The following is a 57,671-nucleotide window of genomic DNA, read 5'->3' as shown; positions in this document are numbered from 1 at the left end:
ATTCATATTGATTCACGGCGCCGGACTCGGTGCCTGGATTTGGAGAGATGTGATTTCCAGATTGAAATACCCCACATTAGCATTGGAATTTCCGAATCGAAACAAACGAAACGATTCAAAACATGAAAGCACAGCAAAGCTTAAATTTGAAGATTATATTTCCTCTTTAAAAAAACAAATAGAGACCGGTTCCCACCCGAAATCCAAATTGGTGATCGTAGCGCATTCCATAGGAGGAGTCCTTGGATTAAAGCTTGCGGAAGAATTCAAAGACAGAATGAACGGATTTATCGGAATCAGTGCCTCCATTCCCAAAGAAGGAGGTTCTTTTGTCTCAGCTCTCCCCTATCCGAACAAAATCATCATCAGTATCGTTATGAAATTGTTCGGAACTCTTCCTCCCGAGATGTCAATTAAACATGGATTATGCGAAGACCTGACTCCGGAGCAAACCGAAGAAATTATAGAAAATTACTCTCCTGAATCCGAAGATCTTTATTTTTCCCGGACCAATGCAAAATTGCCGAATGTGTCCAGGCTTTACATAAGGCTGGAAAATGATAAGGAATTCGACATGCCCACCCAAAATCGGATGATTTCCCATCTTTCTCCCGACCATATCATAGATTTGGAATCAGGTCATTTGCCGATGCTCAGCCAACCGAAAACTTTGGCGGCTATTTTAAATTCTTTCGCATCAACCTTGATTTGAAATAGTTACCAAAGAGAATCGTGTTATATAGCTTTGAACTATTAGGTGTTGCCATAGCAGCGTTCAGCGGAGTGCTTGCCGCCCGGGGAAAACAAATCGACTTATTCGGTGTGATCGTACTTTCCGCCGTTACTGCGTTTGGTGGTGGAACGGTAAGGGACGTTATTCTCGGGTCTTATCCGATTTTTTGGGTGGAAGACGAAACATTCTTAGTAGTGAGTCTTTTAACGGCTTTGATCGCATTTTTTGTTTCCAGAAAGAGAAAACTCCTTCCGGATCCGATCTTTCTAATCGCGGATGCGGCAGCGCTTGCATTATTTGCGATTATCGGTGCCGAAAAAACATTCTTAATCACAAACAAACCTTTGATCACAGTTACAATGGGAGTCGTAACCGGCACCGTAGGTGGTTTGTTACGCGATGTATTCGTAGGCCAGATCCCAATGGTTTTCCGAAAGGAAATCCATCTCTACGCAACGGCAGCATTTTTAGGGGCAAGTTTCTATCTGGCGGCAAGTCTACTCGACTTCAATTCGATCTTAAGTTTCGGCGGAGGGGTTTTCATCACTTTCGTGGTTCGTTTGGCAGCCATCCGCTATCAAATCTCTTTGCCGGTTTTTGTGGAAAAAGGTAAGGATCAATAGGGGAAAAAATTAAAGAGACATAATTTTTGCTTCAGGATTTCTGAAATCCGGACGAATGAGAATGTAGATGGAAATTCAAAATCTACCTTCTCTCCAATCCCTATTCTCACGGATCCAAGAACTGGAGAAGATAACGGAAAATCCAAGTTCGGTTATTTCTTTCCCGGAACTCTTAGAAAGGGAATGGAAAGGAAAACAATCCGGTCTGGAAGGCAATTCGGGAATTCCCAAAGAAACCCCCTCTTCCGTAGAAGGAATCCATCTTCCCTTTCCCAAGGAAGACTCCATTTCGTTGCACCAAAAACACCATAGGCCCGGGCAAAGCGGCACTAACGATCTGATGTCTTTTTTGGAAAAAACAGCCATGGATCGGGGAGTAGATCCCAATCTGGTTAAGGCAGTAGTCAAAGCCGAATCCAATTTCAAAACCAACGCAGTCTCTCCTAAAGGTGCCATGGGACTCATGCAATTGATGCCAAAAACCGCCGATATGTTGGGTGTAGACGATCCTATGAACCCCTACGACAATCTAAGCGGAGGGATCAATTACTTAGGAGATATGTTGGAAAGATTCGGAAAAACGGAAGAAGCGATCGCTGCTTATAATGCGGGACCTGGGGCTGTCAAAAAACACAAAGGGATCCCACCTTATTCGGAAACACAGGATTATGTGAATAAGGTTAAAAAATATTATAAAAAATTTTCAAACTCAGTATGATCTCAGGTGGTCACCGAAGATTTTCAAATAATCTTCCTTTAACACCGGTTTAATGTAATATCCCGTCACCTCGGAAAACTCTTTCGCTTTCTGTTTGTCTATCTCACTATTCGAAGAAGAAACTATATAAATAGTGGATAATCCTTTGCCGTGAAATCCTCTTTCCGCAAATTCTTTCAGGAATTGCCACCCGTCCATATAAGGCATATTCAAATCCAAGAATATAATTTCAGGCCAGGCGGAACTATTTTCCACATTTTTCTGAAAATAGTCCAAAGCTTCCTCTCCATCATAAAACTGCATGATTTCGGAAACAAGCTCCGTCGAACGGATGATCTTACTGGCAAGTACTTGGTATACGATATCATCATCAATGATGCTGATGATATTGATTTTTTTATCTTCACCTACGGCTATCATATGAATGATACCGTGAAGGTGGAACCTTCCCCTACGGTACTTTGTACGTCTATAGAACCGCCGAAAGTCTCTATTTGATTTTTAGTCATAAACAAACCTACCCCATTACTTTCAAATCCTCTATGAAAGATTTTCTTATATTTAAAAATTTGATCGCCATAGAGTTTCAAATTAATACCAAGCCCGTTATCCTTTACGGAAAGGACCGTTTTGTCATTTTCCATATAAGTACTGATACTTATTTTCAGTTCCGTACCGGGATGTGAATATTTCAATGCATTGTCCAAAAGATTGTAAAATATACTCTCCAAATAAACTTTCGGATAAAATACGGAAGGTATCTGAAAATCATAAGAGATTTTAGCCCGTTTGTTACGGATATTTCCCGAGAGAATGGAAAGAACGGATTGAAGTGTTTTTTGAAAATTCAATTCTTCAAACTCCACCCCATGGTTGGCTCTTACTTCCAACACCTTCATCAATGTTTGAAGATTTTCAAGTACGGCCCGGCCGGAATCATCCAAAAGTCCGATAACTTCGACAGGATCGACATCTTGTCCACCTTCTTTAAGTAAGGCGACAAGCGAGACTACATTCCCTATCGAACCGCGCAAATTATGCGCTACAATACGGTTGAATTCTTCCAGTTGATCGATTTTCTTTTCCAAGTCGGAAGATGTAACTTCCAAAAGCCGGTTCTTTCTTTCCAAATCCAAAAACAATTCTTTGGTTTCAGTCATATTGATCAGCTGAGAAATGAAAAACTTGGGTTCTCCCGATGAAGAACGGACCAAAGAAACGGATAGTAATGCATGAACGATTTTTCCGTTTTTGTGAATGTATCTTTTTTCCAAATTATAAGAGGACATTTCCCCTCTTAAAGTTTGTCCGAGCAGCTCCAAATCACCATCCAAATCTTCCGGATGAGTGATATCCTGAAAAGTAAGTTCTCTCAGCTCCTCGCCCGAATAACCTAACATAACGCAAACGGCATCGTTCACATCCATCCAATTTCCGTTAGGTGAAACAAGCGCGATACCTATCGAGGAGTTATAAAACGTTTTCCTGAATTTTTCCTCACTCTCCTGGATTTGATCGCTGATACTTAAAGTTAGTTTGTCCCGAACATGGGAAAAAGCGGAGAGCGGGACTATTGTTGCAAAAAGAATCAGTTTATCGGAATCTTCGACCCGACAAAGATTCAACAGAAAAGAAGTTTCTTCATTCTGAGCCGTTCCGAAATAAAACCATTTTGTGGAATTTCCCTTTGTTTTTAGGTTTTTCAAATGATAAAAAAATTCATTTTTATAGGCATCTTCCCAATCCAGGTAGATCGGTTGACCGGAAGACGATTTGATTTGGTCAAAAAATTTCCCTTTGGGAAGGCTCTCATTTTCAAACCATATACCTTCTCCGTTCAATTCCAACGCGGAATCTATTTGCAAAGACAGTAGATCTGTTAAGCCGGGGGAGAGGTTCATTTCGTCTTTCTACTTACTTATATCAGACGAAAAAAGAAAAACATTAGCCTATTGGGCCTAAAAAAAGGACAGAAAACCAAATCGATTTTGCATACTTTTGAGATAAGAATCGTAAAGAGAAATCACCGGGAACGTTTCCCAATGGTCGTTCACTTTTTTTGAAAGAAAGTCCAAGCTTTTGGAAGATTTGATCTGATTGAGTAAGGATTTTTGGATGAGGATGGCATCGTCTCCCAAAGGAACTAATCCGGGAAGCCTACCTCCCCTTTTACCAAGAAGTGATTTCTGAATGAGTAGTACGTCTTGCGGCCAAATGCCTGTCACGTAAATAAAACTTTTAGGACTGATTTCTGCTGTCTTATAGAACTTTGTTTTGGTTTCCGTTGCGAAATAGAGAGCGTATGAAAATTCTTTTTGTAAATAAAGTGGATCCGATTTTAAAATCGCAGCTTGACCATATGCTTTTGTTAGGCTACCAATGCGAAGATCCCAAGGTTCTTTTTCGGTTTTTGTCAAGTCACGATAAATGAAAAATATGGAAACACCAATGAGTATGACCGTAATCACGGAAGCGGTATAAGTATTGAGCTCCTTTTCCGTTTTCAGAAGAATATGTCCTGCACTGATCAGAATTACCGGTAGAATGATTTGTTTGGTTTCCCCGATCCACTGGGAAAATAAATAAGAGATGGATTCCTTTCCGAAAAAATCGAAATAAGAAATTAAGAATAAACTGATGAATAAAAATCCAAGGTACGACCAGAGAAAAATGAAAGGAACGTTTCTTTTTTTATAAAACACGGATGTTCTTTGCGCTTGCTTTCTCGCTCCTCTGATTGTACTGAAGATTACAAAGAAGGAAAATCCCAAATAGAACATAGTGAAGCTGGAAAAGAAAGCAAGTAAGGTAAGTGTCGGGAAGACGACCAAATCGGAGATCTTTTCAAATCGAAAAGTCAAAAACACCAAAAGAATAAATACCAAACAAACCGTTTCCGGGAAATGCGATGTCGGGAACCCGTAAGAGTAAGGCAAAAATCCCGCTAAAAAAGTAAAGAGGTAATGATTGCGATTCCAAGCTTCCCTTCTGAGCAGAAGTAAAAACAAATGAAGGAATAAACTGTAAAATAGAGAAGCTAACGAGAGAAATGCGGGAATATAATTGAGCCCGGTGATTTTTTTCCAAAATACCAAAATCAGGAAAGGAAGAGGCTCCTGAGCGGAATAAAACCCACCCTCTTCCGTAAGCGCCCGTAAATTTGCCAAAAACTCCCATTCTGTCTCTTCCAACGGAAAAGGGCGAAACAGGGAGAAGACAGTGAATCCGATAGATAGAAGCAAAACACTCAAAAGGAAGGGAAGTAGTTGGAATGGTTTTGGTTCGCGCATTATCAGATGGACAAGAAAATAGCCTTGTCCTTTCATAAATTTTAGGTGAAAATATTCCAGAATATTTTGCTTTATACTTAGAATTTCAGTAAAAGAGGCACGAAATGTCCACGGAGAAAAAAGATTATCTCCTCCATGATGAAAAAGGTCAGGTTAATCCTGACAAACCATGGATTTTTAGAACCTACGCAGGTCACACCAATGCAAAAGCCTCCAATGAGCTTTACCGCAAAAACCTATCCAAAGGACAGACTGGACTCTCGATCGCTTTTGACCTACCTACTCAATGTGGTTATAGTTCGGATCATCCTGTTTCCAAACCAGAAATCGGTAAAGTAGGAGTTCCCATCAATTCACTTGAGGATTTTCGAATCCTTTTTGACCAGATCCCCATTGAAGAAATGAACACTTCCATGACGATCAACGGAACATCCATGTGGCTTCTGTCACTTTACGTTGCCTTGGCGGAAGAAAGAGGAGTTCCATTAGAGAAATTGAATGGAACCACTCAGAACGATTTGATCAAAGAATATCTGGCTCGAGGAACTTACATTTATCCTCCCGGATCTTCCATGAAGATCATTGTGGATATGTATGAGTATTGTCTTCATAATATTCCGAAATGGAATCCTTCGAATATTTGTTCTTATCATTTGCAGGAAGCAGGCGCGACACCCGTGCAAGAACTTTCCTTTGCATTAGCAACTGCGATTGCGGTATTGGATTCCATCAAAGAAAGAAACTGTTTCACAGATGAAGAATTCGAACAATGCGTAGGAAGAATTTCCTTCTTCGTAAACGCAGGGATTCGTTTTGTGGAAGAGATGTGCAAGATGCGTGCATTCTCCGAAATGTGGGAAGAGATCACAGTAGAACGTTATAAAGTTAAAAATAAAAAATATCGGGTTTTCCGATATGGAGTTCAGGTCAACTCACTCGGGTTAACCGAAGAACAACCGGAAAACAATGCATGGCGGATTCTCATCGAAGCAATCGGTGTTACTATTTCCAGAAAGGCGCGTTGCAGAGCTTTGCAACTTCCCGCTTGGAACGAAGCACTTTCACTTCCACGTCCTTGGGATCAACAATGGTCTCTTCGTTTGCAACAAATTCTTGCCTATGAAACGGATCTACTGGAATACCCAGACTTATTCGACGGATCCAAAGTAGTCGAAGCGAAAGTAAACGCTCTGAAAGAACAAGCCAGACTTGAAATTCAAAAGATTCTGGATATGGGAGGAGCGCTCGTTGCCATCGAAAACGGTTATATGAAATCCCAATTGGTAAAATCCCAAACGGAAAGGCTTTCTAAAATCAATTCCAATGAACTCATCATCGTAGGAAAGAACCGTTGGACCGAAGGAATCAAATCTCCTCTGATGACAGACGCGGACGGAGGTGTGTTTAAAGTCGATCCCAAGTCAGCCGAACAAACACTAGGTGTTCTTGCGGAAGCAAAAACAAGAAGAGATTCCGCACTCGCAAACAAAACATTGGAAGATCTGAAACAAGCCGCGAAAGACGGAAAAAATCTAATGCCTTATTCGGTAGCATGTGCGAAAGCTCTTGTAACCACAGGGGAATGGGCGGATGCACTTCGGGAAGTTTACGGAGAATACAACCCTCCTACCGGTGTGGAGGGTCAGAAATTGTTCTTATCGGAAGACAAGGTAGTGAACGTCCGTTCCAAAGTGGAAACTTTTACAAAAACGCGGGGACATAGACCGAAGATCGTAGTAGGCAAACCGGGACTTGACGGGCATTCCAATGGTGCGGAAATGATTGCAGTATCTGCAAAACATGCCGGCTTCGATGTAATTTATTCCGGAATACGGCTTTCCCCGGAAGACATCGTTCAATCTGCTGTGGAAGAAAACGCAGATGTAATCGGTATCTCGATTCTTTCCGGTTCCCACAAGGAAATCGTACAACAACTGTTTGACGAACTTGCCCACTATAAGGCGAAGATTCCTGTTGTGATCGGAGGAATTATTCCGGAATCCGATTTTGATGAACTAAAAACAATGGGGATCAAGGAGATCTTTACGCCTAAAGATTATGATCTAATGTCTATCATGAACAAAGTGATCGATATTATTTCTACCGAACCTGCTCTCGCTTAAAACATCGTGAACCACAACGAGTTTAAAATTCTTGTGGTTGAGGACAACCAACTCAACCGCAAGATGATTACTCATATTCTCAAAAAAAACAACTATCAGGTCGACGAAGCGGACAACGGCAAACTCGCTCTGGAAAAAATAGATTCCTGGAAACCTGACTTAATACTACTCGATATCATTATGCCGGAGATGGACGGTTTGGAAGTTTTACAAATCATCCGTTCCAAACTCACACAAGTAGAACTCCCCGTCATCCTTGTGACCGCCATGCAAGGTTCGGATGACATAGTAAGAGGATTTCAACTCGGTGCCAATGATTATCTACCGAAAAACTTTAATATAGAAGAACTATTCGCAAGAGTCAATACCGCACTCGAAATCAGAAGATACCATAATTTACTTAAACAACGCAACAAGACCATCGAAAGAGAATTGGACATCGCAAGGTTGATCCAAAAAAAGCTCCTTCCAACAAATGCACCGTCTATCCCGGGTTATCTGATTCACAGTACTTATGAGCCTTTGGATAAAGTAGGCGGGGATTATTACGACTTCAATGAGATGAAAGACTACTGCGACTTTTTTATGGCGGACGTGTCAGGGCATGGAGTGCCCGGAGCGTTTATAGCGTCCATTTTAAAGATGACGACCCAGTATACGAACCAATTCAATTACAACTTGTCCGAAATTCTAAGAATTATGGACCAAGCAGTCGCCGAACGGGGAGCAAACGGGATGTTCGCTACCGCAGTGATTCTAAGATTGTATCCTGAAAAAGCATTGATCCGATATGCAAGTGCAGGCCATCCTCCTATTTTAATCCACCGCCGTTCTACGGAGGAATTCATTGAACTAAGCACAAAAGGAGCTCCCCTCGGAATCAATTATGATTTCAAGAAAAAGCCTTTCGAAGAAGGTGAATTCTCTTTGGTCAAAGGGGATAGAATCATTTTATTCACCGATGGAATCACGGAAGCGGAGAATGAAGCAGGGATTCCTTACGAAAATACGGAATGGAAAAAATTTTTGATTCATAATAAAGAAAAACCCCTGGTATCTCTTTCTTTAAGATTGATTGAGAGTCTGAAAAAATTCTCAAATAAAGATCAGTTTGAAGACGATATCACTTGGGTTGTGATAGATTATACGGGAACGTAATGGAAAAAGAATTACTAGAACTGATAGACTCCGCATATTTAGGGGAAAAATACCCGATCGCACAAATCATTTCAAAAATCGAAACGAAGGAAAATCTGGAATTTAGAAAACAGTTATTTTCCGAGCTTACAAAAAGAAATCAGGGAAAAGAAGAAGGGCTTACTATCGGAATCACAGGAACTCCCGGTGCGGGAAAATCCTCTTTGCTTGGAGAGATTTGTAAAGATTTCATATCCATGGCGCCTAACAAAAAAATGGCGATTGTGGCCATCGACCCTTCTTCCAATATCAGCGGAGGTTCGATTCTGGGAGACAGAACGAGAGTGGTATTGCCTCGTAGGGAAAATAGAATCTATTTCAGATCACAGCCGTCGCAACTGGAATTGGGCGGGTTAAATCCGTATACTTATCATGTGATCCGTTTTTTAAGAAATATATTCGATTATGTTTTTGTCGAAACAGTGGGAATCGGACAGAATGAGATTGCCGTCTCCCTAATTTCGGACATATCCTTCCTTGTTATGCAACCATTAGGCGGTGATCAGGTACAATTTATGAAAAGCGGAATCATGGAAGTACCTGATGCGTTTATCATCAATAAATGCGATGAGGAGTCACTAGCCAACTCCAGCTATTATATGTTGCAAACTACCCTTGAGTTTATCAAAGATATACTCCCGGATCAAAACCTTCCTCCCATTTTCAAAACCTCTGTTGTCAAACGGACAGGAGTGAAGGAATTGCTTTCCTTTATCTTAAGTTATACGAAAAGAAAAGATAAAAATTATGAAATGAAAACTCAGTTGAAAAAATGGCTCACTGCCGAATTCGGGCATTGGGGACTTCGTATTTGGAATGAAGCCAACAAATCCCCCAACCAAACCGTTCGTCTGGGAAACATTCTAGAAAAAGCACAATCGAAGATTTTATATGAAGAGGAAGAAGATAAAATCTTACAACTAGTGCAAAATCATATTAAATAAATCTTTTTGAAAAACCGGAAGGTACTTCGGCAGGTTTTCTATGCTCATAATCGAAAAAAACAATCCCTGTTTTGGCCCGGGCAATTTCTTTCTCGTCCCCTACTCTTATGATCCGATAATAGATATCACAACCTTTTTTGGTAAATTCAGTCACGGACAAATCAAATCGTAAAATATCCCGAAAGAATGCTTCGTTTGAATAAGTAATCACCACATCCGCGACTACGATACCCTTTCCCTCCACATCCAATTCTCCCCAACCGTTATCATGGAAAAGAAGTGCTCTCGATTCATGAACAAGAGAAAGAATCGCATCATGAGCAAGATGTCCGGCAAAATTGATATCTCCGATCCGAATGTTAATGATCGTGGAAAAATGCCAAACTTCGGGTAGTTCTAATTTAACGCGTGCCACTTATCCTTTAGCCCAAATATATCTTTGATCCACCAGTTTTGTTTCTAACGTGATTTTCTTTTTATCCCAAGACAGTTGTTTGGCGATTCGGGCAAGTAATAATTGATTGTCTTTCGAGTTCAATGCTCCTACTGTACCTACACCGGATCTTCTGAAATAAAAATCCGTTGCTGATACGATATCATCATTTTCCAAAATATGGAATATCTCTTCTTCAAAAATCCACTCCCCATTGGCCAATTGGAAATTGACACCGGGTTTATTTTGTAAGATTTTATAAGCCAATGAACCGTAACGATTAGCGATCTGTTCGATTTTTAATCCGTCCGCTTTGGGAAATTTTTTTTCCAACTCGGAAGTGAGCGATTTCAAGTCATCGTAATGCCCCCCGAGCAACGGTTCCAAATGAGTGGAACATGGTCTGACGGGTTTCGGCAGATAATCCGCAATCTGATCGACTAAAGATTCGGCTACTGAGCGACTAGTAGTATACTTGCCACCTAACGCAGAAAAGAATCCAGGGAATCCTTCTCCTGCGTAATGCATGATTTCCGATTTTCTGGATGCGGAATAAGTTTCCGATTTCTCAGTAGGATCTTCCACAAGAGGTCGAAGTCCTCCGTAATAATAATCAACATCTTTCAAAGTCAACGTAGACAATCCGAAACTACGGTTTACTTCTTCCAACAAATCGAGAATTTCGGACTCTTTCACGGTGAACTGATTCGGATCATCGTCGTACTTCGTATCCGTAGTCCCTATAATGGTTTTATTTCTCCAAGGGATTACAAACAGATGTGAGCCGTCTTTCTTTTGTAAGATGATACATTCTTTACTACAGATATTTCGAACGACAGCATGGATCCCTTTGGATCGAACCAGGTTTTTTTCATGAGTAACACCAGCAATAGATTCTATCAAATCCGCCCAAGGTCCGGCACTATTGACTACCGTCTTACAAAGAATCGTTTTTTCCTTACCTGTCACTTTATCATGAACTCCGATAATATAACCCGCTTTGTTTTGTTTTCTGATGAATTTGACTTCCGCATAATTGAAAGCCTGGCCGCCGCGTTCTTTGGCGGAAGAAATAAACTCGGAAGTATGTCGTTCGGGATTTATATTTGCATAATCATAATATTGATAAGAACCTATCAGTCCTTCCCTATTCGCAGAGGGAGTTTTATAAATTGTTTCAGCAAGAGAATTCCAATGATAACGCGGGATAAAACGATCAGGACTGATGTCGAAGTTTCTATCATAAGAAAGTAAATTGTATAATTCCATACCCGCTTTCAAAATATAACGGGCTGTATGCGAATAAAGCGGGACAATAAATCCCAAAGTACGGACAGCATGTGGTGAAATTTTTGCAAGGATTCTTCTTTCTCTCAAAGATTCCCGAACCAAACCGAATTCTAAATTTTTTAAATAACGCAGTCCTCCGTGAATCAGCTTGGAAGTAGCTTGCGTAGTGCCGGAAGCATAATCGTTTTTTTCGAGTAATAAAACCTTGTATCCTCTTAAACTGGCATCCCAGAGAACATTGGCACCTGTAATACCGCCACCGATAACGACGATATCATATTCTTCATCCCCAAGGGCATCGAGTCTATTCTTCTTAGAGTTCACATTAACCAATGATTCCTTCCTAACATTTAACAGAGATAATGGACGGGATGATTTTGAAACTTGCCGGCAATTGACCCATATTTTCACCATCCACATCAATGAAAATATCCTCTTCCGAGCTAGCTTCCAGACTGAAAGCTGTTCTGGAAATGATCTTTGGCTGTCCTTCCGCCTGGCCTTTGTATAGTTTTCCAAATTTTGCCAAAGTTTCCAAACGACCTATGTCTTCGATGATAAGAAGATCAAAAAGACCGTCCTCTAGCTTTGCTTTAGGTGCAAACCACATCCCTCCACCAGCATATTCTCCGTTCGCGCAAACAATGATTCTGCTAGTGCAATCAATCGTTTCTTTGTTATTGATTTTCAAATGTACTTTTTTGTTCTTATACGTAAGGAGGCAAACTAGAGTGTATAGAAAAAAGACTCCTTTACCTCCGATAAAATTGGCCAGTTTGGAACGATTGACCCGATAAACAACTTCTCCTCCCATTCCGAAATCGGCTAGGTTGATACTCATATACTTTCCGGTTGATTTGTCTTCTTTGGTATACGTAGTTTCGATCACATCGATCTTTCTGATTTTACCGTTTAATATCTGTTTGAGGGCCTCTGACGGCTTTTTATTCACACGAAGAGTTTTGATAAAATCATTTCCTCTTCCCGCAGGGATCGGACTGAAAACGGCATCTTTGGAAATCAATTTGCCATTTTCAAAAAATCCGTTTACAATGTTGGAAAGGGTTCCGTCCCCCCCTATTCCCACGATCCAATTTTGGCCCGCTTTAATTGATTTGGATGCGATCTGGCCCGCCGTCAAAGAGGGAGTAGTTTCTTCAAAATCGTATTCAATCTTTTGTTTGTCCAACTCCGACTTAACTTTTTTCCAAACCTTACCTGATATACCGCCGCCGGAAACAGGATTCAAGATGATCTTCATTTTCATACGGATTCGCCTTTTGTATTTGAATTAGGAGAGAACAAACCGAAAAATAAAACATGTTCCAAAGTCTCTATATATGATTTTTCACTTTTGATTTCTTTTAAAAAATGACCGTCTAATAAAACCTCAACGGCACCCCGAATCATTCCCCATGCTACGGCTACGTTGGGGTAAGCGCCTTTGCTATTAATCAGATTTTCCGCCCTTGCCTGCTTATATATTTTTTCGAGTACTGTAAGCCGATTGCTACGTTCATGAAATAGTTTCTCTCTCATTTCTTCCGAAACATTATTCAAGTTCATACTATCACCGCATTGTTTTGCAACAAGATACATATTTTTATCACCTAAACAATGTTCTACGTAAGCACGAACGGCCCTCCGTGCCATTTCCAACCCGGTCGGTTCCTTTAACGCAACTTCCAATCTTTCCCGAAGACGAAGATAATCTTCGTATTGAATCCTAGCCATCAGATCATCTTTACTTTTAAAATGGAGATATATGGTCCCTCTCCCGATTTCAAGTTGTTTGGCTATATCATCCATCTTAACCGAAGACGGATGATTGATCTGAAAAAGTCCGATCGCGGTTGCGAGAATATTTAATTCTCTCCTCTCGAACTCCCTTTTTTTACGTTCGGATACTCCCATCTATTTTAAACCTAATGTACCACCCGGATTCATGATTCCTTTAGGATCCAATGACTTCTTAACAGCAGTCAAAGTTTGAATCGTGGATTCCCCTACTTCGGATTTCATCCAAGGCGCCAGCATTCTACCTATGCCATGATGATGCGAAAGAGAACCGCCGTTTTTATGAATGGTATCGATAATTCCTTTGTGGAAAGAAGTGAAAGAACCTATTTCATTTTTCACATCCATCGGACTTAGAAAAATAAAATACAGGTTAGCTCCATTTTCGTAAGCATGAGAGATGTGAACCATACAGGAAGTGTTCGGGAAACTTTTGATATATTTCCTGGTATTGTCCCAAAGACCATATAACTCAGACCAGGTGACAGCAGTCTCCAAAGTATCGATCCGAACTCCTTCATCCATAAGAGAGTCTCTCAAATAAGCACTGGAATATCTCTGATCCAGCCATTTTTGAACGGGAGAAGATCCTGTGGAGAACCCACCTCGTTTCTTTGCTATGTTTTTAATTTTTTTGAAAACGAATGCACTATAATCTGGGTCACCGTCAACAATGATATGCATCAAAGAACGACCGTTTGGTTTATAACCTAGAAAATTCAAAGCTTTGTCGGCGAAACTACCTTCGACTCCACTCATTTTAAAAGAGATATCCGTTTCTTCCGGATCTTGAATACGAAAGAAATGAGGTTTGCCGAATCCACCTTGCATAACTTCTCTCATTGTTTCCACGGCAGATTGAAAATCTTTGAATATAAATGAACCTTTGGTGGAATTTTTAGGATCAAATTTGCGAATCTTCAAAGTAGCCTTTGTGATGACACCGAAAACCCCCTCACTGCCTAAAAAGAATTTAAACACATCCGGACCGATAGACGCGGCTGGATAAGGTTTGCTTTCGATTTTTCCGCTTGGTGTAATTGCCGTTAGCGCAAGCAATATGTCTTCCATCTTGCCGTAACCTGTGGATGCTTGTCCGGCACCTTTCGCAGCAATCCAACCACCTACGGTTGAAAATTCAAAAGATTGGGGGAAATGTCCGCATGTGTAACCTTTCTCATTCAGAAAAGCTTCCAAAACGGGTCCTTTGATTCCTGCTTCGACAGTAACAGTACTGTCTACCGCATTGAATTCGATCACTTTATCCAATTTGGAAAGATCGATCGATATACCGCCATTAGGTGCTTGCAATGCCTTCGTTACACTGGAGCCCGCACCGAAGGGTATAATCGGAAGTTTCAACTCATTAGCAAGTGAAACCAATTTTTGCACTTCTTCTTCTGATTTGGGATAAGCAACTGCTTCCGCAACATCTTCAAACTTACCAAATCGCGCGTTATAAATTTCGGTATAAAACTTACCGATCGAATGTTTTGCCCGATCCAACGGATCAAGTTGAAAGGAGCCCGCTCCTAAGATTTTTTTAAACTTTGCAATCGCGCTTGTGGAAAGTTTTGATTTCCGCAAAGGTTTGATTTCCGAAACCCCTTTTGGAAAGGCAGCCTTAAAATCGGAACTTACATTGAATTGCGATTCGATAAAGGATCTGGTATGTGATGGTAAGGAATGCTCGACTTCAGCACTTCCCCATTTATAAATATTTCGCGTAATTGCCATCTAAGTATCTCGGTGTTTGAATTTTCACTAATTCTTGAACCACGTTCACTTTTTGACAAGGACTTTTTGCAAAAAGGCGAACATATTGAAAAAAAACAAATCTTTGAGTATACAAAACATCTGTTTTGTGGTAAAGAAGTTTTCACGAGGGATTAATCCCACGAACCTCACCCCCCACCCAAAAGGGTGGGGAATCTAAAGATTCACGCACCCAATTCCTTTTGATACTCTTCCCTTACTTTCTCTACAAAGTCCTTATTTAGGATATCTCCGTTGTCAAACAATCTGACCAGTATGTTTACAATCATCTGATCGTCATCATAACCGGTGATCATCCATTCCAGTAGTTCGAATACCACGTCTAACGCGGGCTTATTGATCCCGTCGGATGTTCCTTGCCCTATTTGCAGGATAAGTTGATTTAAAGATGCAAAATCTCTCTCATTGATATATTTTCGAATCTGTTCCGGATAACGGACCATAATGCTTTGTTTGATTGCATTCGGAGTAAAGTAAAAATCTTCAACGGAGAACTTGGTAACTAACGGATGTATAAGTTCTTTTTCTTCCCTACCCTTTTGGATCCAAACCTGCAGAAGCTTTTCACCAAACAGAGAATCAACGAACGGAAGAAAAGGAAACGGTTTTTTTTCGTTCATACGAACTGAAGGAGATTCACGACCCAGGCCTTGTGAAAAATCACGCCTGGGTGAAATGAACTATTTCTTTGGAGGAACGACTGCGTCTTTACAAGTTTTGGATAAATTGAACTTAACAACTGTTTTAGCAGGGATTTGAATTGCTTCACCGGTTGCAGGGTTTCTTCCCTTTCTTTTTGGACGATTACGTTTTACAAGTTTACCCAATCCTGGGATTACAAATACCCCGTTCTTCTTTGTTTCCTTGTATGCAAGTTCTACAAATGTATCAAGAAAAGCCGCGACGGCTTTTTTTGTTAATCCTGTTGACTCAGCAAGCTCGCTAAGCAATTCAGATTTTTTCAAGGGGGTAGGGGTTGCAGTTGCCATACTATAATTATCCTTATGCACCAATAAAAGGTTACACTATATTTCAATGATTGATTGGTTGGTACAAGCTATATTTTTTTTGGATACAACTTTTCTTCAATTTTCTTAGGAAATTGAAAGATTTTTTAAAAAAACCTTTATTTTCTTAAGGAAAATGCAATTTTCACCTAATCTTATGACATCCTCTCCGTATAAAAAGGTCATCGTTGTACAAAAACGTACAAAATACGAGTTAGACTTAGAAACATATGGGACTTTAACTAAGTATAAGGATGTCGCGAAAGACAACGAAGATGTCTTATCCCGTACATTGGAATCTCATGAAAGACAATTGAAATCACGTGAGTTTCTTAAACAAAAAGTATTCCCGAATGCCGACTTTGTTTTCCGGGAAGAATTTGATAATGGCCTGCATCTTGGAAATTACGATCTGATTGTTTCCCATGGAGGAGATAATCACTTCACTTATGTAGCTCATCAGACCGGAAAACTCCACTTAATCGGTTGCAATTCGGATCCACAGTCTTCCGTAGGAGCGCTTCTTGGATTTACGGCGGAAGATTTGGAAAAAGCGGTAAAAACCCGATTCAAAGATACCACCGTTGAAAAATGGTCACTCATCAAAACCACGATCCAGTATCCTGATGGAAAGACTGTGCAAACTGTTCCTGCTATTTGTGAACTTTCCATCCGAAACAACAGCCCTGACCTTACATCCCGATATTGGATTTCCTATGAAAACAGGAAAGAGGAACAAAAATGTTCAGGACTTTTGGTTTATACCGGAGCAGGTTCCACCGGTTGGGTTTCTTCTTGTTCCCCTAGAAAATTTTCCTCTTTCTCAAAACATGAGTCCTATTTTCATGTATATGCCAGAGAGATTCGTGCCAAGATTTCGGACAAAGAGTTTTCCTTGGCAGATTTCCGTGCCTTAAATGAAGTGGAAGTAATATCGGAAATGAACGGTGGAATTGCAGTGGATTCTCTTACCGAGAGACACTATCCTTTCCCTCCATATTCGAAAGCTATATTTAGATTATCCGATGAAACGCTCTCTGTAGTGGTTCCAGTAAATAGAGGACAAACTATGCAAGATTTACCATATGAAATAAATCACACTAAAATCAATGGTGCCGTTATTGTTCAAATCAAAGGAAGAATGGAATCAGGTCCTTTGGACAAGATTACCCAAACCATTTTAGATGAGATGAATCAAACTGACCGAAGATTTTTAATTTTAGATTTTTCCGAGCTTCGTTATATTTCAAGTTTGGGGATTCGAATGATCTTAGATGTAAAAATGAGTCTCCAAAAAAAATCAAAAGAGATGGCGCTTGTAGGCGTTACCAGCTCCATTTATCAAGTTTTTCATTTATTAGGATTAGCAAACGCATTTCAATTTTTCGCTGATCGAGAAGAGGTTCTCAAATTTTTAGAGGAAAACTCTAAGTAACAAATGGTTTCCCGTGTTCCAATCTGGATTGCGAATACGGTATTAACCTCTTTCCTGTTTTTCTGTATCATGTTCTTTGTAGTTTCCAATGAAAACCGGAAGCTTCACCTTGCCTACAATCAATTAAACGATCCCCATTATGCGAATTTTGCAACGGTCCAGGAAATTATCAGAGTAAAGAACAAGTTTCCTATTCTTTATCAATGCCATTATACTTTTTCTTTGGAAAACGGAACGTTGGTTGAATCTTCGGAGTCGATTCCTTACGAAATTTACAAAAAACTCAAGTTAGGTGATTCAATTCAGATTGCTAGTATTGAAACCAGCTTTTTCGGAAGGAAATTAGCACTTTCAAAAATTAAAAACAATACGGAGACCCCTCCCCTATTGGAAAACCTGGAACGATTCTTCAGAGGCGGGGTGTCTTTATTTGCAATCCTTTCCGGACTATCCCTATTGTTTAGGGCTTGGGGATTGCAATCTCGAACTTATCCTTCCCCTCAAAGATAAGCTGGGCTTGTCTTGCTTCCTGAAGATAAGATTCGGGATTTACGTCAAAACTTACAAAACACATATACTTGTCGTATTTAACAATAAACATAAAATCGCGGGAAGTTAGATGAGGTAGTTGACCCATGAAACCGCGGACCCATTTGCTTTCTCTATAAACTCTTTCGTATTTGATATTTGAAGTATCGATTTTTTTGATACTTTCTTTTGCTTCTTTAGTCGTATCCCGGCTTACAATTTCTTTTTTTAAAGCTTTGATCAGATTGTATTCCAATTTCGCTTTTTTAAGAGGCTGGCTCTCCGCAATTGTTTTATAATAATATTCATAAAACTCTTTATCTTGTCCTTCTTTTGCATCATGATCTTCTTCTGCAGCAGAAGTTGCCTTATTAGGATTTGTCGTATCCTGAGCCACGAGAGAGCCGGTAGCCAATCCCAGAGAAAGTGCTGTGATAAAAATTAGGGTAAATTTCATTCGTTCCATTAATTCTATTATCGGATTTTTGCATTTAGAATAGAATTAAAATTTTCGGTTTCCAAAAAGAGAAATAGCCCTCATAACAGTAAAGAATGCCCCTTCCACCCCTCATTTCCTTCCAGGAGGAGTTCCTTTCGGGAAGCCCGATCAGAAAGGAGTATATCCATTTTTCAGAGGTCAATTGCCATGACCTGGACGTATGGATTGGAAGGATTTCCAGAACCGTTTCACTGGAATTTCTGCATGAAATCCTATTTACCATCTTAAACGAGCTCTTGGTCAATGCATGTAAGGCAAATGCAAAGAGAGTGTTCTTCAAAGAAAAAGGCCTGAATATCCATCTGGAGACTGATTATTCCAAAGGGATCCCCATGTTTAAGGATGCATTCGGTCACAATCGAAAAAGTATCTTTGCGATGTTGGACCAGTCTTCTTATCAAATCTCTCTGGAAGCGCAAAATTATCCGAATTTTATAGAATTCAAAGTTCGAAATAACGCAAAAATCCTAAACGAAGAAAAGAACAGGATCGAAATCAGAGTTCAGTCCTCCGGCAAATATAAAAACATAAACGACGCCTACAAAGAATCCGTGGATAACGAAGAAAGTTCCGGACTCGGCATAGTCTTGATTCATATACTTCTACGCAATTCCGGTTTGAAAAATCAATTCTTCGAATTGATAACAACGGAAGATTATACGGAAGTCATCATACGAATTCCAAAACTGTTGATTCCTTTGGAACAACAAAATCAAATTCGTAGCCTACTTCTCAAGGAAGTCGACGGCCTTCCTCCCTTATCTCCTCAAATTCAGAAATTGATCAAACTCTCTAAAGATAAGGACGTGGATTGGCCGAAATTGGCGGCGGAAGTACAGAAGGAACCTGCCATCACTGCGGAAATACTGAAGATTGCAAACGCAGCTTTCTTCGGAGGACATACAAAAGTTACTCTGGTAGTGGATGCACTGAAACGAATCGGTCTCAAGAATATAGAATCCATATTTCTCGCATTAGGTGCCAGAAAAATAATGAATTCCCGTTATGCGAAACAAAAATCCGTTTGGGCCCACTCTTTCAAAACCAGTTTGTATTCGAGATTTTTGGGGCAATCCGTCCATGATTTTATAAAATATTCGGAAATAGCTCCGATCTGCGGCTTATTACATGATTTAGGCAGAATGGTACTGCTTTCCCTGGATCTGTCCATCATTCAGCAAATTCGTGTTTTAAGAAGCGACGAAGCAAACGAAATTTCCGAATGGGTGGAAGAATTTACTCTAGGGATCACCCATTCCGATATTGGTTATCTAATTGCAAAAAAATGGAATTTCCCTGAGGAAATAATCGACGTTATACGGTACCACCACAAACCCTGGCAGTGCAAGTCAGCGAATTTACCCATTTGTAAAATGATCTATGTCAGCGACATTCTTGCAAATACGAATAGGGGCAAAGGGAATTATTATACGATTGAGCCGGAAATACTTGAAAATTTCGGAATTCAGAATGAAACTGAATTCAGATCTCTTCTTGAGCGCTTCAAAAACAAATTTGAGGAACATAAAGACGAATTCGAAGAACTTTTCAATTAGGAGGATGCTATGTTTTGGAAAGAATTAGTTAATCAATCGGAAGAATTTCTACAAGACCCGAATAATATCCGCCACTTCTCGCTAAAAGACCATCCTGAATTTCCATATATCTCCGAGCTGGAAGAAGAGGAGGTATTGGAATTATTGAAAGAATTTCTAAGTTCGGAAAATCAAAAACTATCAATTGCGAATATGATGAGTTATGCCCCCGTTCTTGAAATGATGTTAATTAAAAAAAATCTACCTTCTATCTTCGGTTAAGGATTATCAAAATCCGTAACGTTACTTTCCGAGTCAGATCCGTCTCCGTTTAAATTCGTACTAAATTCTATTTTCTTAGCGACTGAATTTTCCATACTCGTGATCAATAACTCGTTTGTTTTCGCCAACCGATCGGCCATAATCGAAACCATCTTCGCGGCAAATTTCGGATTTTTGACCAAAAAATTCTCAAGCTGTTGTTTGCTTTCGATGGTTGCAAGCTCGGAATTCGTAAGAGCTCTTGCCGTAGCACTTCTAGGATTGGAACTGAAAAGAGCCATCTCACCGAAGAAGTCACCAGGTCTCATAAGAGCGAGTCTCGTCTGGCTATTGTTGACGGTAAAAAATATTTCAACACTCCCCTTAAGGATGATGTACATTGCGTTATTCATCTCTCCTTCTTTGAAGATTCTTTGCCCGGAAGGAATGCTAATTTGACTCATTCTATGGAGACTCCTATATACATTTTTGGCATCTTTCTCCGAATTCTGAATTCATTTTCCTTTCTTTCTCCGGTAGATTGCCGGAATAATGAGAAAAAAGGAAGATTTTAATGTTTGAATGGGAATTATTCGGAATAGTACTAACTGGTTTTTATGCATTTCAAGTTTTGATTTTCAAAACTCCTTTCCAAGTTCCCAACTTTATCAACGAAAAAGCCAGAGATACCAGACTGGATCAAATCCGCGGATTTGCTATGATAGGAATTGTAATGATCCATATACATTCTTATTTTTATTTCTTTCATCCGAATGAGCCCAATGTTACGAACTGGACTTTATTCTTATCAAACTTAAGTCGTTTCTCAGTTCCTGTCTTTGTATTCGGATCGTCCCTTTATTTGAAGATCAAACCAGGTTACTGGAAAACGAAATTCACCGGCCTCGTCCTACCTTATACGCTCGCATCCGCCATCGGCTATTTAATCAAATACAAAGACTGGGCACTCTTGGATTTCACCCTCAAACTATTAACAGGTCAGGTCTTCGCTCCCTATTATTTTGTTCCCCTACTCTTTCAATTCTATATTCTGTTTTTTATACTTCCTTCGTTTTTAAAAGAAGGAAAATGGTTAACAATAACGGTCGTTTTGTCTTTATTTCTTAACTTTCTATCGAATATCAATATTCTCAACGGGATACTACCTTCTTGGTACGGCCCCATTTCCATTTTCAACTATCTAGGTTTTTTCGGATTGGGACTCCTCCTTAAACAGGGAAGTATCTCTCCGAAATATCTGCCTTCAAACCGATTTCAGATATTTTCGATTTCTATCGTTCTTTCCATTTCCGTACTGATTTTAGGATCATTTAGCTTTAACGGAATCGAAATGAAAAACCACCATCTTTTTTATCCGATCGCAACAGTAATTATCTTACATTCGTTACTTTCAAATGATAAAAATGTATTTTTTGTCAGGTTGATAAGTTTTATCGGCAAAAACAGCCTTTTTATATTCCTAATCCATCCCTTCGTGATTCATACAATGCACTCTTGGGACCCGTATAGTTTCGGCGGACCGATACTCGGTTATTTAATAACTTTATTCCTAAACCTTAGTATACCCGGCTTGTTTGCCCTGATTATCAAAAACCTGCAGCAAAGGTTTTCAAATCGATGACTCCACTTTCACGAACCGATTTTAAGGCTTTAACATATTCCAAAAATACAGCAATCGAATATTGAAGCCTTTTTCTGATTCTCTCATCATCTTTACTTTCAGGAGTATCTTGGTTCAAAACGGATTCAACATGTCTTACGATCACATGATCGGGAATGTACACGATTCTGGAATTTTTATAGCTCGATGTTCTCAATTCATTATTAGGATAAGCGCCGCCCAATCCGGAAGAAACAGTAATGATGATCCCCGGCTTGTGAGCCAAATCCGTATTTGAAAAAAACAAAAACATATTTTTCAAAGCCGGGCTTGCCATTCCGTTGTATTCAGGGCAAACCACAACATATCCGTCCGAATCGGAAATTCCTTTAGAGTATTCCAGCCATAAGCTTTTAATATCCGATTCCTTCTCCCACATGTCCGGATTCCAAATAGGAAGAGGGTTTTCACCTAGATCGAATAATAATGATTCGGCGACTCCGGCTTGTTTTAACAGTGAATTACAATAATTGGCTACTTTAGTTGATTGGGATTTTTTTCTTTGGCTTCCCGAAATCAGCGAAATTTTCATTTAGCTCCGCCTTTCCCACCGTTTTTATTACCTTTATAGTTATTTCTTTTTCTGTTCTTCCACTTTCTATTCGGATGCTGATGGTTTTGACCTTCTTTTCCTTCCCGATGTTTCTTATGTTGGCTCTCGATTTTCTCTTGTGCAAACTTTTCCCGTTTGGCTTCCTTCTCTTTAAAGAATCGGATCTTTTCATCGCCTTCGAGTGCAATATATCCGAAAAGAAAACCGGCTAGAATACTATGCAGCTTTTCCCATTGTTTCTTATCCAAATCACCGTAAACCGGATGAAACCCAAAAGGGCCGGAATGCAATTTGAAAGCGGTGATTGCAGTTTTCAATCTGGTCTCCGCGAGTTTTTCATCACCGGATTCTTTCTTCTGAGGAAATCCGAAGATCTGATTTGCTTTTGTGAAGCTCCCAGACGTCAGAAGTTTCGCAAATTTATATTTACCGATGAACCTTGCAAACACGCCTGCGCGATTTGAATCAGTTGCAGACTGAATGGAAGATTCTATTTGAGCCGACATAAAATCAAAAATCTGAAAAACAGTTAAATCATATTTAGGTTTTCTATCACACGCAAGTATGATTCCCAATTCGTTTTCAACATCACCAAGTTGTTTAAATTTTAGCAAGGTTTTCATTAAGCCGCCTTAAGTTATATTATTCCGTATTTTTTTTTCAAACTATTGAACTCTCGATGAAAACTTTCCCGTGCTTTAACGGTCAGTCCACTAAGATCCGCAGTTATCTTGAGCTTAGATGACGTGGGTGAAATGATTTCACCCCCCCTATTCTCTTTACTTCTCAAAACAGATTCTAAATTTTTTACCGAAGTCGGTTTACCTGAAATAATCATTTCCATGACTGTCTTCTGATCAAGTCTAGCAATGGAACTCAATTGTTTCACATATCTCTCGGTATAACCGAGAAGTTTGGAAACTTCCTCGGCTGTCTTCTTTTTCTCTTTTCTCAAATATTGGATTGCTTTTCCAACTTCCCACGGATTGAGGTTTTTGCGTTTTTCGTTTTCAGCAAGTGCCATTTCATAACAGATTTCTTCATCCGCATCCGTTACAGTCGCTTGGATTTCTTTCCACCCCAGCTTGATCGCAGCACGGTATCTTCTTTCTCCTGCAACAATCCAGTATTTATTCTTATCCTTACGGATCAGAATCGGTTCGAGCAACCCGAGTCTATCCATAGATTGGACGAGATCTTCCACATCTTCCTTACCGATAATTCTGGGTTGGACGGGATTGGGAAAAATATGAGCTAGCTCGAAAGAAGAAGGATGTTTCTTTTTCTCAGTATAAGCCGAGATTAAATCCAAAGCTTGAAATTCAGTTTTTTTCGACATGAATTCTCCCCTTTACCTCAGAAGCGAGTTCTTTAAAGTTCTTTAGAGTAGCGTTATCAATCTTTGAAAGAAGAGACATTTTCGCTTGGGCCTGAGGAATCGATTCTCTCCTATAAATGACAGTTTCAAAAACAGGAAAATATTTCTTTATTCCTTCAGCCAAACCTGACAAAGCCTTTTGACCCTCATATTGATTTAAGATTGCTCCCAATAACTTTAGGCGGGGATTTGCCTTCTTTTGAATCTTTGTTATCGTTTCGTGAAGGTCTTTGATTCCCTGCAAACTGAATGCCCTGGTCTGGATAGGAACCAATATGAAATCTGCGCTTAATAATGCATTCTCTAAAATCAATCCCAGGGAAGGAGGGCAATCGATGATAATATATTCATATTCGGAACGAATAGGAAGCAAAGCTTCTTTCAAAAGCTCGAAGTCATCTCTTTCATAAGGTGTTGTCAAGTTTGCAAGCTCGAGTGCGGAAGGAACCAAATCGAAATTTGTCGAAATATTATATATGATATTCTTTATGGAAATTTTCTTTCTGCCTCTGTACCCCAAACATTCCATAACGGAAGGAGCATCTTCTTTGAGAAACAGCTGGGTCGCATTTGCTTGCGGGTCCCAATCGACAAGCAAAACCTTATGATCCTGCGAAAGAGCTTCGGCAAGATACAAGCTGATCGTAGTCTTCCCTTCCCCCCCTTTTTGATTTGAAATCGCAATAATATGCGAATCAAAATCTTCACCATCGGATCCATTGAAGTATTTCTCAAGATTTCCCAACTTGAATTTTCCGGTTTTCCATCCCGGAATTTTTAATCCTTCGGCTTTCTCTTTGAATTTTTCCAAGCTTAGCTTAGCAAAAGAGGCTGCCTCTTCCCAAGAATATTCTTTGTTGCTACCGGACATCGTTTACCTTTCTAAAATTCATATTGTTGATCCCTGCTGTCAATTTAATTATGTCTCTAAGGGGTGAAACCATTTCACCCCTTAGAGGATTTAGGAATTTACAGTTTAGTAGGTTTAAAAAACATTAAGATGGTGCCTCGAAATTCAAATATATTCGTTTTATTTTTAATTTTATTCACCTTTTCGCCAATTAAATCGGAAGTCATTTGGGGCCCAAGTTTAGAAAGAAACGGCGGTGAATTTATTTTCGAAACGGGCAATCGATTTCCCAATCTCTCAGGAATCAGAGGTGGCTCCCGAATTTCATTCCCCAGGAATTCAACAATATTCGGAATCTTCGGATCGTATTCCGAAGGCAAATGGGAAATCAGAGGAGCGCTCAAAACAACCGGGTGGACTCAAAATTCCGGCCAAGCAAGAGACGAAGATTTTCTTTTGGCAACGACCGCTCAAGAACAAACAACAAATATCGCAACAAGAGAATGGAGTTACCATGACTCTGCAAATGTATTCTCAGGTTCCAGAAATTTTGCCGACGGAATCGGGAAATCAAGCATTACCGAAAACCGAGTGGAGGCTTTTGCCAGATATTATTTCCAAACCGCCAGTCCGAATTATTGGACCCAAGGGAGTGGCTTTTTTTTGACTGCAGGCGCAAGGTATTCTTACTTCAAGTATATATTTTACGATGTGAATCAATTCATTGATGCCAGACCGGTATTCTATGCACCTATCGGCCTCGGTCTAAGTTATTCGAATAATCTCAATGAATATTTTTACGGCTTCGGATACAGAAATTCGTTCGAAAATTTTTACTTTGATTTCTCTTTTATGCCTTCAATCGGCAGAATCACCACCAGAGATTTTCACGTTCAACGTTCCATCAATTTCCTATCGGATAATATAGGCGTAGGATTTCAAATGAGCAATGAAATAGGTTATAAATTCAATGATTCCTGGCTGACGTACATCCGACTGACTCACAGACGTTTTTTTTCCGAAGGAAAGTTTAAAGCGCGGGGTGGATTATCCTATGATGATGTACTTTCCAATTTCGTCGGAGGATTCAAATCACATATCAATATCAAAGATTTTTCCATCGAAATAGCAGCACTTAACCGGGTGAATTGGAGCATTCCCAGAGAGGGGGCATCTCCGAACATTGAATAAAATGCTGAAAAAAGATACCTTTAACTATCCAGGATTAGATATTCCTTATGAATTGAAAGAAATCAGAGGGAAGAACGTTTCTATTACCGTATACCCGAATAATAGAGTTGTAGTTCGCCATCCCAGAAGAGTTTCGAAATCTTTTCTCCAGAATTTTATGGAAGAAAGAAAAACCTGGGTATGGGATCAATATAAAAAAAATAAGGCTAACAATCCTCAAAAAACCAATTTTAAGAATGGTGAAATTCTTCCCATTTTCGGGCAAAATAGAAAGATAAAATGGTTCGAGGAGAAAGAATCTAAGTTGATAGATACCGAAATTATCTTTAGCAACAAAGGTTTTAGAAGCCAAAAAGGAAAGGAAAACAAAGCGAAGTCATTTCTGAAACAAATCCTACTAGAAGAAATAACTCCTATCGTAGACAAGACCGCATCCAAATTAAATACGAAAAAATATACAGTAAAAGTGAGAACAATGAAATCACTTTGGGGGAGTTGCTCTCCCGACAATGACCTTACTTTTAACTTAGGACTGGTTCATTGCCCGGATTTTGTAATCAAGTATGTTGTTATTCATGAAGTTTCACATACTAAAGAACATAATCATTCAAATAAGTTCTGGGAAATCGTGAACAAACTCGATCCGGAATACGTAAAGGCGGAAAAGTGGATCAAAACAAACGGCCCTAAAATGTTGTGTTACTTAAACTAATCTTAAGTGAAAGAAGATAAAATAAAAATCCTTTTCGTTTGTCTCGGAAATATCTGCCGTTCTCCGGCTGCAGAGGGAGCTTTTCAAAGTCTAATCCATAAGGAGAATCTAAGCGATTTTTTTCTTATAGATTCCGCAGGAACAGCAGGTTATCACGATGGAGAACTTGCCGATCCAAGGACAAGGGAAGTGGCAAAAGCCAGAAATATAAATTTAACCCATATCTCCCGTAAATTCATTAAACAGGATTTTCAAAGATTCGATTATATTCTGGTGATGGATCATAATAATTTTAAAACCGTTCGATCACTCGTAACGGATGAATCCCATAATAGGAAGATTCATTTCTTTCGCTCTTTTGAAGACGGCCAATTCAAAAATGCCGAAGTACCTGATCCGTATTACGGTGATCTGAAAGCATTTGAAAATGTACAAAATATAGTCGAAAGTGCATCCGTCGGATTTCTAAAATTTCTAAAATCAGAACATCAAATTTCATCAAATCATTAAGAGGGAATATGTCAGGCAAAAAAAAAGTAATTATCATTGGCGCAGGATTCGGAGGACTACAAGTTATTAAATCTCTGAAAAATCTTCCTGAATTCGATGTAACGGTAATCGATAAAACCAATCATCACCTCTTTCAGCCTTTACTATATCAAGTAGCTACCGCTGTACTTTCTCCGGCAGACATTGCAATCCCATCCAGATCAATCACTACCGATTATAAAAACGTAAAAATCCTAATGAGTTATGTTGAAAAAATCGATTTTGAAAATAAGAAAGTCTATTTCAGCGATAAATCGGAATCCTACGATTATCTAGTCCTTTCTCTGGGAGCCCAAACGAGCTATTTCGGAAATGATGACTGGAAAAATTACACTCTAGGCTTAAAGAATCTAAAAGACGCTTTGGAGATCCGACGAAGACTACTTATTTCGTTCGAGGAAGCGGAGTTGTCGGGAGATCCCGAGGTTGCAAAAAAGCTTCTCAATTATGTCATTATCGGAGGAGGACCGACTGGCGTAGAGTTAGCTGGTTCTATTGCGGAATTATCCCGTAATATAATCCGAAAGGATTTCCGACTTATAGATTCTGCCATGTCCAAAGTGACACTGATTGAAGCCGGACCCAAACTGCTTTCAAATTTCGACGAGTCATTGAGTCTGTTTACAAAGAAAAAATTAGAAGCCAGAGGAGTGGAAGTCCTTTTGAATTCGCCGGTCAAGTCTATCGATTCGGAAGCAGTTTACCTTCAGGACAAAAAAATAGAATCCAAAACAATCATCTGGGCGGCAGGTGTGGAAGCAGCATCCCTATCAAAAACTTTTCCATTTGAAAAGGATAGGGGAGGGAGGATTCTAGTGGATCAATATTGTCTGGTCAAAGGACAGGACTCTGTTTTTGCCATCGGAGATGTTGCCAATTTCTCCGAAAATCTGCAACGGCCTTTGCCAGGAGTCTCACCCGTTGCAATGCAGCAAGGAAGATATGTAGCCAAATATCTTCGAAACTTACTGCAAAACAAAAAAACAAAAGGTTTCAAATATACCGACAAAGGTAATATGGCGACAATCGGAAGAAAAGACGCCGTTGCAGAGTTAGCCGGTATCAAGATGAAAGGGTTTATAGGATGGCTAGGATGGCTTTTTGTCCACCTCGTCTACCAAGTAGGATTTAAAAATAAATTCAGCACACTTACCAGTTGGGTATGGAGTTATCTGACATTTAGGGCAGGGGCGAGACTCATTCAGGAAGATATTAAGACAAAATAAACTGTGTGAAAGTTATCAATTCGAGCGGAGGTTGTACTGGTTTTTCTTTGCCTCCGCTTCGCATCTTTTATTCGTTACTTCCGTAACAATCGTATATGACAGAGGGGCGTCTTCCTTAACAGTAGGTTTATTGTACAGATTGATCAAAGGAATCATATAGGTATAAGCTCTTTTTCTTTGCGACTTGCATTCTTCCAACATTTGTTCTTCTTTTGACAACATACAGGAAAACAAAAACAGTATGAATAATAAGAATCTCATTTGAACGGTTAAGGATTTTGAGAGTTGATCTCTGATTTCAATGATTCGTATAATGTTTGCTCGCTTGTATTCAAAAGGCTCAAATTCGGTTCAATTGAGTTCAAATCTTCACTTGCTTTGTCAAACTGCTGTTTCTTATACTCCGGCTTATGGGTTACCTTCAAAGCAATCTCCCCTTTATAACCGGTGTCACCGTTCGCTTCTTTGATAATCGAATTCGCACGTTTGAGCAAGATGGAAATTCGATTTTTTTCACCGTCGGAAGATTTAAAATTTACAATCGCTTCATCATAGAGCTGGATTTTTTTTCTATGAATGTCCGTCTTTTCCGCTTTAGAAATACAATCCTTAAAAGAAGAACAAAGTTGTTTGGCATTTCCGTTTTGGGCAAAAAGCGAAATACCAAAACATAGACTGGCAATGAACATCCAGATTTTTTTCATAGCGATATTCTTCCTTACTGATCTTTACCAAGCAATCATTTTTATTAAATCTAGTTTGCAGTTTAGATTAGGTCTGTAAAAAAGAGAGAGATACCCTATGTCTCAGATTACCATCCAAACCAAATTTCATACGATCGAAGGGCGGGAGTGGGGCAACCCGCAAGGCAAACCGATTCTTGCATTTCACGGCTGGCTTGATAATGCGAATTCATTTGAGCCTTTGGCAAAATACTTTCCAAATTACAGATTTATCGCAGTCGATTTTCCCGGCCATGGAAAATCCAGTCATAAACCGACAGGGGCTTTGTATCATTTTGCAGAATATGCAATGGATATTGTTTCCATTGCAAACAGCCTCGCTTTGGAAAACTTCATCTTATTAGGACATTCAATGGGTGCCGCTGTATCCACGTTAGTTGCCGGTACCGGATTACTTTCTCTCGAGAAATTGGTTTTGATCGAAGCCATCGGTCCCATTACAAACCCGAACGAAACCGCGCCGGAAATACTGACTGAAGCAATTAAACAAGTACTTCATCCGAGAGGGAAAAAAGAAACTTATTTTCCCGATTGGGAATCCGCTATCGCCGTAAGAATGCGAGCAGGAGATATGTCAAAGGAATCGGTGGAAAGACTTATGGAAAGAGGACTGGAAAAAACGCCAAAAGGATTAAAGCCGAGAAGGGATCTTCGTTTGCATTATAATTCCTTCTTCCGTCTAACGGATGATCAGGTCGTTTCCTTTTGTAAGAAGATCCCATGTCCTACATTATTGATCTTAGGTGATAAATCCGTTTATCCTCTTGCGGAAAGATTTACGGCAAGAAAAGAGGCCATTCCCAATTTCAAACAAATCATTTTGCCCGGAGGGCATCATCTTCATATGGACAACCCGGAGTCTGTATCTATGGGAATTCTGGATTTTCTGAATTCCTAACCTACCATGAAATCATTTCACCCCCCAAAGAAATAATAAAGGATTAGATTAAAAAAATAAATGGAACATTCTACTTTAAATCCCTCGAGACACGGCCATGAAATTCATCATGACACTTGTTTCGGATGCGGAAAACAAAACCCCATCGGACTCAGTGCTGATTTTACCTTTGATGACGCAACCGGAGAGGTTAGGTTTATTTACAACTTCAAACGGATGTTTAACGGCGCACCTACCTTCGTTCATGGAGGAATTTTGTCGGCACTTCTGGACGAAGCAATGGGTTCTTTGTGCTTTCATTTGGGTTTTATCGTCATGACGGATACTATGGGATTCAAATTTCATAAGGCCACCCCCGTTGAAAAAGATTTGTTAGTGAGAGCCTGGCCCGTCAAAAAAGCGAAAAGAAAAGTATTGTTGGAATGTGAGCTCACTTCCGTCGACGGAAGTTTGTTATTTGTAAAAGGGGAGGGAGCTTTTCATGTTTTACCCCCGAGATTTTTTTCCGAGAAACTCACAGGCGGAAAAATCTCAGTTGCAAGCGAACTATTGGAAGTTAATAAATTAAAACGCGCACATTTCTTTGATAGGATTAGCACATGAAAAAATTACTCGCAGTATCCCTTTTACTGGGACTTACATATTGTTCTTCTTTTTCCAATAAAGAAGGAGGCGCAGGGACTGATGAATTCACACTTATTATAAAAAGCGGTAAGGTGATTCGAATCGAAAGATTCAAAAATTCAGGTGCACTGAAGGCTCAAGGCGAAGTGAAAGCGGAATGCGGAGGCGCTACCTGCAAAGAAGATCAAATTGCAAAATTCGCCCCGGCAAAAGTAAAATCTCTTCCAAAGCAGGGAATCTGGGAGGAATACATCCAATTCGAACAGGAAGGTTCCACAAAAGAAAAACCCATTTTCAAGTCCAGTTTGGATGCGACAGGGGAGTATGTTGACGGAAAGAAAGTCGGAATCTGGAAAAAGCCCGATTCGGAAAATCCCTCTCGAACGATTGCAGAAACTCCCTGGGTAGACGGCAAAAAAGAAGGGATCGCCAAAACCTACGATAAATCCGGAAACGTTTCCAGCGAAACGGAATACCACGAAGACCAGAAGAACGGTGGTTATTGGAAAAAAAATAACAAAGGGGAATGGTTGGAGAAAGGAGCTTTCAAAGATAACGAAGAAGAGGGGACTTGGAATTATTATTTTACGGGAACCGATGGAAACGGGATCAAAACCACTTCAAACTTCAAAAACGGTAAAAAACACGGAACCGAATCCAATTTCTACAAAGACGGAAAATTAGAGTCGCAAGGCAATTATACTTTAGATGCAAGAACAGGTTTATGGAAGTTATACGGTCCGAAAGAAAACGTGATCGCTGAAGGAAATTATTCTGCAAAAGAAAATGCTGCAGAATCCGATGTAAAATACGAGCGAACCGGTATTTGGAAAGAATATTATGCGGACGGAAAGGTTTTCGGAACCGGCCCGAGAAAACATACAAGAACGGGCGATTGGAAATACTACTATAACAACGGGCAACTGGCCTATGAAGGGAAAATGGCGAACGAAGCTATGCTAGAATCCGCCAAAATCTATGATAAAACGGGAACAATTTTAGGTGACGGTAAATTATTCTTTTCTCTTGTGAAAATTGATGAAGAATCCCAGGATTTGAAATTAAACTACAAATCGTCCATTCCGTTCACATACTTTTACCCATCCGGTAAAAAAAGAATTGTTATCCGTTCCGCTGAAGATGCAACGGAATACAGTGAAGATGGAAAAGAAACGGGCAAAGGCGGAGTTGATCCGAGCGGACGTAAGATGGGATGTTGGACCATCGCAGGAAAAAAGGAATACTATTTATTAGATAAACCAAAACCTAATTTAACAGCAACACAATGTCAATAAGCGAACCAATATTAAACGAAACAAAAACAAAGATAACTCAAATCAAATCGGAGCTGGCAGAAGGGATTTCCGGGATGAATCATGTCATCCAGCCTCTGCTGGTCGCTATGATTGCAAAAGGTCATGTGCTTCTGGAAGGCATGCCGGGTCTTGCGAAGACCCTTTTGGCAAAAACTCTGGCCGCCTGCATAGATGCAAAGTTCAATAGAGTGCAATTTACTCCTGATTTGCTTCCAGCGGATCTGACAGGTACGAATATATTCAATCCCAAAACCACTTCCTTCGAAGTGAGAAAAGGACCGATATTCACAAATATTCTGTTAGCTGACGAAATCAACAGAGCGCCCGCAAAAGTACAATCGGCATTATTGCAATGTATGGAAGAAAGGCAGGTTACGATTGCAGACAATACTTTTGATCTGGATCCCCCATTCTTCGTAGTGGCTACGCAAAATCCGATCGACCAGGACGGTACATATCCCTTGCCAGAAGCGCAATTGGATCGTTTTCTATTTAAAGTAACCGTAGAATATCCGAATGAAGAAGAAGAGAAAAATATCCTACTTATACACGGAAATCTGAAACTAAGTCCTCCCAAAATAAACAAAGTTGTCAAACCACAGGAATTATTGAAAATATCCGAATCCGCCGATGATGTTTATATCGATCCGAAACTCCAACAATTCATAGTTAGACTGGTCAGAAACACCAGACCGGAAACTACCGAGGCAAAAGATATCGTCGATTATGTAAAACACGGCGCAAGCCCCAGAGCAAGCCTTGCCTTGTTAAAAGTCGCAAAGATAAATGCGCTTTTGGAAGGAAGGGATTTTGTTCTACCGGAAGACATTCTAAAGTTTTTTACCGAAATCATCCGGCACAGAATCCATTTGTCAATGGAAGCGTTTACGGAAGAAGTTTCTGTGGATTCGATTATCAAAAGAATTTTAGGTATAACAGAAGTTCCATAAACAACGATGTTAGATCCGGATCTTAAGAAATTACTCACGGTCTTAGATTGGGAAACAAATCAAAAATTCAAGTCCGTTCGTTCCGGCGGGTTCTTTCACTTTGCAAAGGGAAGGGGACTTGAATTCAAAGAAGTAAGACCTTACTATTTCGGTGATGATACGAGGTATATCGATTGGAACGTTACTTCCCGCACAGGCGAAGTGCATGTAAAGGAATACTATGAAGAACAGGATCTTCCTATTATGGTTCTGGTCGATGTATCTAAATCGATGCAAGGTAAAAAAAAGAAAGCAGCTCTTCAGTTGGCATGTTTTCTATCTCTTTTCCATGTCCGCATAGGAAATAGGGTTCGAATCATTTTATTCTCAGATAACATTTATCATTCGGGAAAAGAATTAAAGCGCAAAGAAGAAGTAGATCTGGAATTCAAATCCATTATCAAAAAGGCGGAGCAGTTAAGTTCAAAAAAAACGGATTATAATAAAGCTTTGGAAAAAACCTATCAGATTTCATCCAAGTATAGTATAGTCTACTGGCTTTCCGATTTTACCTATTTTCAAGGATTTGAATCCAGAAAAGGATTGTTCCAAACTTGGGACGAATATGCCATTTGGATTGAAGAAGAATCTTTTGAAATTCAATTGCCTTTTTGGTTTCGCATATTTGCTTTATCGGACTCGGAAGCGGGCAACTCCTTAACCTTCCAATCCAATCTAAAACAAGATCAAATGAATTTCAAAAAAACATTCGGGAACAAAGGAATTACCGTTCGACCGGAGATGAAACTCAGCAAACAGATATTAGGTTTATTCAAAGGAATCCGGATTTGAAAAAGAAATATCTGATATATCTGGCTCTGTTCGGGATTCCCAATATGTTATTTCCGAGTCCCGAAGAAACCGTAAATCCGAATGAAATCTTCGTAGGGGACAAAGTCGTTTACGAAATCACATTCCGTTCTCCGCTGCCGACTACTCTTTCTTATCCGGAAGGGGAGATTTACAACGAAGCTTCTCCCGATTTACCCGCTTACAAAATCTTATCAGCGGAAAAAAGAAATAACTCCCTTCAGTTAACAATCCGTTTTTACGAACCGGGAGACTATACTTTACCGGTTACTTGGGAAGAAAACGGAGAAACGATACGAGTCCAAAGAATCATCAAAGTAAAATCACAGTTAACCGGAGATGAGAAAGATTTGGAGGACATCGAACCTCCTATTTCTTTTTCAGGATCCTATTTACTAAGATTAATATTTTTTATACTTCTGCTACTTTCCATTTGTTATCTCGCCTACGCGTTTTATCTTTACAGAAGAAAAAATAGAAAGATAGTCAATGCTACCTGGGAAGAGATTCCTTTTTTAGAAAACAGACTCGCAAAACTCTACTTAATCGAAGGCATGCTCCGGTCCGAAACCGTTCAGTTAAAAGAATTTGTTTATCAGATATCGTCTTACTGCAAAGAAGAATATTCTTACAGATTATCCTATAATCTTCTGGCTTTTACCGATGAGGAGTTTTTGACATACCTTTACGATCGAAGCAGCCTTACCGATCAGAAATTAAGAGAAATCCGTTCTTTCTTCCGTGAATCAAAATATACCGATAGAAACGAAACATTGACCGGAGAAGAGGCGAAACGACTTTGGATCGAATGGAAGGAAAAATTAGGGCTTTAATAAAATGGATTATTTTGAAAGACCTCTGACTTTAATTTTATTTGTACCTTTGCTTTTGCTTTTTGTGTTCACTTATTGGAAAGGTAAATTAGATCTTTCCATGGAAGGGAAATGGGACAGAAATACAAAGTTAGCAAATGATTTCAAAACAAACTTTCGCTTTCTTTTAAAAAAAATTGCCGGTGCACTTCCTTTTTTATCACTTTCCTTCGTGATTTTAGCGGCGGCGGGACCGGGCGCCAAACATCGATTTATCCCGGATGAAACTTACGGAATCGATATCATGATCGCCCTTGATATTTCGGGATCCATGGTAAATAGTTACGATTTTTTGCCGAATAACAGACTTTCGGTTTCCAAAAAATTGTTACAGGAATTTATCAAAAAAAGGGAGTCGGATCGGATCGGACTCGTTTTGTTTGCAGGAGCAGCTTATTTACAAAGCCCTTTAACGAGTGATAGATTGGCATTAACGGAGCTTATCGCGGAAGCAGAAGATTCCAGTATAGACGAACAAGGCACTGCTATCGGAGATGCTTTGATTCTTGCAACCTATAGACTCAAAAAATCAATAGCCACATCGAAGATCATTTTAATACTCACCGACGGAGTTTCCAATACCGGAAAATTAGATCCCGAAACGGCATCCTTCGCCTCCAAAGCATACGGTATCAAAGTTTATTCCATAGGAATCGGAAAGGAAATGGGTCAGTACGAAATCAATTATGATTCCTTGAGAACCATCTCGGAACAAACAGGCGGGACGTTTTTTCGGGCGGAGTCCCCGGAAGATCTGGAAGAAATATTAAAAGAAATAGATGACTTGGAAAAAGATCCGTTGCCATCCAAACCGACAGAGCTAGTTCAAACACATTTTCCAGATTACCTATTCTGGGCATTCGCTTTACTTTTATTAGACGGAGCTCTTAAAATCTGGCCATTGAAGGAAGTATTATGACCGAAACGGATTTTGACGATTCCACTTTAAAATGGGTTTCTTTACTTTGCATCTCGATAACCTTTGTGTATGGTTTTGTAAAAATATTTTTCCTTTTCAAAATAGGAAAATTCCAAGGATTGCATCCTTCTTTGAAAGAAAGATTCTCTCTTCCGTCAATACTTTCTTATACACTGGGAATCGGGTCTCTTATCATCGGCCTTGCTTTCGCAGTATTATCGCTTTTCCATACAAAGGCAAATGAAATGGAATTGTCCGACTCACAAAAATCAGTCGATATATTGTTTCTAGTAGATGTCAGTTTGTCTATGAACGCAGTCGATGTCAATCCTACGCGTTTGAAACGATTCCAAGACATCGTCATCCGGATTCTGCCCGATCTGGCGGGAAATCGTTTCGGAATGATCGTATTTGCGGGCTCCGCATTTTCCTATTGTCCCATGACAACGGATACTACCGCATTTGCGGATTATGTAAACGCATTAGGTGTAGAGATGGTCGGTAAAAAAGGAACCAACTTCGGACTGGCTGCGAAAAAAGCGGAAGAAGTTTTATCTTCTTCCAAACTGTTGAGAAACAAAGTCGTTGTTTTGGTTTCCGACGGAGAAGATAACGAAGAATCGGGCCCGCAAAAATTGGATGCGGAGCTTGTTGTATGGGGGCTCGGTACAAAGGAAGGAGGTCCGATCTATTATTCGGATTCTCAAACTTCTTCGCGTGGTTACGTAACCTTATCGGGTGCGTTGAACCCGGATCAAAATGCAGGGGAAGTAATCATATCAAGTTTAAATGAAGAAAATCTAAAATCATTTGCTTCTTTAAACTCGGGAGAGTATTATAATTTATCCCAGGATTCTTCCGGCGCTTATCAATTGGTTGATAAAATCGATTCTATGAAAAAGAACCAGACACATATACTTCAAAAAATCAGAAAAGAAGACGGAGCCAGTGTATTTCTCTACTTATCCCTCGGTTTCTTTTTTCTGGAAAGAATCATTCGTTTAACTTACATTAAGCGGGCAATAACTGTTGCGTTACTTTTGATTTTATCTTCGGGAATATTTCATACTTCCGACTTATATGCTTGGGGCTTCGATCCGGGCGGATCGATTGTCTCCGAAGGAGTAAGCGATTATCAGGCTGAAAAGTATAAAGAGAGCAAAGAAAAATTTCAGAAAGCGGAGCAATTCATCTCGGATGATCCCAGGATTAAATTCAACAAAGCAGCTTCCGATTATAAAATGGGAAATTTGCAAGAATCCATCGAACAAAATAATGAAATTATAAAGGATCCTAAGTCTACTCCGGAGCTGAAATCAAGAGCTCATTATAATAATGGGAACGCTTATGCAAAAAAAAATGATTATAAAAATGCACAAAAGTCCTACGAAGAAGCTTTGTCCATTGATCCGGATTTGCTTTCTGCAAAGAAGAATCTGGAATTCTTAAGAAAGAAAAAAAATGGAGGATCATCCGATCCGCAAGGGAAAACGGAGGAAGATCGGAAAAAATCGGAACCCAATGAGGAAAATAGCAAAGCAACAGGAAACAATTCCGGTAAAAATAAAAAGGATTTATCCAAAGAACATGCAGATAGAATGATGGATTCTTTTTCGCCTGATTCCATTTTGAAAAAAAAAGCGGATCGTTTTCCGAATGTTGATAATGAAAAGTTTTGGTAGTATAAAGTTTTTTTTTCTAGTTTTCGTATACTTCCCGGTTGTCCCCTTATTCAGTGAAGAAGTCAGTTTTCGGTTATCGCAAAACCTGGTTACAAAGGGAGAATCTCTGGAATTGGAAATTCGCCTATCAGGCGATAAATCATTAAAACTTATAAGAAATAGCTATGAAGAAAACGGAGTAAAAGCGGTGTACTCCGGATCCGGCTCGGAAACCCAAATCATCAATTTCAAAGTTTCCAGAAGTAAAATTATAAAATTCCGGATACTGGCGGACAAAACCGGCAAAAACAAAGTGCCTCCTGTTCAAGTAAGCGTAGAGAATGATATCGTCACCTGCCCGGAACTTTATTTTACCGTGGAGTCAAAACCACCATCTAACAGAAGAAAAGGGAACGGTTCTTTATTTGACAGGATATTCGGTGATCCTTCCGAAGAAGACGAGAAGACGGAATCTCCCGAAGTTGTCTTTCATACTAACAAACAAAAAGTCTATATTGGAGAACCTATCGTAGGTTATTACGTATTATATTATAGAGGGTATAGACAAGCCTATCTGGAAAGAGATCCGAATCAATCCATCTCATTTCCTTTCTTTCTCGCAGAAACTTTAAAGCAAGTAACAGTTCAGATAGACCCCATGGTCGTTCGAAATGGTAAAGAGAAAAACACTTTGGTATTCGAAAAGGAAATCTACGGACTTACCCCGCTGAAATCAGGTAACTTCACCATAGGATCGACTAACTTTGTAGTAGGTGATAGTATGAGATTCGGAGCCTTCCAAGAATCCATCCCCGTTCATACGGAGAGAATTACGGTTCTCGAATTACCGAAAGGAAAACCTCCCGGTTACAAAGGTGCAATTGGAGATTATCATCTTTTGGCAGATTACCAAAATGCAGAAATCAAACTGGGAGAAACGTTTTACTTTAAAATCAAAGTCTCAGGCTCCGGAGGAGGAGACGGATTGGATCACCCCTTGGAAAGCAGAAAGGAAGGACTTCATTTTCTATCCTCTCAAAAATCAAAAACTTTCCGCCAACTCTCTACCGGAGAATACGGATTTTATTCCGAGATAGAATACCTTTATAGTTTCGAACCCCGTTCTTTGGGAAAAACATCCATAGGCGAAGCTACAATACATTTCTTTTCTCCTTCTTCCCAATCTTATCAAACAAAAACTTTAACCCTTCCTGACATTTCTGTTTTACCAAATACCCTTTCGAAACAGTCTGACTCTTGGAAGGCGACTAAAAAGGCAAATGCGGATTGGACTGGCAATCCTTATCTGATTTGGTTTGTTGTTCTAAGCATTTTTGTCGGAGTAGGGACCACGATTGTTTTTCGCCGGCAAGAAGATACCAAATCCGGTTTAATTATTTTGGATCAAAGGATAGGTTCCAAAAAAAACCAAATTCTAAATGACTATCTCATTAAAAAAGGTGTCGTTCCCAAGGATGCTGAAAAGATCGTAGAACTTAGATCCGCTTTTCCGGAAAAATCATTCTCAGAGATATTCAGGTACTGTGACAAACTTACCAAAAGAATGTTAGTAGAAACAAGTAAATTAATTCAATAATTGGAGATTCAAATGAGCGAACAAGAAAAAGGTAAAATCAGCGTAGAGACGGAAAATATTTTTCCAATCATTAAAAAATGGCTCTATTCGGAGAAAGATATTTTCATACGCGAATTGGTTTCTAACGCATGTGATGCGATCAGTAAATTAAAAAAGATTTCGTTTTCCGAAGAATTCGAAGGTGGAACTGATTACAAAATCGAACTCAGCTTTGACAAAGACAAAAGAGTTCTGATCATAGAAGACAATGGAATCGGTATGACTACCGACGAAGTGAAAAAATATATCAATCAAATCGCTTTTTCGGGAGCTACCGACTTCGCAAAACATTACCAAAACGCAGAAAACAAAGCGGAGATCATCGGTCATTTCGGTTTGGGCTTTTATTCCTGCTTTATGGTGTCGAACAAAGTTACAATCGAAACCAAATCCTATAAAAAAGGAGAGAAGGGAGTCCTTTGGGAAAGTGAATCGGGAACCGACTTTACGATTTCCAGCATCGACAAGGAAATCCGAGGAACAAAAATTTCACTTTTCCTCGACACGGACTCAGGGGAGTACCTGGACAAATGGAAACTAAAAGATCTGATTAAAAAATATTGTGATTTTTTGCCGGTTCCCATTTTGGTAGACGGAGAGAAAGCAAACAGAGAAAAACCTCTTTGGTCGGAAGAACCTTCCAAAGTGAAGCCGGAAGACTATAAGGATTTTTATTCTTATCTTTTTCCTTTTTCCGGTGAATCTTTATTTCACATCCATTTGAATGTGGACTTTCCTTTCCGATTGCAAGGAATATTGTATTTCCCCAAAATTACACACGAGTTAGACGCTACAAAAAACGGGATCAAATTATTCTGCAATCATGTGTTCGTAAGTGATAATGCGAGCGAACTCATTCCTCAGTTTTTAACCACTCTCAAAGGAACCATAGACATCCCCGATCTTCCTTTGAATGTATCCAGATCGTATCTTCAAAACGATCCGTTGGTAAAAAAGATTTCCGGTCATATCATTAAAAAAGTGGCGGATCGATTGTCCGATGATTTCAAAAAGAATAGAGAAGAATTCCAGAAGAACTGGAACGATATTTCCATCTTCGTAAAATACGGGATGTTAACGGATGAAAAGTTTTTCGATGCGGTAAAAGATGTTCTTATCTTTAAAAATTCGGAAGGATTGTTCTGTACTCTGAATGAATATTGGGAAAAGAACAAAGAGAAAAACGGAGACAAAGTTTATTATGCAAACGAAACCGAGATGGGTTCGGTGTATATGGATCTCCTCAAGTCTCAAGGATTGGAAGCATTGCTTGTTGATTCCAGGATCGATTCCCATCTGATCCAACATTTGGAAACAAAAAACGCAGAAATGAAATTCCAAAGAGTGGATGCTGAATTAGCAGATCAAGTTGTAGATAAGGATGCAAAGCCCGGCGTGGTGGATGCGAACAATCAAACCGAAGCGGATCGGATTTTGGAATTTTTCAAATCGACCATTACCAAAGAAGGTGTAGAGATCAAAACCGAATCTTTGAAATCAAACGAAGTTCCCGCGGTAGTTCTTATGCCCGAGTTTATGAGAAGAATGAGTGAAATGAATTCCATGTTCAACAGGGAAGATGCCAAAAATTTATTCAAAAACCATACTCTTCTTGTAAATACTTCCTCACCTTTGGTCAAATCCGCATTACGAGAGTTTGATGGAGCAAATAAGGAAAAAGGAGAGAAAATCGCACAAGTCATTTACGACCTGGCCTTACTCTCCGCAAAAGCAATGAGCGAACAGGAGATTTCCGACTATACAAAAAGGACCAGCCAGTTCCTTGCGGATATTCTCTCCAAAAATTGATGCATTAAACCCTTAGAAAGATTTTGCAACGATTCCTATTTCTGGAATCGTTGGTCTAAGGGTTCTTTGTGATCAATATCTGTATTACCAGCCGACTTTCCTCCTTACCGATTGTAATCGCATATAAAAAGGGATTTTTTGAAGAGTTTGACACAAAAGTATCCCTTCATGTCAATACGCATCACAAAGGAGTACTCGCTCTTTTGGAATCGGGTAGAATCGAAGCGGGAGAGGTCCCCACGATTTCCTACTTGCAGGAATCATTTCTAAAAAAATCGAAAATCAAACGAATTTACAAAGGTCTTTTTCTTTATCATTCGCCTCTGTCTTTTTATTCAAGATTCCGGTTTCAAGCGGAAGACCTGACCCGTAACAAAGCATACTTCATTCCAGTCCCTCACATCAATTCCGTTGAACGCTTGTTCGCCGAGAAATTCCTGGAGGAATATGCTCCTTATAATCCGGTAAAAATCCGATTTATGGATACTCCCGGATTTTTAGAAGAAAAGGAGTTTCAAAAACCAAGTTGTTTGGGAATCTCTTCCGATCCGTTCCTCAGTCCGTTTTTAAAAAACTATCACGACTTCAAAGAAGATACTCAATTATCGTTACTCCAATCGGAAGATCTAGTGCCTTCCACCTTACTCGCATTTAGCGGCGATTGCATTTTGAAAACAGGAAGAAGTGCATCCGGAGTACTTCTGGCAGTCAAAAAAGCGATAGATTTTATCAACGAAAACGCCAAAAACAATTCCCCTAAAATCTGGGAAGATCTTAATCTGACACAGTTTTACCCTCACCTACGCGCGGGAGACTTAAAATCGATCTTATTCCCTCATCCGTTGATTGAGAAAGGAATCTTTTCTTATCAGGGAAACGTAGAATCAATGTATCCTCTTCTGAAAGATACGTATTTTCGTGTGATACGGAGAGTATTGACTCCGGAAGTAGTGAAACCGGTTCTTGACTTTTCGGAAATCCTGGAAGCACTGGAACCGAAAAAATTATTCGACGTAAGAAAACTCACAAGCTTTCAAAAAGGGGGAGCGGACAAACAATATGCTCCCGCACTCATCAATTATCGCAAGTTAAACGCTATTAGGCACTTGATTGTGGATGTAAATTCGGTAACACTCGATATCTTGCAGGGAAATTTCTCATCCAGACTCAACACGGACGAAACATTACTTCTGGACAATAGGGTAAAATATCTCATCAATTCGATGTTAGACTCCTTCAACTCCACACTCGAATTGCAAAGAGAAGAAATCGCAGAATTGGAAAATCTGATTTCTATTTTGGAAATTAAATTGGATAGGTCGGCAGTCGATCTCCAGTATTCAGAAGAAAAATACCGCTATCTGTTTGAATTTTCCCGCGAAGCAATTGCGCTTGTGGATGCGGAAACAGGGAATATACTCGAAGGGAATCATCAGTTCAGAAGTCTAACAGGCTACACACGAGGAGATCTGACAAAAACGACAATTGAAGATATAATACTCGGAGACCAGATAGCACCTCAGCTCAAATTCGGAACAAACTTATCCCAAGATGCGATGTTGTCTCTGCCCGACGTGGACATTCTTTTGAAAGACGGCTCAAAGTTAAGTGTGGATTTGAGTTTTACCTCCATTCTACTATCACCGAAAAAAAGATATCAAGTACAATTCCGGCCCAATCAGGAAAGAAAAGAGCAGGAAAGACTTCAACATGAATTTATTTCCAATATCAGTCATGAATTAAGAAGTCCCATGACGAACATAAAAGGATATTTGGAATTTTTCAAGACTGACAAAACTCTGGCATATAACAACGAACATAAGAACATGCTGGAAGTGATTGAAAAGAACGTAAAAAGACTCAGCTTCTTGATTGAAAATATGCTAAAACTCACCACCTCCAGAGAAAAAGATGCTCCGGAAGAAGTGGTCGAAATATTCGATCCTGTACCTGTTATTGAAGACGTCATTCATATGAATTCCCATCTTGCAAAAGGAAAGGCAATTGAATGGGAACTTCGCTTGAAGAAAGGATTATACTTGAAAGGAATCCGGTTCGAATTTTCTCAAATCATCACGAATCTATACATCAACGCACTCAAGTACACCATGAAAGGTAAAGTTTCCCTCTCATTGGAAGAAGTGAACGGCAAGATAGAAATTATAGTTAAAGATTCGGGAATAGGAATTGATCCGAATTATAAAAACCAAATCTTTGATCGGTTCTTCAGAATCCCGTCCTCGGATAATAAAAAAATCGGAGGAACTGGCCTTGGTTTATCAATCGTAAAGTCATTGATAGAGAAGATGAATGGAGAAATTTTCGTGGAAAGCAAATTGGGGCAGGGGAGTACTTTCAAAGTCATACTCCCTAAAACTTCTATTTCTTCTTAGAAGTTTTTTTCGCTTTTTTCTTAACCGGTGGTTTCGTTTTTGATTTATTCTTTGCAAGTGAAGAAGAAGTGGCGGTTCTCTTAGTATGGATCACTTCGGGAATCTTTTTCTGACTTAATTCCATTTTAGAAATCAGGAAAGATAGTTCCAACATCTCTTTAGTTCCCAATAAGTGAAGTAGTTCCAAAGCCTTTACCATTCCTAGTTTTCCGAAAATGGAAAGAGTGTTTTCAACACCGAAAAATTTCATAATCACCGGAAGTTCTTCCAATCCTCTTGTTTTGATCCAACGTTTGCAATCTGCAACCGTCATCTCACCTACAAGAAGAAGTACAGAATGTACATCCGACTCTTTCACAAGCCAAAGAAATTCTTTCATGGAAATCTCTTTCAAAAGTGCGATAGCCTTTTCAATTCCCAAACTTTTGAGAATTTCAACACTCGTCTCCTTTCCCAAGGTGACCGCAAGCAAACTAACATCGGCAGGTGGAATGCTCCTGGATACAAGCGCCAAGTCTGCCATCGGCAAAGAATGAATAAAGTAAACCAGATCTTCGTCCGTATTCTCTTTTATCATTTCAACCAAGATTCTTTCAGGAATCTGATTCACCAATTCCACAACCGTATCTTCGCTTAATTTCTTAGTAAGTTCGATCAATCTCTCTTTCGGAACTTTACCCGTGAGAGAAAGAAGTTTTTCATAACCCAAACTCTTCAAAATCTGGAAGGATTTTTTGGGACCGAGTTTTTCTAAATACTGATAAACGTTTTGAATGGTAACTAGAACTTCTTTCATAAAGGGAAACTGTGACACAAGTTTAAGGAAAGGGGAGGGAATTCCAGAGAAATTCCTTGCTTCTTTATGAATTTTTTTAAAATGGAAGAGTGAAACGATTCTGGTTCCCCATCTCTTTTTTAGCATTCCTTGTTTTGGAAATTTTGCTCATTTTGATCAAAACCAAACCCTATGGTTATTCTCTTTCTTCTCTCATAGGCATTTGGGACGGATTTGCGGAGATCAACCCGGGTGCAGTAGATTCCGATTTTGTAATCTTTCGGGCGGGGGGATATGACGGACAATTCTTCTATTTGGTCGCCAAATCCTTGTTTACCGACTTAAGCTGGGATTTGATTGTGGATTCTTATTTTTTCCGATTGCACAGAATCGGATTCTCTTTTATAGTCGGATCTTTTTCATCCTTAATCGGGTTCGAATATTATGCATGGATCGCTATTCTCATTTTAAATATAGCCTTTTTGGCTTCTTATTATGTTTTGCATTCTCTTCTTCCCGGGGACAAAAAATTCTATTCTCTGTTGTATCTATTTTCCCCCTATTCTTTGAATTCAAATCTGTTGCTTGTAGCGGATGGTTTTTTCGCATCCTTGGTGATTCTTGGGACATTCTTTTATTTAAAATTGAATAAGACCTATTTTGATGAAATTCTATCCGTATTGTTTTTAACCTTGGCAATCTTCACAAGAGAGCTTGGAATCTTTCTTCTTTTACCGATTGTATTCCAATCCATTCTTGCAAAAAACCGGAAACAAACTTTTATCTTTGTATTACCTTTATTCTGCTTTGTATTTTTTCTCATTTGGACTTGGAGTATCTCTCCCAACCATTTAGGAACCAATCCTTTGGGATTCAGGGATATGACGGATTTTCCCCTCTATGGTTTTATCAAAAGCTTTTACGACAACGGAAGATTTCACCTATCCGCAAAGGAATCCGTAAAACTTTTGTTATTTGCTCAATATCTATTGCTTTTTGCTTATATTTTAAAAAAGATTTGGGATCTTTTTCAAAGTTTGGAAAGTCTAATTCGTACAAAGGAATTGCTGTTCATTCTTCCGATCCTTGCTACCTTAGGAATCATTTCCATAGCGGAAGAAGGTTATTGGCGTTCTTTTGACAATTTATCCAGAATGTTCACTTTATCTTTGCCGTTAGTCATCTACCTTCACACCCGAAAACCAAATCGTATTTCCGGAATCTTTTTAGGTTCGTCGCTTTTACTTTTTGTTTTTCTGATTTTACGAATTACCTTGCTCACTCAAGGAAAGGATTTTTATCTATCACCATGATTTCCATTGCTTATTCCCCTTGTCCGAACGATACGTTCCTTTTCTATCATCTGGTCCGTGACAAATCCCAAATCTTGGAAGTAAAAGAAGAGTTATGGGACGTTGAAAATTTAAACGAGTTTGCAAGACTTGGAAAATATCCGGTTACCAAAATCTCCTTCGCTGCCTATTTTTCGGTCATCGACAAATACATTCTACTGGAAACCGGTTCGGCTTTAGGAAGAGGGTGTGGCCCCTTGGTAGTTCGAAAAAAAGGGAACAAAACCGAGCTAAAAGAAGGGTCTTCCATTTTGGTTCCGGGCCAGCTTACAACCGCTAACCTCTTACTTTCTCTTTATACCAACGGGACTCAAGTGTCCAAACCGCTTCGTTATGATAAAATCATTCCCAGTCTACTTTCGGGAGAAGCGGATTTGGGAGTGATCATTCACGAAGAAAGATTCACTTACGAAGCAAGAGGATTGGAAAAAGTGATCGATCTGGGGGAATGGTGGGAAACTTATACAGGATCTCCCATCCCGCTTGGTGCGATCGCCATTCGCCGTGACATACCCAAAGAAGATGCGTTTTTATTCCAAGATAGATTGCGTGATAGCTTGAAAATGGCATATACGGAACCGAAGGAAATGTTCGATTATATAAGAGAAAATTCGCAAAACAAAGAAGATGCGGTCATCCGTTCCCATATAGATCTTTATGTAAACGAATACACGAAGGCATTAGGGAACGAAGGTCATAAGGCAATTACCTCTCTTTATGAGAGGGCCATTGCCGCAGGCTTTTTACCAAAGGAAAAAACCGGTTATCCTCTTTTCTTAGGAGAGAGAAATTAGACAAAGAATCGATGCTTTGTCTTTTTTACAAGGCTCCAATGCCTTGCCGACCAACATGCCCGGCTTGATTCGATTCGGATCCGCTTTGATCGCATGGCCGGAAGCAAGTCCCGATACAAGCAAATCACCCGGTGAAATAGAACCTTGCGATGCATCTACATGCAGTTTTGCAATTCCTAAAAAAGCCACCAATGCATATTCTAAACCTTTGCTTTCCTTTCCAAACACAAGCCCTGCACTTCCTACACAAATTCCGATAACATTGGTAGAGTAGGGGTGTTTTGACCGGGAAAGCACCAAAGACTCGTCCGTTCCCACAAGCAAATCGCCCGGTGTGACTACATCCTTTTGATCCAGTCTGAAAAAGCGGGCGATACATTCTTCTTGCCCGTCTCTGGAAACTCTAACGTTTCCATTGAAAAAAGAATCACCTAATGCATGTATTGCTTTTCCGGAACCTGCCCATTCTTTTTCCAAAACGCCTGTTCCGTTTGCAAAAACAGCATAACCGGATTGAGAAATAAATTGCCCGCCGGGAGCAGATCCACCAATACCCAGTATACCCGCATTGCCCGATCCGTCTTTTCCTTTGGAAAGCCCGATCACTCCGATTTTTTCCGAAAATCCGAATACTCCCTGTCCATTGGAAATTCCGACTACCGCCGATCCATCGGCAGTATTTTTTCCAAAGATGATAGCATCATTTTGAGGAGGAGGAACCAGGCCTTTGGAAGGTGAGGAAGTTTCGCCATTGATCCGAAGAAGTCCGGTATGTGAATTAAAATCATGTTCTTTTGCCGCATAATCATGCGTATGCGGTTTTGGATTTCTTGCGTCGGACAATCTCGGGTCGTCAGCTAAAACCACTCGCCCGGACACACTCTCTCCCTGTTTCGAAAGAGTGACAATTCCAGCCCGGTCGAAATCAGCAGGTAACAGTCGTTTATCGTCCCCTTGCACAACAACACCAGACTTGTTTTCTCCCGAATGAGCAAGTTGCACAATCCCGTATTCTTCCGTATTTGCACGACGAAGTCGTTTATCCGTTGCTTGTACTACAGTGTCCGATTCTTCTCCCCCATTGGAGGACAATCTTACGATTCCCTTTGCAGTAGTAGTCGCATCTTTCAAACGAGGATCATCCCCGGTCACAACTTTATCGTGCGCTACTTCACCAGACTCTGCCAATTGCACAAGACCCGTCGCTTTTTTCGTCGCGACTCTTAATCTTGAATCATTTCCTTGTACTGCAACTCCCGGCCTTGTTTCCCCATCAAGGGCTAGCTCGACAATCCCCGCATGATCTGTAGATGCGGTTCGCAATCTTTCATCATCGGATTGGACAACGAGTCCCGGTCTAGATTCTCCGGTTCTTGCCAAACGAACAAGTCCGTGAGTGATCTCCGTTGCAATTTTTAATCTTTTATCATTACCCTGAACGACTACACCTGCTTTCTCTTCGCCGTCTGACGCAAGTTCTACGATTCCGCGATATTCCGTCGTTGCATCCCGCAGTCTTCTATCATTTGACTGAACGACTACGCCTTCTTTTACTTCCCCGTCCACTGCCAATCGAATGATCCCGGAACGAAGAACCGAAGCATAAGGGAGAGGTTCCCGTGCAGGTCCGCCGTAATCTTTTTTATCAGGACTTGAATAGAATTCAACTTCGATGACTTCGGTTACATATTCTTTCTTAGTTTGGACTTTTTCCTGGATGAAGATCAATTTCAAAAATCGCAAATTGACCGGAGAAAATCTCCACTTATACCACATCCCCGGTTCCGACAAAAAGGAATTCTCTTCGTGTAACTGATGCCAGGTGAGATCGTCTTCACTATAATAAGCTATAAATCTTTCGGGAAAATTCGTGATCGGATCATTTTTCGTCAACATTCGGATTTCTTCCACACGGTTGACTGTTCCGAGATCAAAAACCAAATATTCCTCTTCCGGCTCTTCCTTTTTCTTGGAACACCATCCATAATCAGGTCTTGTATCGATTAGATTCTCTTTGACCCAAAGCCGATCCAGTTCCGAACTTGCTTGAATTTTGGCAATTCCGGTAATCAGGATTCTCAGATTTCCAAAACTGATTCTGTTTTTTCCGTTATTGGCTTTTCTGGAAATTTTGGAAACGAATTTCACGTAACGGGCGCTAGTCAACGAAAACAGCCATTTGGCGGAAGTTTTAAATGACTTTCGGAATGCGGATTCCTGTAAAATAGGCTCCCAATATTTTCCATCGTGAGAAAGTTCAAAACGGAAAGAGTCCGGGAAATAATCTAAACCTTCGCTTCCGGGTAAAAGTTCGATTCCGTTGAAATAAACTGGTTCACCAAATTCGAAGATAATGGATGATAATCCAGCTTGATCTTTTTCTTCAAAAAAGGAGAAAAATTCGTCGTTTTTAAGTTCAAAACGACCCGTAGTTTTTACGGACCGGATTGGCAACGAGTAGGGGTGACTGACTCGGATAAGGTTGTCTTTCATGAATGCTAACTTGCTTCCTTCCAAAAATTCCTATTTTTCTACCAGGTCTATCGAATTTCGGACAGACGTGATCCTTCTTCTTCACTTGAAAATAGCACAAGCAGAGACGGTTTTGATTTTTCTGTGAAGTATTTTTGGATAATCTGTCTGGAAAACCCGGATACTTTCGATTGAACGATTAAAACTTTTCCATCTACATTGATTTTTAATTTTTCCAAATCTTGCCAAGTAGATGGAGATAACTGATGGCTGGCCCAATCCAAAAATCCGAGCCAAGAAGCTGGATGGGGGAGGGAAGGATCTGCCCCTATATTGTGCTTAAAATCAAGCACTTCTTTATTTCTTTCCGCAACAATCTTTTTACAAGATCCCTTTAAATACTCGAAGTTTCCTTCCATTTGAATAGCTTGCGCATGGGAATAAGCTTGAAAAGCAATCTCCGTTCCAAAAAGCCCGATCAATTGCTCCAAGAATCCATTGGCTTTTTCTTCCTTAATTTTTTCCGGCCCTTCGGGTTTATCCCATTGGTTTGTATTAGATATAGTTATATTAATATGGTTTGGGGATACATTTTCACCCCTCTCGTTGGCCGATTCGTTCCCCTCAGGGGCATACACTCCTACCCCGGAGAGAGGGATATTTCGAACCCCCAGAGGGGTAATTTTAGAACCCTCGTAGTTGAAAGAAAAGTAATACTTTGTAGAAGTCCTTCCTTTGCCCGGAACTTGGAATAATAGGCCCGCCTGGGTGAGTTCTTTTTTCGCATGCACTATGGATTTTTTGGTTTTAAAACCGGTCAAACGCATCAATGTCTCTGTATTTGGCCAGACTGGCTTGAAGGTTTTATCGCTGAACTTCAAAAGTACAGGGTATAGGGTTTTAGCGGCACTGGACAGATTGGCCCAGACACCAGAGTCTATTATATCCGTCATTAAACGGATATAAGGATGGTATTCGTTCATCCTTCTCCCCCTTCGAAAGAAAAAATCTGCAAAAACTGAACTAAATTTAAGCAAAAATTCGAAGGGAGTTGACATTATTTGACATAATGTTAATTATGTCTCATCCAACAACATTCCTTCGGGAAAGCCCGACCCCCTGGATGACCAGGGGATTTTTTTATTTGGTCGGATACAATTCCACCTAAGTCCTCACTCTATTTTTTAGAGAACCTAGTACTTAAAGTTCGTTTACTATATTATGTCACATTGTCAGTACTTCTGATCCAATGTCAAGTTCGTACCCGAACTTTCTCAGAATTCCTGAAAATTTTTTCCTCAGTACTTGACAAGCAAGTACATGTTTAGGTGATGGCCGAGTCGCCGAATTTTTTTGAGATTTCCTTTCGGATGAATTTTAAGATTTCGCCTAATAGAATTTCGTCTTCCGATTGGATGATGATGGAATTTCCGGATCGTTTCAATTTGTATTGAGAGGGGAGTCTTCTTTGGGATTCGATTGGTTTTTCTATAGATTGCTTATTGAAATCTTTGGCATCCCGAACCGTCTTCAATTGTCCTTTGCTGTACAAATCTAAAAAGTCGGAAAGAGCTCCTTTTTTTGACGCTTGGGCTGCTTGGACCAAAAGGTTTTTGTTTTGGATATCCAGCGAACGGCAACGATCCAGGTCTTTTTTTTCCATACCCGCAATGGACAAAACTTCGGACATATAACTTCTACTTTTCCCAAACATATCCCCTAGGTCTGCATCTGTATAATTATGAGCCGATTTCAAAAAAACCAATGCTTCTACTTCTTCATAGGGAGATAGATTTTCTCTTTGCAGGTTTTCTATAATGGCTAATTTATAAATTTCGTTTTGGGGACGATCCAGGATCTTGCATTCGATTTCCAGCCATCCCAAGGATTTTGCTGCATGGAACCTTCTTTCCCCAGCGATAATTTTGTAATTACCGTCACCCCTTCCTTTGGAAACAACGATCGGTTGCAGTAGCCCGTCCGCTTTTAGGGAGGCGGCGAGTTCATCGATTCCTTTTTTTCTTTCTTGTCTGGGTTGATGTTCGGAAGGCTCGATTTTATCTAATTTAATCGTTCGGATGGTTCCGTCTAAATTTTCCGATTGGTAGATATCGGCGAGTGTCCCAAGTCTTTTACTTTTTAAGCTCACGTAATACCTCCTCTAAAAATCCTTCATACTCTTGCGATTGGCGAGAGGATTTATTGTAATCGTAAACTGATTTTTTTGCCAAATGGCTTTCCCCGATGGCAACACCGTCCGAAATCGTGTGATCAAAAATTCGGAAGTATTTTCCTAATACGGGCAAAATAGTTTTGGTAAGCAGAGTTTGAGGCTTCAGTTGAGTGATGAGCGCTCCAAGTATCTCCAGATCAGGATTGATTCTTTTTTTGATGGAAGAAATGGTTTGCTGGAGCCCCATAATTCCATCCATGGAAAATTTTTCCGCCTGAAGAGGGATGAGTACAAAATTGGAAGCGACTAGGCTATTTACCGTGAAAATGGAAAGAGAAGGGGGGCAATCTATGATAATGAAATCAAATTCGCCTAACCCTTGCATGGCGTCTCTCAAAATGTAGGGTGCCTCTACGGAATTTACGGAAACCGTTTCCATTTCCGCCAAACGTAAGCTAGATGGGGCAATCCACATATATTCGTTATACGCTGGCAAAATAATATCTTTCAGTTTTACGGAATTTTGAAATAAATGCGCAAGATCTTTGTCTACTGATTCCGGATTCACGAAAATTCCTGTAGAATTTGCCTGAGGATCCATGTCGACTAGAAGGGTTTTAAAATTTCTTCGCGCAAGACCCATTGCGAGATTCAAGGATGTGGTTGTTTTTCCTTCTCCTCCCTTTTGGTTTGCCACTGCAATCGTTATCATTTTACTAAAATTTCCTTCCGTTTTGGTATCGTTTCTTGAGAAAAATAAGCTAGCAATTGAATTTTAAAATTTATCTAAAAAAATAAAAATCGCTACTCACTTGCATTGTCGGACATCCGACATACCAAAAATTAGTAAAAACTATCTCGTGGATTCTTGTCGGACGTCCGACATTCAAAGCGGTACGTACTTGACAAAGTGATTAAATTTAAACAGTTTCATAAAATGTCCCCAGGGATTCAGGCAATATTATTCTCAAAAATAGAAGGTAGAAAATGGATAGAAACTATCCTTCCTTCTGCATGGGGGGAGCTTTGCCAAGTCCTGGAAGCAAGGGCGGGAATTGTAGTTTTAAAATCCCCGGAAGAAGATTCTTATTATGAAAGCGCATCCTTTGGATACGGGGAAGACGGATTTTTTTATTCCTTTCTGACTCGGGAAGGAAGACATTGGGACGAAGTAATGGGCTCCGATTTGCCCTGCCATTTTTCCGGAAAAGAGTTTGAGCTTTTTGGGAAAAATGGGGATGCAAAAGTATTTAGAATCCAATCCGCCGGTAAATCGGTTGGATTCCTTTTGATGGAATGGGAAGAAGAAAAGGGTGAAATCATAGATACTTTTCTATATTTATTTTCTGAGAAAATAGGAAAGGAATGGGGAAATTTTCCTGCCCGGTCTGCCGAACCGATTCAAGTTCAGGTCTCTACTCAGCCGGCCGTTTTGAAATTAATCCCTAATTGGGAAGAGCGGATTCTTGCGTTGGAATCTAAAAAGATCATTACGATTTTGGGTCCTAGTGGAAGTGGGAAAAAAACTTTTTCAAAATGGATCCATTCCAAACTTCGGCCAGGATCTCCATTTTTAGTATTAGGCTCTTTGCCCGAAAATTTGGGTAAATTGGAAAAAGCATTATCTGATTGGGGGAGAGAAGCAAGTCAGGGAAGTTTGGTATTTTTATCACCAAAATCCTGGAGTCTCGGCCAACAGAAAATTGTTCTGGATTGGCTAGATTCTGGCGGATTCAACGGACTGGTTTTCTTTATTGATCGTAATGAACCAAAAGAAGAAATGCTACCTGCTTTCGAAAGAATGATTTTGAAAGACAAAATTCTTATTCCGGGATTTGATTTTTTACCAAAAGAAGTTCTTTTGGAAATTGCAAATTCACTCTTTCAGGAATTGGCAATCAGTCAAAATCGTAACGGAATTTTACTTAGCCAGGAAGCACTTTTATCAGTAAAGTTGCGTGATTTTCCGTCTAATTTTTCTGACTTAAAAAACTTGTTTTTGTCTTCGATTTTAAGGTCAAAAACAAGAGAAATCAGTCTCACCGATTTGGGTGAGGAAAACGTAGATGTGCGGATTTTGGACAATGAAGATTTAGACTTGCGGAGGGGAATCCAAGCCTTAGAAAGGCAGAAGATTCTACTTGCTACAAGAATATTTTCCGGAAACCAAATCCGGATGGCAAAAGCGCTTGGGATTTCTAGAGGGTCATTGCAATACAAAATGAAACAGCTTGGTCTTTTATAAATATGGATGATTCGGTCTACGAAGAAAGGAAAACCCCGGGAGGGTATTTGGTAAAGGTTCGCCTTTCCAAAATGACCTACGTCGTTTTTACAGATTTGGGGCCGGAAGTTCCCAAGGGTTCCAAAAACAATTCCATTGTCGTCCTCGTCCCAAAAGTCGGTTTCTTTGGTGAAGACTTTGATCTTTCCCATTTTCATTCGGGGGAACTTTCCTTTGTAAATGTGAAAGCTGGGAAAATGGTCATTCCCTACCAACATGGGTTTTCCAACGAAATCAAAACTATATTTTTAGGAACGGGCAGCCAAAGCGATGCTCTTCCTGTCATTATCTATCACTATCGAAATAAAGAAGAATTGATGAATGCCTGGGAATCAGGGGAGCAGGTTCAGTATCTTGTTGTTGATGAAGAAATCCCCAGATCTGAGATGGTGACTTTCAAAATTCGTTATCCTAGCTTGAATATCCTGGTGATCAAAAAAAAGATCAATACCGCAGCAGCAGAAAGTCTCGCCGCAACCGGTTCCAAAGAAGATAAGGGAATCGTAGATTATGAAAAGGTCCGTGCGACCGATGTTACTAAAAATCAGAACTTAAATATGTTCAGTGAAAATCCTGTCTTCCTTGCTCGGATCCATTTGAGAGCGATGGACCTGGATAAGGTAAAACAACTTCTTTTGGATTTTCACCTTTCCTCTCAAGATGTCTCTTTCATTCGGACTTTCCTGGACGTAATGATTCGAAACGAATACCAAAAAGAAGAACTCGAAGCCGCCAAAGAAAAATTGAAAGCAATGAACGAAGCTTTCCGATTGGCCGTATTAATTCTGGAATTTAAAGTAGAAGAATTTGAAAGAGAATTGGATCGGATTTTCTCTGCAGATATTTCCAGCATGATTTATGCCTTACTTGCCAAAGAACAAGAATCGGCCACGGACATTGAGAAAGAAATTGTGCTCTGGGAATGGAAACTCCGATCCAAAGCCCTTGTGCTGATCAGCAGCTAATTTCCCCGAAAAATACAGAAAAAAGCTTTCTTTTTTGGTAAAATAGGGGATATTTGTGACAAATCTCTATGTTTTTGCAGAAAAAGAATACAAATTTGGCACGGTTTTTGCTAATGAAATTGGCTTTTGCTAGTTTCCTGGCAATTGTATTTGTTCCTACTTTTTCTCTCTTCGCTTTTGACTCTTCCTTGCCCACCATCATCCCTGTGGACGAACTTCTCACTCCTATACAACTTGTGGATGGAGTGGTTTCCTATGTAACTGTTCCCGATACCGAAGAGTCACTTAGCCTTTCTTCCTCTTCTCTCCCATGCGAAGATTTACAAACTTTTCAGGAAGAAACCAAAAAAGTAATTTCTATTGATGCGAATCTTTTTCGTGAAAATTCCAGTCTTTCTCCGGGGACCATTTCAGCAGCTCGACGGTCATCGGCCACGATTTTGAAAGGAGGAAAAGAAGTCTTTCGGTTGGAAACTTCCGGAGATTCAATGGAGAGCCGTAAGGCTGAAATTTCAAAAGGACTGATTATTTTCTCCGGGCTTTCATTGCAAAACGAGAGGACTCTTGGGCAATTCTCCTTAAATTCGATTGCCAATCTAAGTCCCGTTGCTTTTCTGGGGATATGTCTCAACCCAAGCGAGTTGCCTTCCAAAAATTTACCAATGCGATGCGGAAGCTTTCTGTCGAAGTCAATGATACAGAAATTTGCAAAAGACTCGATATCCTTATGGCAACCAGCAAGGACGACCTTCCCTTGGCCCAGGTCAATCAACTGCTTGCCGACCCGAAGTCCTTCGATCCAAGAGCAATTCCTGAGCCATATACACAGTATGTCCGACATTTTATTTACATGGTTAAAAGAAACGGAAGGCTCCCGAGTGAATCCAGAGTTAGTTTTGGGGATGGGGACGAAGAAGGCCATTCTCGCACCAAATCTGATAGTTTAGCCAAAAAAGGCAGTCAGTCTTCTAAAACTTCCAAAAGCACATCACCTGCTAAAAAATCAGCCTCCAAAAAGGCCGCAAAAAAGAAATAAACCAATCAAGCCGATTCTTCCTGTGCACTCTACAGGGAGAATTGACAAAAATAGACATAATTCATTACTTTCTCTCCATACACCCTAAACTTAAGCAAAATCATCAATTCTGCCTATTTTTAGGCATTAAATCGAATCTTAAAAAGAAAAGTTTAATTGCCGCATTCCTGGCTTTCTTTTTTGCCTAAAATTCAGCAATTATCTCAAAAACTGTTAAATAAAATAATCGCCCGGGGAAGGGCAATAAAATAGGGCAGATCCAAAAAGTGCCTTCTTTTGGTAAGCATTCTTGAGGTCCGCCCTCTGTCGGTCAGGCCATTTCAAGTCATTTGATGGCTGAAATAGGGCCAGAAAAGCGGGTTTTCGGGGACCATTTCTGCAGAATAGAATGAAAAAATCAAGGATAGAGTATGGGCATCACTAGGGTAAAATCCCAGGAAAAACATAAAAAAGGGATTAGAAATATCGGCAGTTAGCGAACTGCCTGGTTCTGGTCAGTGATCAGTGGTTAGGACAAAATATTGCAATTCCTTAAGGAATGGAACAAAACAAGCAGTTTGAGGCATTCTTCAGAAGGATAAATAAGTAGAGTGATTTTCGGTGATTTAAGGCGAATTTTTCAAGTTAGTCCGGGCGCCGAAAAATCGTCATTTCCGTAAAAAGCCCCAATGGAGCGCACAGCTAAAGATGGTTTTCGGTGGAATCCGGAGCAGCGCGGGATATTTGAAAAATTGAGCATTCTGCTGACAAAATGGCATGTGTAGGAAAGATTCATGATCCTGAAAAAAAGGCAGCTCACCGAAAAGGGCTTTACGGGCAGTATTTGCACAGTTCTCTGCTTTCTATGGCTGAAACGATAAGATTGCGAGTGAAGTGCCACGCTTGCTCTAATTTGATAGAAGGTACTGCGAAATATGGGGCCGGACATTACGTTCCGGAAGGCGTTTCCTTTGAATTTGTGGCAGTTGGTAAGGTGGAAGGCCCTCAAGGAGGCAGACGCGTAAAGGCAGAAGTCACTTGTACCTGCCCAAACTGTGGAGTGAAGTGCAAATACAATGTTTAAGTGGGTAGATTTGCCTAAAAATAGGCATAATAATGCCAAATTTGCAAAGATGATTTGCTGCTGGTTCGCCAGTTTACTGCATAATATTAATCAAATAAATAGTTAAAAATAATCCAGATAATGATTTTTACTACTCCAATTTATGTTATTTTTTTCTTGATCGTTTTCATTGCTAGATGGCTTGTTCCGTTTTGTTTAAGGAAATTTGGAGTTTTTAAAAATAAGCCGATAATTGATCAATTTATAATCAGTTTTTTACTTATTTTTAGTCTTTTATTTTATTCTGCCTGGGACTCTCGCTTTGTTTTGCTGTTGGTCTGGGTCTCGGTTGTGGACTTTGTCTGTGGACAAGCAATCGGAAGATCTTTCGATCCTTTTCGAAGAAAATTCTTTCTTTGGATTTCGTTGGGAAACGGCTTAGGGGTTCTTTCTGTTTTTAAGTATTTAAATTTTTTCAGTGAAAATTATCATATTTTAGCTGAATTTTTGGGTGTGGAGGCTCATTTGCCTTTGCTTCAGGTCATTTTGCCTGTTGGGATTTCTTTTTATATTTTTCAGTCCATCTCCTACACTGTAGATGTTTTTCGAAAGGAAATTGAACCCGAGTCCAATTATTTGCATTATTTGTTGTTTCTTTCCTTTTTTCCGCAGTTGGTAGCGGGGCCTATTGTAACCGCGAAAGAATTTCTCCCTCAGATTCGAAATCCTAAGTCATTTTCTGAAATTCCCCTAGCCTTCGGAGTCTTTTTGATCCTTCTCGGGGCCTTGAAAAAATCGGTTTTGGCGGATCATTTAGCCAACACTTCCGATTTTGCATTTTCACACCCGAAAGATCTTTCCCCATCTTTTTTATGGTGGGGGGTGCTGTCCTATGCGGGGCAGATCTACTGCGATTTTTCCGGGTATACGGATATCGCCCAGGGTTCGGCACTTATCCTGGGTTTCCGATTGCCTGAGAATTTCAGGATGCCTTACCTTGCAAAAGGATTCTCCGAATTCTGGACCAAGTGGCATATGTCCCTTTCCGGGTGGTTACGTTCCTATCTTTACATTCCTTTGGGTGGAAACAGGAAAGGTGGATTTCGAACGAATTTTAATTTGATGGTGGTCATGTTGCTCGGCGGACTATGGCATGGAGCTAGTTGGAATTTTGTTTTCTGGGGCGGTGGTCATGGGTTGCTACTTGTGATGGAAAGGCTGTTTTTCAAAAGAAAGGAAAATCCCTCTGTCGGTTCTGCTTTCAATGCCTCGTTTATTTTCGGTTATGTGGTGAAACTAAAGTTAGTTCTTTTGCAGCTATTTACATTCATTTCAGTAATCTTGCTCTGGATTTTTTTCAGAAGTCCCGATTTTACCGTTTCCCTGTGCTATCTACAGGGTCTTTTCTCCAAAAACGGGATAATTACCATTCCTCATGCCATATTTTTAAGTACTGCATGGTGCCTATTTGCATTGGTAGCGGGCCATTGGATCGGACAGAAGTATTTTAAAACCAATGCGGAAATGGAAGAAAGATTGGAGAATTTATTCCGATCCGAATGGAAAGTCATAGCGTTTGGAGCCTTATTTTCATTGGCTTTTATCGCTATCGTACTACTTTCAGCCAAGGGGCAACCGTTTGTGTATTTTGTATTCTGATGAAATCATTAAAAACACGTTTTATACTCATTCTCTCGATCATTTTTTCCATAGTATTATTTGATTGGGCATTGTTTCGAAAAGGACAGTTTTTTCTTCCGAACGAATCCCCATGGAATA

The 57,671-nt window shown here is 39.9% G+C and carries 57 protein-coding genes (2 of these 57 cut by a window edge); 34 read left to right on the top strand and 23 right to left on the bottom strand.

Features of this window, described 5'->3' with window-relative positions; all coding sequences use genetic code 11:
• The 3 genes from DI077_RS18805 to DI077_RS18795 all read left to right on the top strand — a co-directional run.
• Positions 1 to 712: the 3' portion of an alpha/beta fold hydrolase gene (locus DI077_RS18805; RefSeq protein WP_109022400.1), read on the top strand. 17 nt of this gene lie to the left of the window's left edge; 712 of the gene's 729 nt are visible here — the last part of the coding sequence; its start codon lies off the left edge, out of view; it ends in the stop codon at positions 710 to 712.
• A 20-nt stretch (positions 713 to 732) separates the two neighbouring features.
• The gene (locus DI077_RS18800) at positions 733 to 1,356 is read left to right on the top strand and encodes a trimeric intracellular cation channel family protein (RefSeq protein ID WP_109022401.1); all 624 of its coding nucleotides are present in this window, start codon (positions 733 to 735) and stop codon (positions 1,354 to 1,356) included.
• A gap of 67 nt (positions 1,357 to 1,423) precedes the next feature.
• The gene (locus tag DI077_RS18795) at positions 1,424 to 2,074 is read left to right on the top strand and encodes a lytic transglycosylase domain-containing protein (protein ID WP_109022402.1); all 651 of its coding nucleotides are present in this window, start codon (positions 1,424 to 1,426) and stop codon (positions 2,072 to 2,074) included.
• On the opposite strand, the gene DI077_RS18790 is transcribed toward DI077_RS18795, so the two are convergent.
• The 3 genes from DI077_RS18790 to DI077_RS18780 are packed head-to-tail and all read right to left on the bottom strand — an operon-like array spanning position 2,066 to position 5,364.
• On the bottom strand, positions 2,066 to 2,494 hold the full coding sequence (locus tag DI077_RS18790) for a response regulator (protein WP_109022403.1): 429 nt from the start codon (positions 2,492 to 2,494) through the stop codon (positions 2,066 to 2,068). The genes DI077_RS18795 and DI077_RS18790 overlap by 9 nt on opposite strands.
• Positions 2,491 to 3,975, bottom strand: a complete 1,485-nt coding sequence (locus DI077_RS18785) for a sensor histidine kinase (RefSeq protein ID WP_109022404.1) — start codon at positions 3,973 to 3,975, stop codon at positions 2,491 to 2,493. The genes DI077_RS18790 and DI077_RS18785 overlap by 4 nt, the downstream gene beginning before the upstream one ends.
• A 57-nt stretch (positions 3,976 to 4,032) precedes the next feature.
• On the bottom strand, positions 4,033 to 5,364 hold the full coding sequence (locus tag DI077_RS18780; protein WP_109022473.1) for a hypothetical protein: 1,332 nt from the start codon (positions 5,362 to 5,364) through the stop codon (positions 4,033 to 4,035).
• Positions 5,365 to 5,468: 104 nt separating this feature from the next.
• On the opposite strand from DI077_RS18780, the gene DI077_RS18775 reads away from it, so the two are divergent.
• The 3 genes from DI077_RS18775 to DI077_RS18765 are packed head-to-tail and all read left to right on the top strand — an operon-like array spanning position 5,469 to position 9,628.
• Positions 5,469 to 7,487 (top strand): protein meaA, encoded by a 2,019-nt coding sequence (locus DI077_RS18775; protein ID WP_109022405.1) that lies wholly within the window; start codon positions 5,469 to 5,471, stop codon positions 7,485 to 7,487.
• A gap of 6 nt (positions 7,488 to 7,493) precedes the next feature.
• Positions 7,494 to 8,645, top strand: coding sequence for a SpoIIE family protein phosphatase (locus DI077_RS18770; protein ID WP_109022406.1), 1,152 nt, complete (start codon positions 7,494 to 7,496; stop codon positions 8,643 to 8,645).
• Positions 8,645 to 9,628: a P-loop NTPase family protein gene (locus DI077_RS18765; protein WP_109022407.1), complete on the top strand. Its 984-nt coding sequence runs from the start codon at positions 8,645 to 8,647 to the stop codon at positions 9,626 to 9,628. The genes DI077_RS18770 and DI077_RS18765 overlap by 1 nt, the downstream gene beginning before the upstream one ends.
• On the opposite strand, the gene DI077_RS18760 is transcribed toward DI077_RS18765, so the two are convergent.
• The 7 genes from DI077_RS18760 to DI077_RS18730 form a co-directional block, all read right to left on the bottom strand.
• Complete coding sequence (locus DI077_RS18760; RefSeq protein WP_109022408.1) at positions 9,621 to 10,043, bottom strand: acyl-CoA thioesterase; 423 nt, start codon at positions 10,041 to 10,043, stop codon at positions 9,621 to 9,623. The genes DI077_RS18765 and DI077_RS18760 overlap by 8 nt on opposite strands.
• The gene (locus tag DI077_RS18755) at positions 10,044 to 11,765 is read right to left on the bottom strand and encodes a glycerol-3-phosphate dehydrogenase/oxidase (protein WP_109022409.1); all 1,722 of its coding nucleotides are present in this window, start codon (positions 11,763 to 11,765) and stop codon (positions 10,044 to 10,046) included.
• On the bottom strand, positions 11,695 to 12,618 hold the full coding sequence (locus DI077_RS18750) for a diacylglycerol/lipid kinase family protein (RefSeq protein WP_109022410.1): 924 nt from the start codon (positions 12,616 to 12,618) through the stop codon (positions 11,695 to 11,697). Before DI077_RS18750 ends, DI077_RS18755 begins: the two co-directional genes overlap by 71 nt.
• On the bottom strand, positions 12,615 to 13,265 hold the full coding sequence (locus DI077_RS18745; RefSeq protein ID WP_109022411.1) for a TetR/AcrR family transcriptional regulator: 651 nt from the start codon (positions 13,263 to 13,265) through the stop codon (positions 12,615 to 12,617). The genes DI077_RS18750 and DI077_RS18745 overlap by 4 nt, the downstream gene beginning before the upstream one ends.
• A complete protein-coding gene (locus tag DI077_RS18740; RefSeq protein ID WP_109022412.1) occupies positions 13,266 to 14,885 on the bottom strand; it encodes an FAD-binding oxidoreductase in 1,620 nt (539 codons plus the stop codon). It lies immediately after the preceding gene.
• A gap of 203 nt (positions 14,886 to 15,088) precedes the next feature.
• Positions 15,089 to 15,544 (bottom strand): VanZ family protein, encoded by a 456-nt coding sequence (locus DI077_RS18735; protein WP_109022413.1) that lies wholly within the window; start codon positions 15,542 to 15,544, stop codon positions 15,089 to 15,091.
• Positions 15,545 to 15,604: 60 nt separating this feature from the next.
• Positions 15,605 to 15,913, bottom strand: coding sequence for an HU family DNA-binding protein (locus tag DI077_RS18730; protein WP_109022414.1), 309 nt, complete (start codon positions 15,911 to 15,913; stop codon positions 15,605 to 15,607).
• A gap of 154 nt (positions 15,914 to 16,067) precedes the next feature.
• Between DI077_RS18730 and DI077_RS18725 the strand changes: the two genes are divergently transcribed.
• Both DI077_RS18725 and DI077_RS18720 read left to right on the top strand, forming a co-directional pair.
• Entirely contained in the window at positions 16,068 to 17,366 is a 1,299-nt protein-coding gene (locus tag DI077_RS18725) for an STAS domain-containing protein (protein WP_242935464.1), read from the top strand.
• A gap of 3 nt (positions 17,367 to 17,369) precedes the next feature.
• Positions 17,370 to 17,876 (top strand): hypothetical protein, encoded by a 507-nt coding sequence (locus DI077_RS18720; RefSeq protein WP_109022416.1) that lies wholly within the window; start codon positions 17,370 to 17,372, stop codon positions 17,874 to 17,876.
• Here DI077_RS18720 and DI077_RS18715 read toward each other — a convergent pair.
• A complete protein-coding gene (locus tag DI077_RS18715) occupies positions 17,827 to 18,351 on the bottom strand; it encodes a hypothetical protein (protein WP_242935463.1) in 525 nt (174 codons plus the stop codon). The genes DI077_RS18720 and DI077_RS18715 overlap by 50 nt on opposite strands.
• Before the next feature lie 95 nt (positions 18,352 to 18,446).
• Between DI077_RS18715 and DI077_RS18710 the strand changes: the two genes are divergently transcribed.
• A complete protein-coding gene (locus DI077_RS18710) occupies positions 18,447 to 19,949 on the top strand; it encodes an HDOD domain-containing protein (protein WP_109022418.1) in 1,503 nt (500 codons plus the stop codon).
• Positions 19,950 to 19,958: 9 nt separating this feature from the next.
• Positions 19,959 to 20,210, top strand: coding sequence for a hypothetical protein (locus tag DI077_RS18705; protein ID WP_109022419.1), 252 nt, complete (start codon positions 19,959 to 19,961; stop codon positions 20,208 to 20,210).
• Here DI077_RS18705 and DI077_RS18700 read toward each other — a convergent pair.
• Positions 20,207 to 20,653, bottom strand: a complete 447-nt coding sequence (locus DI077_RS18700) for a Crp/Fnr family transcriptional regulator (RefSeq protein ID WP_109022420.1) — start codon at positions 20,651 to 20,653, stop codon at positions 20,207 to 20,209. The genes DI077_RS18705 and DI077_RS18700 overlap by 4 nt on opposite strands.
• A 110-nt stretch (positions 20,654 to 20,763) precedes the next feature.
• On the opposite strand from DI077_RS18700, the gene DI077_RS18695 reads away from it, so the two are divergent.
• Positions 20,764 to 21,831, top strand: coding sequence for an acyltransferase family protein (locus DI077_RS18695; protein WP_109022421.1), 1,068 nt, complete (start codon positions 20,764 to 20,766; stop codon positions 21,829 to 21,831).
• On the opposite strand, the gene DI077_RS18690 is transcribed toward DI077_RS18695, so the two are convergent.
• From DI077_RS18690 to DI077_RS18675, 4 genes are read right to left on the bottom strand one after another with little or no spacing between them, the layout of a single operon-like run.
• Positions 21,797 to 22,402, bottom strand: a complete 606-nt coding sequence (locus tag DI077_RS18690; RefSeq protein WP_109022422.1) for an NADPH-dependent FMN reductase — start codon at positions 22,400 to 22,402, stop codon at positions 21,797 to 21,799. The two genes, DI077_RS18695 and DI077_RS18690, sit on opposite strands and share 35 nt — an antisense overlap.
• Positions 22,399 to 23,046, bottom strand: a complete 648-nt coding sequence (locus DI077_RS18685; RefSeq protein WP_109022423.1) for a DUF1569 domain-containing protein — start codon at positions 23,044 to 23,046, stop codon at positions 22,399 to 22,401. Before DI077_RS18685 ends, DI077_RS18690 begins: the two co-directional genes overlap by 4 nt.
• Before the next feature lie 14 nt (positions 23,047 to 23,060).
• Positions 23,061 to 23,762, bottom strand: coding sequence for a ParB/RepB/Spo0J family partition protein (locus tag DI077_RS18680; protein WP_109022424.1), 702 nt, complete (start codon positions 23,760 to 23,762; stop codon positions 23,061 to 23,063).
• Complete coding sequence (locus tag DI077_RS18675) at positions 23,746 to 24,672, bottom strand: ParA family protein (RefSeq protein WP_109022425.1); 927 nt, start codon at positions 24,670 to 24,672, stop codon at positions 23,746 to 23,748. The genes DI077_RS18680 and DI077_RS18675 overlap by 17 nt, the downstream gene beginning before the upstream one ends.
• 129 nt (positions 24,673 to 24,801) lie before the next feature.
• Here DI077_RS18675 and DI077_RS18670 point away from each other — a divergent pair, with 129 nt between their 5' ends.
• The 4 genes from DI077_RS18670 to DI077_RS18655 are packed head-to-tail and all read left to right on the top strand — an operon-like array spanning position 24,802 to position 28,329.
• Positions 24,802 to 25,842, top strand: coding sequence for a putative porin (locus tag DI077_RS18670; RefSeq protein WP_109022426.1), 1,041 nt, complete (start codon positions 24,802 to 24,804; stop codon positions 25,840 to 25,842).
• A 1-nt stretch (position 25,843) separates the two neighbouring features.
• Positions 25,844 to 26,554, top strand: coding sequence for a M48 family metallopeptidase (locus DI077_RS18665; protein WP_109022427.1), 711 nt, complete (start codon positions 25,844 to 25,846; stop codon positions 26,552 to 26,554).
• Between the two features lie 6 nt (positions 26,555 to 26,560).
• Positions 26,561 to 27,064, top strand: a complete 504-nt coding sequence (locus DI077_RS18660) for a low molecular weight protein-tyrosine-phosphatase (RefSeq protein ID WP_109022428.1) — start codon at positions 26,561 to 26,563, stop codon at positions 27,062 to 27,064.
• Between the two features lie 8 nt (positions 27,065 to 27,072).
• Positions 27,073 to 28,329, top strand: coding sequence for an NAD(P)/FAD-dependent oxidoreductase (locus tag DI077_RS18655; RefSeq protein WP_109022429.1), 1,257 nt, complete (start codon positions 27,073 to 27,075; stop codon positions 28,327 to 28,329).
• Positions 28,330 to 28,344: 15 nt separating this feature from the next.
• Here the strand turns inward: DI077_RS18655 and DI077_RS18650 are convergent, their stop codons facing one another.
• Positions 28,345 to 28,590: a hypothetical protein gene (locus DI077_RS18650; RefSeq protein WP_135354944.1), complete on the bottom strand. Its 246-nt coding sequence runs from the start codon at positions 28,588 to 28,590 to the stop codon at positions 28,345 to 28,347.
• An 8-nt stretch (positions 28,591 to 28,598) separates the two neighbouring features.
• The gene (locus DI077_RS18645) at positions 28,599 to 29,033 is read right to left on the bottom strand and encodes a hypothetical protein (protein ID WP_109022431.1); all 435 of its coding nucleotides are present in this window, start codon (positions 29,031 to 29,033) and stop codon (positions 28,599 to 28,601) included.
• Between the two features lie 97 nt (positions 29,034 to 29,130).
• Here DI077_RS18645 and DI077_RS18640 point away from each other — a divergent pair, with 97 nt between their 5' ends.
• From DI077_RS18640 to DI077_RS18590, 11 genes are all read left to right on the top strand, one after another.
• Positions 29,131 to 29,970: an alpha/beta fold hydrolase gene (locus tag DI077_RS18640; RefSeq protein WP_109022432.1), complete on the top strand. Its 840-nt coding sequence runs from the start codon at positions 29,131 to 29,133 to the stop codon at positions 29,968 to 29,970.
• 60 nt (positions 29,971 to 30,030) lie between these two features.
• Positions 30,031 to 30,573 carry a PaaI family thioesterase gene (locus tag DI077_RS18635; RefSeq protein WP_109022433.1) on the top strand — a complete coding sequence of 181 codons (543 nt, stop codon included), beginning with the start codon at positions 30,031 to 30,033 and terminating at the stop codon, positions 30,571 to 30,573.
• Complete coding sequence (locus tag DI077_RS18630) at positions 30,570 to 31,889, top strand: LIC20035 family adhesin (protein WP_109022434.1); 1,320 nt, start codon at positions 30,570 to 30,572, stop codon at positions 31,887 to 31,889. Before DI077_RS18635 ends, DI077_RS18630 begins: the two co-directional genes overlap by 4 nt.
• A complete protein-coding gene (locus tag DI077_RS18625; RefSeq protein WP_109022435.1) occupies positions 31,880 to 32,860 on the top strand; it encodes an AAA family ATPase in 981 nt (326 codons plus the stop codon). Before DI077_RS18630 ends, DI077_RS18625 begins: the two co-directional genes overlap by 10 nt.
• Positions 32,861 to 32,866: 6 nt before the next feature.
• Complete coding sequence (locus DI077_RS18620; protein ID WP_109022436.1) at positions 32,867 to 33,691, top strand: DUF58 domain-containing protein; 825 nt, start codon at positions 32,867 to 32,869, stop codon at positions 33,689 to 33,691.
• Complete coding sequence (locus tag DI077_RS18615) at positions 33,688 to 34,542, top strand: LB_053 family protein (RefSeq protein ID WP_109022437.1); 855 nt, start codon at positions 33,688 to 33,690, stop codon at positions 34,540 to 34,542. The genes DI077_RS18620 and DI077_RS18615 overlap by 4 nt, the downstream gene beginning before the upstream one ends.
• A gap of 4 nt (positions 34,543 to 34,546) precedes the next feature.
• The gene (gene batA, locus DI077_RS18610; protein ID WP_109022438.1) at positions 34,547 to 35,500 is read left to right on the top strand and encodes a VWA domain-containing protein BatA; all 954 of its coding nucleotides are present in this window, start codon (positions 34,547 to 34,549) and stop codon (positions 35,498 to 35,500) included.
• The gene (gene batB / locus DI077_RS18605) at positions 35,497 to 37,182 is read left to right on the top strand and encodes a VWA domain-containing protein BatB (protein WP_109022439.1); all 1,686 of its coding nucleotides are present in this window, start codon (positions 35,497 to 35,499) and stop codon (positions 37,180 to 37,182) included. Before batA ends, batB begins: the two co-directional genes overlap by 4 nt.
• Entirely contained in the window at positions 37,166 to 38,758 is a 1,593-nt protein-coding gene (locus DI077_RS18600; RefSeq protein WP_167837231.1) for a BatD family protein, read from the top strand. Before batB ends, DI077_RS18600 begins: the two co-directional genes overlap by 17 nt.
• A 12-nt stretch (positions 38,759 to 38,770) precedes the next feature.
• Complete coding sequence (gene htpG, locus DI077_RS18595; protein WP_109022441.1) at positions 38,771 to 40,606, top strand: molecular chaperone HtpG; 1,836 nt, start codon at positions 38,771 to 38,773, stop codon at positions 40,604 to 40,606.
• 68 nt (positions 40,607 to 40,674) lie between these two features.
• Positions 40,675 to 42,999, top strand: a complete 2,325-nt coding sequence (locus DI077_RS18590; protein WP_109022442.1) for a sensor histidine kinase — start codon at positions 40,675 to 40,677, stop codon at positions 42,997 to 42,999.
• On the opposite strand, the gene DI077_RS18585 is transcribed toward DI077_RS18590, so the two are convergent.
• Positions 42,986 to 43,795: a magnesium transporter gene (locus DI077_RS18585; protein WP_109022474.1), complete on the bottom strand. Its 810-nt coding sequence runs from the start codon at positions 43,793 to 43,795 to the stop codon at positions 42,986 to 42,988. The genes DI077_RS18590 and DI077_RS18585 overlap by 14 nt on opposite strands.
• A gap of 89 nt (positions 43,796 to 43,884) precedes the next feature.
• Between DI077_RS18585 and DI077_RS18580 the strand changes: the two genes are divergently transcribed.
• Positions 43,885 to 45,087, top strand: a complete 1,203-nt coding sequence (locus DI077_RS18580) for an AZOBR_p60025 family cell surface glycopolymer formation protein (RefSeq protein WP_109022443.1) — start codon at positions 43,885 to 43,887, stop codon at positions 45,085 to 45,087.
• On the top strand, positions 45,084 to 45,920 hold the full coding sequence (locus DI077_RS18575; protein ID WP_109022444.1) for a 1,4-dihydroxy-6-naphtoate synthase: 837 nt from the start codon (positions 45,084 to 45,086) through the stop codon (positions 45,918 to 45,920). Before DI077_RS18580 ends, DI077_RS18575 begins: the two co-directional genes overlap by 4 nt.
• Here the strand turns inward: DI077_RS18575 and DI077_RS18570 are convergent.
• The 4 genes from DI077_RS18570 to DI077_RS18555 all read right to left on the bottom strand — a co-directional run bounded on the left by DI077_RS18570 (position 45,903) and on the right by DI077_RS18555 (position 51,277).
• On the bottom strand, positions 45,903 to 48,413 hold the full coding sequence (locus DI077_RS18570) for a discoidin domain-containing protein (RefSeq protein ID WP_109022475.1): 2,511 nt from the start codon (positions 48,411 to 48,413) through the stop codon (positions 45,903 to 45,905). The two genes, DI077_RS18575 and DI077_RS18570, sit on opposite strands and share 18 nt — an antisense overlap.
• Positions 48,414 to 48,460: 47 nt before the next feature.
• Positions 48,461 to 49,375 carry a helix-turn-helix domain-containing protein gene (locus DI077_RS18565; protein ID WP_242935462.1) on the bottom strand — a complete coding sequence of 305 codons (915 nt, stop codon included), beginning with the start codon at positions 49,373 to 49,375 and terminating at the stop codon, positions 48,461 to 48,463.
• A gap of 341 nt (positions 49,376 to 49,716) precedes the next feature.
• Positions 49,717 to 50,541, bottom strand: coding sequence for a ParB/RepB/Spo0J family partition protein (locus DI077_RS18560; protein ID WP_109022445.1), 825 nt, complete (start codon positions 50,539 to 50,541; stop codon positions 49,717 to 49,719).
• The gene (locus tag DI077_RS18555) at positions 50,525 to 51,277 is read right to left on the bottom strand and encodes a ParA family protein (RefSeq protein WP_109022446.1); all 753 of its coding nucleotides are present in this window, start codon (positions 51,275 to 51,277) and stop codon (positions 50,525 to 50,527) included. Before DI077_RS18555 ends, DI077_RS18560 begins: the two co-directional genes overlap by 17 nt.
• A gap of 225 nt (positions 51,278 to 51,502) precedes the next feature.
• On the opposite strand from DI077_RS18555, the gene DI077_RS18550 reads away from it, so the two are divergent.
• The 6 genes from DI077_RS18550 to DI077_RS18525 all read left to right on the top strand — a co-directional run.
• Positions 51,503 to 52,810 (top strand): helix-turn-helix domain-containing protein, encoded by a 1,308-nt coding sequence (locus DI077_RS18550; RefSeq protein ID WP_109022447.1) that lies wholly within the window; start codon positions 51,503 to 51,505, stop codon positions 52,808 to 52,810.
• 2 nt (positions 52,811 to 52,812) lie between these two features.
• Positions 52,813 to 53,814 (top strand): hypothetical protein, encoded by a 1,002-nt coding sequence (locus DI077_RS18545; protein ID WP_109022448.1) that lies wholly within the window; start codon positions 52,813 to 52,815, stop codon positions 53,812 to 53,814.
• Positions 53,815 to 54,436: 622 nt separating this feature from the next.
• Entirely contained in the window at positions 54,437 to 54,850 is a 414-nt protein-coding gene (locus DI077_RS18540; protein WP_109022451.1) for a phosphatidylinositol phospholipase, read from the top strand.
• Between the two features lie 844 nt (positions 54,851 to 55,694).
• Positions 55,695 to 55,913 (top strand): hypothetical protein, encoded by a 219-nt coding sequence (locus tag DI077_RS18535; RefSeq protein WP_109022477.1) that lies wholly within the window; start codon positions 55,695 to 55,697, stop codon positions 55,911 to 55,913.
• A gap of 330 nt (positions 55,914 to 56,243) precedes the next feature.
• Positions 56,244 to 57,551 carry an MBOAT family O-acyltransferase gene (locus DI077_RS18530; RefSeq protein ID WP_278321696.1) on the top strand — a complete coding sequence of 436 codons (1,308 nt, stop codon included), beginning with the start codon at positions 56,244 to 56,246 and terminating at the stop codon, positions 57,549 to 57,551.
• Positions 57,551 to 57,671: the 5' end (the start) of a hypothetical protein gene (locus tag DI077_RS18525; RefSeq protein WP_174705674.1), read on the top strand. Its footprint extends 1,418 nt past the window's final position; only the first 121 of its 1,539 coding nucleotides appear in the window; its start codon is at positions 57,551 to 57,553; the stop codon falls past the right edge of the window. The genes DI077_RS18530 and DI077_RS18525 overlap by 1 nt, the downstream gene beginning before the upstream one ends.

It is taken from the genome of Leptospira kobayashii (genome assembly GCF_003114835.2).
GTDB lineage: Bacteria > Spirochaetota > Leptospiria > Leptospirales > Leptospiraceae > Leptospira_A > Leptospira_A kobayashii.
The sequence above is the reverse complement of the archived record's forward strand: the minus strand, read 5'-3'. Positions and strand labels throughout refer to the sequence as shown.

Coding starts and splice junctions, on each gene's coding strand:
- DI077_RS18620 (WP_109022436.1), top strand. CDS start 32,867: ATGTTAGATCCGGATCTTAAGAAATTACTCACGGTCTTAGATTGGGAA.
- DI077_RS18670 (WP_109022426.1), top strand. CDS start 24,802: ATGGTGCCTCGAAATTCAAATATATTCGTTTTATTTTTAATTTTATTC.
- DI077_RS18740 (WP_109022412.1), bottom strand. CDS start 14,885: ATGGCAATTACGCGAAATATTTATAAATGGGGAAGTGCTGAAGTCGAG.
- DI077_RS18715 (WP_242935463.1), bottom strand. CDS start 18,351: ATGAAATTTACCCTAATTTTTATCACAGCACTTTCTCTGGGATTGGCT.
- DI077_RS18640 (WP_109022432.1), top strand. CDS start 29,131: ATGTCTCAGATTACCATCCAAACCAAATTTCATACGATCGAAGGGCGG.
- DI077_RS18710 (WP_109022418.1), top strand. CDS start 18,447: ATGCCCCTTCCACCCCTCATTTCCTTCCAGGAGGAGTTCCTTTCGGGA.
- DI077_RS18545 (WP_109022448.1), top strand. CDS start 52,813: ATGGATGATTCGGTCTACGAAGAAAGGAAAACCCCGGGAGGGTATTTG.
- DI077_RS18735 (WP_109022413.1), bottom strand. CDS start 15,544: ATGAACGAAAAAAAACCGTTTCCTTTTCTTCCGTTCGTTGATTCTCTG.
- batB (WP_109022439.1), top strand. CDS start 35,497: ATGACCGAAACGGATTTTGACGATTCCACTTTAAAATGGGTTTCTTTA.
- DI077_RS18575 (WP_109022444.1), top strand. CDS start 45,084: ATGATTTCCATTGCTTATTCCCCTTGTCCGAACGATACGTTCCTTTTC.
- DI077_RS18730 (WP_109022414.1), bottom strand. CDS start 15,913: ATGGCAACTGCAACCCCTACCCCCTTGAAAAAATCTGAATTGCTTAGC.
- DI077_RS18700 (WP_109022420.1), bottom strand. CDS start 20,653: ATGAGTCAAATTAGCATTCCTTCCGGGCAAAGAATCTTCAAAGAAGGA.
- DI077_RS18625 (WP_109022435.1), top strand. CDS start 31,880: ATGTCAATAAGCGAACCAATATTAAACGAAACAAAAACAAAGATAACT.
- DI077_RS18765 (WP_109022407.1), top strand. CDS start 8,645: ATGGAAAAAGAATTACTAGAACTGATAGACTCCGCATATTTAGGGGAA.
- DI077_RS18650 (WP_135354944.1), bottom strand. CDS start 28,590: ATGAGATTCTTATTATTCATACTGTTTTTGTTTTCCTGTATGTTGTCA.
- DI077_RS18600 (WP_167837231.1), top strand. CDS start 37,166: ATGAAAAGTTTTGGTAGTATAAAGTTTTTTTTTCTAGTTTTCGTATAC.
- DI077_RS18540 (WP_109022451.1), top strand. CDS start 54,437: ATGTCTCAACCCAAGCGAGTTGCCTTCCAAAAATTTACCAATGCGATG.
- DI077_RS18790 (WP_109022403.1), bottom strand. CDS start 2,494: ATGATAGCCGTAGGTGAAGATAAAAAAATCAATATCATCAGCATCATT.
- DI077_RS18695 (WP_109022421.1), top strand. CDS start 20,764: ATGTTTGAATGGGAATTATTCGGAATAGTACTAACTGGTTTTTATGCA.
- DI077_RS18550 (WP_109022447.1), top strand. CDS start 51,503: ATGTCCCCAGGGATTCAGGCAATATTATTCTCAAAAATAGAAGGTAGA.
- DI077_RS18635 (WP_109022433.1), top strand. CDS start 30,031: ATGGAACATTCTACTTTAAATCCCTCGAGACACGGCCATGAAATTCAT.
- htpG (WP_109022441.1), top strand. CDS start 38,771: ATGAGCGAACAAGAAAAAGGTAAAATCAGCGTAGAGACGGAAAATATT.
- DI077_RS18705 (WP_109022419.1), top strand. CDS start 19,959: ATGTTTTGGAAAGAATTAGTTAATCAATCGGAAGAATTTCTACAAGAC.
- DI077_RS18755 (WP_109022409.1), bottom strand. CDS start 11,765: ATGGTGAAAATATGGGTCAATTGCCGGCAAGTTTCAAAATCATCCCGT.
- batA (WP_109022438.1), top strand. CDS start 34,547: ATGGATTATTTTGAAAGACCTCTGACTTTAATTTTATTTGTACCTTTG.
- DI077_RS18720 (WP_109022416.1), top strand. CDS start 17,370: ATGGTTTCCCGTGTTCCAATCTGGATTGCGAATACGGTATTAACCTCT.
- DI077_RS18780 (WP_109022473.1), bottom strand. CDS start 5,364: ATGCGCGAACCAAAACCATTCCAACTACTTCCCTTCCTTTTGAGTGTT.
- DI077_RS18555 (WP_109022446.1), bottom strand. CDS start 51,277: ATGATAACGATTGCAGTGGCAAACCAAAAGGGAGGAGAAGGAAAAACA.
- DI077_RS18785 (WP_109022404.1), bottom strand. CDS start 3,975: ATGAACCTCTCCCCCGGCTTAACAGATCTACTGTCTTTGCAAATAGAT.
- DI077_RS18675 (WP_109022425.1), bottom strand. CDS start 24,672: ATGTCCGGTAGCAACAAAGAATATTCTTGGGAAGAGGCAGCCTCTTTT.
- DI077_RS18745 (WP_109022411.1), bottom strand. CDS start 13,265: ATGGGAGTATCCGAACGTAAAAAAAGGGAGTTCGAGAGGAGAGAATTA.
- DI077_RS18645 (WP_109022431.1), bottom strand. CDS start 29,033: ATGAAAAAAATCTGGATGTTCATTGCCAGTCTATGTTTTGGTATTTCG.
- DI077_RS18725 (WP_242935464.1), top strand. CDS start 16,068: ATGCAATTTTCACCTAATCTTATGACATCCTCTCCGTATAAAAAGGTC.
- DI077_RS18630 (WP_109022434.1), top strand. CDS start 30,570: ATGAAAAAATTACTCGCAGTATCCCTTTTACTGGGACTTACATATTGT.
- DI077_RS18795 (WP_109022402.1), top strand. CDS start 1,424: ATGGAAATTCAAAATCTACCTTCTCTCCAATCCCTATTCTCACGGATC.
- DI077_RS18655 (WP_109022429.1), top strand. CDS start 27,073: ATGTCAGGCAAAAAAAAAGTAATTATCATTGGCGCAGGATTCGGAGGA.
- DI077_RS18685 (WP_109022423.1), bottom strand. CDS start 23,046: ATGAAAACCTTGCTAAAATTTAAACAACTTGGTGATGTTGAAAACGAA.
- DI077_RS18750 (WP_109022410.1), bottom strand. CDS start 12,618: ATGAAAATGAAGATCATCTTGAATCCTGTTTCCGGCGGCGGTATATCA.
- DI077_RS18690 (WP_109022422.1), bottom strand. CDS start 22,402: ATGAAAATTTCGCTGATTTCGGGAAGCCAAAGAAAAAAATCCCAATCA.
- DI077_RS18680 (WP_109022424.1), bottom strand. CDS start 23,762: ATGTCGAAAAAAACTGAATTTCAAGCTTTGGATTTAATCTCGGCTTAT.
- DI077_RS18585 (WP_109022474.1), bottom strand. CDS start 43,795: ATGAAAGAAGTTCTAGTTACCATTCAAAACGTTTATCAGTATTTAGAA.
- DI077_RS18665 (WP_109022427.1), top strand. CDS start 25,844: ATGCTGAAAAAAGATACCTTTAACTATCCAGGATTAGATATTCCTTAT.
- DI077_RS18570 (WP_109022475.1), bottom strand. CDS start 48,413: ATGAAAGACAACCTTATCCGAGTCAGTCACCCCTACTCGTTGCCAATC.
- DI077_RS18775 (WP_109022405.1), top strand. CDS start 5,469: ATGTCCACGGAGAAAAAAGATTATCTCCTCCATGATGAAAAAGGTCAG.
- DI077_RS18535 (WP_109022477.1), top strand. CDS start 55,695: ATGGCTGAAACGATAAGATTGCGAGTGAAGTGCCACGCTTGCTCTAAT.
- DI077_RS18565 (WP_242935462.1), bottom strand. CDS start 49,375: ATGAACGAATACCATCCTTATATCCGTTTAATGACGGATATAATAGAC.